53 protein-coding genes, 3 tRNA genes and 2 pseudogenes (2 of these 58 running past the window's edge) are annotated in these 55,539 nt (G+C 71.8%); 30 read left to right on the plus strand and 28 right to left on the minus strand.

The window, feature by feature from the left end:
- Together AB0M27_RS08995 and AB0M27_RS09000 are read right to left on the minus strand one after the other, a co-directional pair.
- Window positions 1-241: the start of a heme-degrading domain-containing protein gene (locus AB0M27_RS08995; protein WP_365719479.1), read on the minus strand. 272 nt of this gene lie to the left of the window's left edge; 241 of the gene's 513 nt are visible here — the first part of the coding sequence; it begins with the start codon at window positions 239-241; its stop codon lies off the left edge, out of view.
- A complete protein-coding gene (locus AB0M27_RS09000; protein ID WP_365719686.1) occupies window positions 241-1,320 on the minus strand; it encodes a Gfo/Idh/MocA family oxidoreductase in 1,080 nt (359 codons plus the stop codon). The genes AB0M27_RS08995 and AB0M27_RS09000 overlap by 1 nt, the downstream gene beginning before the upstream one ends.
- Window positions 1,321-1,466: 146 nt before the next feature.
- Here AB0M27_RS09000 and AB0M27_RS09005 point away from each other — a divergent pair, with 146 nt between their 5' ends.
- Complete coding sequence (locus AB0M27_RS09005) at window positions 1,467-2,624, plus strand: ROK family transcriptional regulator (protein WP_365719481.1); 1,158 nt, start codon at window positions 1,467-1,469, stop codon at window positions 2,622-2,624.
- A gap of 255 nt (window positions 2,625-2,879) precedes the next feature.
- Here the strand turns inward: AB0M27_RS09005 and AB0M27_RS09010 are convergent, their stop codons facing one another.
- A complete protein-coding gene (locus tag AB0M27_RS09010) occupies window positions 2,880-3,290 on the minus strand; it encodes a VOC family protein (protein ID WP_365719483.1) in 411 nt (136 codons plus the stop codon).
- Between the two features lie 137 nt (window positions 3,291-3,427).
- Here AB0M27_RS09010 and AB0M27_RS09015 point away from each other — a divergent pair, with 137 nt between their 5' ends.
- The 12 genes and pseudogenes from AB0M27_RS09015 (at window position 3,428) to AB0M27_RS09070 (ending at window position 12,225) form a co-directional block, all read left to right on the plus strand.
- Window positions 3,428-3,793 (plus strand): hypothetical protein, encoded by a 366-nt coding sequence (locus AB0M27_RS09015; protein ID WP_365719485.1) that lies wholly within the window; start codon window positions 3,428-3,430, stop codon window positions 3,791-3,793.
- A gap of 141 nt (window positions 3,794-3,934) precedes the next feature.
- A complete protein-coding gene (locus AB0M27_RS09020) occupies window positions 3,935-4,846 on the plus strand; it encodes a hypothetical protein (protein WP_365719487.1) in 912 nt (303 codons plus the stop codon).
- A gap of 335 nt (window positions 4,847-5,181) precedes the next feature.
- The gene (locus tag AB0M27_RS09025) at window positions 5,182-5,937 is read left to right on the plus strand and encodes a GntR family transcriptional regulator (protein ID WP_365719489.1); all 756 of its coding nucleotides are present in this window, start codon (window positions 5,182-5,184) and stop codon (window positions 5,935-5,937) included.
- A gap of 132 nt (window positions 5,938-6,069) precedes the next feature.
- Window positions 6,070-7,194, plus strand: a complete 1,125-nt coding sequence (locus AB0M27_RS09030) for a TIGR03364 family FAD-dependent oxidoreductase (protein ID WP_365719491.1) — start codon at window positions 6,070-6,072, stop codon at window positions 7,192-7,194.
- A 5-nt stretch (window positions 7,195-7,199) separates the two neighbouring features.
- Window positions 7,200-7,898 carry a phosphonatase-like hydrolase gene (locus AB0M27_RS09035; protein ID WP_365719688.1) on the plus strand — a complete coding sequence of 233 codons (699 nt, stop codon included), beginning with the start codon at window positions 7,200-7,202 and terminating at the stop codon, window positions 7,896-7,898.
- 134 nt (window positions 7,899-8,032) lie between these two features.
- A pseudogene (locus tag AB0M27_RS09040) lies at window positions 8,033-8,383 on the plus strand (ABC transporter permease); the annotation flags it as partial.
- Window position 8,384: 1 nt separating this feature from the next.
- Window positions 8,385-8,582 (plus strand): annotated as a pseudogene (locus AB0M27_RS09045) (2-aminoethylphosphonate ABC transporter substrate-binding protein); the annotation flags it as partial.
- Window positions 8,583-8,679: 97 nt separating this feature from the next.
- A complete protein-coding gene (locus AB0M27_RS09050; protein ID WP_365719694.1) occupies window positions 8,680-8,835 on the plus strand; it encodes a hypothetical protein in 156 nt (51 codons plus the stop codon).
- Window positions 8,836-8,913: 78 nt separating this feature from the next.
- Window positions 8,914-9,693, plus strand: a complete 780-nt coding sequence (locus AB0M27_RS09055) for an HAD-IIA family hydrolase (protein WP_365719493.1) — start codon at window positions 8,914-8,916, stop codon at window positions 9,691-9,693.
- 148 nt (window positions 9,694-9,841) lie between these two features.
- The gene (locus AB0M27_RS09060) at window positions 9,842-10,408 is read left to right on the plus strand and encodes a hypothetical protein (RefSeq protein ID WP_365719495.1); all 567 of its coding nucleotides are present in this window, start codon (window positions 9,842-9,844) and stop codon (window positions 10,406-10,408) included.
- 9 nt (window positions 10,409-10,417) lie between these two features.
- Window positions 10,418-11,089, plus strand: a complete 672-nt coding sequence (locus tag AB0M27_RS09065) for a class F sortase (protein ID WP_365719497.1) — start codon at window positions 10,418-10,420, stop codon at window positions 11,087-11,089.
- Window positions 11,090-11,211: 122 nt separating this feature from the next.
- Complete coding sequence (locus AB0M27_RS09070; protein ID WP_365719499.1) at window positions 11,212-12,225, plus strand: glycoside hydrolase family 6 protein; 1,014 nt, start codon at window positions 11,212-11,214, stop codon at window positions 12,223-12,225.
- A 100-nt stretch (window positions 12,226-12,325) separates the two neighbouring features.
- On the opposite strand, the gene AB0M27_RS09075 is transcribed toward AB0M27_RS09070, so the two are convergent.
- From AB0M27_RS09075 to AB0M27_RS09090, 4 genes are all read right to left on the minus strand, one after another.
- A complete protein-coding gene (locus AB0M27_RS09075; RefSeq protein WP_365719501.1) occupies window positions 12,326-14,260 on the minus strand; it encodes a kelch motif-containing protein in 1,935 nt (644 codons plus the stop codon).
- A complete protein-coding gene (locus AB0M27_RS09080; RefSeq protein WP_365719503.1) occupies window positions 14,257-16,248 on the minus strand; it encodes a glycosyltransferase family 2 protein in 1,992 nt (663 codons plus the stop codon). The genes AB0M27_RS09075 and AB0M27_RS09080 overlap by 4 nt, the downstream gene beginning before the upstream one ends.
- Window positions 16,249-16,510: 262 nt before the next feature.
- Window positions 16,511-17,293: a FadR/GntR family transcriptional regulator gene (locus AB0M27_RS09085; protein WP_365719505.1), complete on the minus strand. Its 783-nt coding sequence runs from the start codon at window positions 17,291-17,293 to the stop codon at window positions 16,511-16,513.
- A 210-nt stretch (window positions 17,294-17,503) separates the two neighbouring features.
- Window positions 17,504-17,577 (minus strand) — tRNA-Lys (locus tag AB0M27_RS09090).
- 186 nt (window positions 17,578-17,763) lie between these two features.
- Here AB0M27_RS09090 and AB0M27_RS09095 point away from each other — a divergent pair.
- From AB0M27_RS09095 to AB0M27_RS09115, 5 genes are all read left to right on the plus strand, one after another.
- Window positions 17,764-19,134 carry a peptidoglycan-binding protein gene (locus AB0M27_RS09095; RefSeq protein ID WP_365719507.1) on the plus strand — a complete coding sequence of 457 codons (1,371 nt, stop codon included), beginning with the start codon at window positions 17,764-17,766 and terminating at the stop codon, window positions 19,132-19,134.
- A 353-nt stretch (window positions 19,135-19,487) separates the two neighbouring features.
- On the plus strand, window positions 19,488-20,639 hold the full coding sequence (locus AB0M27_RS09100; protein WP_365719509.1) for an SPFH domain-containing protein: 1,152 nt from the start codon (window positions 19,488-19,490) through the stop codon (window positions 20,637-20,639).
- 141 nt (window positions 20,640-20,780) lie between these two features.
- On the plus strand, window positions 20,781-21,386 hold the full coding sequence (locus tag AB0M27_RS09105) for a lytic polysaccharide monooxygenase auxiliary activity family 9 protein (protein ID WP_365719511.1): 606 nt from the start codon (window positions 20,781-20,783) through the stop codon (window positions 21,384-21,386).
- Window positions 21,387-21,504: 118 nt separating this feature from the next.
- Complete coding sequence (locus tag AB0M27_RS09110; protein ID WP_365719513.1) at window positions 21,505-21,969, plus strand: DUF3592 domain-containing protein; 465 nt, start codon at window positions 21,505-21,507, stop codon at window positions 21,967-21,969.
- Window positions 21,970-22,008: 39 nt separating this feature from the next.
- Window positions 22,009-23,646: a long-chain-fatty-acid--CoA ligase gene (locus AB0M27_RS09115; RefSeq protein ID WP_365719515.1), complete on the plus strand. Its 1,638-nt coding sequence runs from the start codon at window positions 22,009-22,011 to the stop codon at window positions 23,644-23,646.
- A gap of 56 nt (window positions 23,647-23,702) precedes the next feature.
- On the opposite strand, the gene AB0M27_RS09120 is transcribed toward AB0M27_RS09115, so the two are convergent.
- From AB0M27_RS09120 to ehuB, 6 genes are all read right to left on the minus strand, one after another.
- Window positions 23,703-23,776, minus strand: a tRNA-Lys gene (locus tag AB0M27_RS09120).
- Between the two features lie 96 nt (window positions 23,777-23,872).
- Entirely contained in the window at window positions 23,873-24,631 is a 759-nt protein-coding gene (locus AB0M27_RS09125; protein ID WP_365719517.1) for an IclR family transcriptional regulator C-terminal domain-containing protein, read from the minus strand.
- Between the two features lie 215 nt (window positions 24,632-24,846).
- Entirely contained in the window at window positions 24,847-25,629 is a 783-nt protein-coding gene (gene ehuA / locus AB0M27_RS09130) for an ectoine/hydroxyectoine ABC transporter ATP-binding protein EhuA (RefSeq protein WP_365719519.1), read from the minus strand.
- Window positions 25,619-26,269 carry an ectoine/hydroxyectoine ABC transporter permease subunit EhuD gene (gene ehuD / locus AB0M27_RS09135; RefSeq protein ID WP_365719521.1) on the minus strand — a complete coding sequence of 217 codons (651 nt, stop codon included), beginning with the start codon at window positions 26,267-26,269 and terminating at the stop codon, window positions 25,619-25,621. Before ehuD ends, ehuA begins: the two co-directional genes overlap by 11 nt.
- Entirely contained in the window at window positions 26,266-26,985 is a 720-nt protein-coding gene (gene ehuC / locus AB0M27_RS09140) for an ectoine/hydroxyectoine ABC transporter permease subunit EhuC (protein ID WP_351808737.1), read from the minus strand. The genes ehuD and ehuC overlap by 4 nt, the downstream gene beginning before the upstream one ends.
- Window positions 26,982-27,908, minus strand: coding sequence for an ectoine/hydroxyectoine ABC transporter substrate-binding protein EhuB (ehuB, locus tag AB0M27_RS09145; protein ID WP_365719524.1), 927 nt, complete (start codon window positions 27,906-27,908; stop codon window positions 26,982-26,984). The genes ehuC and ehuB overlap by 4 nt, the downstream gene beginning before the upstream one ends.
- 47 nt (window positions 27,909-27,955) lie before the next feature.
- On the opposite strand from ehuB, the gene AB0M27_RS09150 reads away from it, so the two are divergent.
- Window positions 27,956-28,450 (plus strand): DUF3830 family protein, encoded by a 495-nt coding sequence (locus AB0M27_RS09150; protein WP_365719526.1) that lies wholly within the window; start codon window positions 27,956-27,958, stop codon window positions 28,448-28,450.
- Between the two features lie 12 nt (window positions 28,451-28,462).
- Here AB0M27_RS09150 and AB0M27_RS09155 read toward each other — a convergent pair whose 3' ends face one another.
- Together AB0M27_RS09155 and AB0M27_RS09160 are read right to left on the minus strand one after the other, a co-directional pair.
- On the minus strand, window positions 28,463-29,878 hold the full coding sequence (locus AB0M27_RS09155; RefSeq protein WP_365719528.1) for an amidase: 1,416 nt from the start codon (window positions 29,876-29,878) through the stop codon (window positions 28,463-28,465).
- A gap of 24 nt (window positions 29,879-29,902) precedes the next feature.
- Entirely contained in the window at window positions 29,903-30,853 is a 951-nt protein-coding gene (locus tag AB0M27_RS09160) for a D-2-hydroxyacid dehydrogenase (protein WP_365719530.1), read from the minus strand.
- Window positions 30,854-31,014: 161 nt separating this feature from the next.
- Here AB0M27_RS09160 and AB0M27_RS09165 point away from each other — a divergent pair, with 161 nt between their 5' ends.
- From AB0M27_RS09165 to AB0M27_RS09175, 3 genes are all read left to right on the plus strand, one after another.
- On the plus strand, window positions 31,015-31,815 hold the full coding sequence (locus AB0M27_RS09165) for a decarboxylase (RefSeq protein WP_365719532.1): 801 nt from the start codon (window positions 31,015-31,017) through the stop codon (window positions 31,813-31,815).
- Entirely contained in the window at window positions 31,812-32,549 is a 738-nt protein-coding gene (locus tag AB0M27_RS09170; protein WP_365719534.1) for a decarboxylase, read from the plus strand. The genes AB0M27_RS09165 and AB0M27_RS09170 overlap by 4 nt, the downstream gene beginning before the upstream one ends.
- A 75-nt stretch (window positions 32,550-32,624) precedes the next feature.
- Window positions 32,625-33,740: an LLM class flavin-dependent oxidoreductase gene (locus AB0M27_RS09175; protein WP_365719536.1), complete on the plus strand. Its 1,116-nt coding sequence runs from the start codon at window positions 32,625-32,627 to the stop codon at window positions 33,738-33,740.
- On the opposite strand, the gene AB0M27_RS09180 is transcribed toward AB0M27_RS09175, so the two are convergent.
- Entirely contained in the window at window positions 33,719-35,527 is a 1,809-nt protein-coding gene (locus AB0M27_RS09180; RefSeq protein WP_365719538.1) for a bifunctional diguanylate cyclase/phosphodiesterase, read from the minus strand. The two genes, AB0M27_RS09175 and AB0M27_RS09180, sit on opposite strands and share 22 nt — an antisense overlap.
- A 324-nt stretch (window positions 35,528-35,851) precedes the next feature.
- On the opposite strand from AB0M27_RS09180, the gene AB0M27_RS09185 reads away from it, so the two are divergent.
- The gene (locus AB0M27_RS09185) at window positions 35,852-37,105 is read left to right on the plus strand and encodes a M6 family metalloprotease domain-containing protein (protein ID WP_365719540.1); all 1,254 of its coding nucleotides are present in this window, start codon (window positions 35,852-35,854) and stop codon (window positions 37,103-37,105) included.
- A gap of 171 nt (window positions 37,106-37,276) precedes the next feature.
- Here the strand turns inward: AB0M27_RS09185 and AB0M27_RS09190 are convergent.
- From AB0M27_RS09190 to AB0M27_RS09220, 7 genes are all read right to left on the minus strand, one after another.
- Window positions 37,277-37,350, minus strand: a tRNA-Lys gene (locus AB0M27_RS09190).
- Window positions 37,341-37,919: a bifunctional DNA primase/polymerase gene (locus tag AB0M27_RS09195; RefSeq protein ID WP_365719690.1), complete on the minus strand. Its 579-nt coding sequence runs from the start codon at window positions 37,917-37,919 to the stop codon at window positions 37,341-37,343. The genes AB0M27_RS09190 and AB0M27_RS09195 overlap by 10 nt, the downstream gene beginning before the upstream one ends.
- Before the next feature lie 135 nt (window positions 37,920-38,054).
- The gene (locus AB0M27_RS09200; RefSeq protein ID WP_351808705.1) at window positions 38,055-38,423 is read right to left on the minus strand and encodes a hypothetical protein; all 369 of its coding nucleotides are present in this window, start codon (window positions 38,421-38,423) and stop codon (window positions 38,055-38,057) included.
- 125 nt (window positions 38,424-38,548) lie between these two features.
- Window positions 38,549-39,886, minus strand: a complete 1,338-nt coding sequence (locus AB0M27_RS09205; RefSeq protein ID WP_365719542.1) for an AAA domain-containing protein — start codon at window positions 39,884-39,886, stop codon at window positions 38,549-38,551.
- Window positions 39,883-41,472, minus strand: coding sequence for a hypothetical protein (locus AB0M27_RS09210; protein ID WP_365719544.1), 1,590 nt, complete (start codon window positions 41,470-41,472; stop codon window positions 39,883-39,885). Before AB0M27_RS09210 ends, AB0M27_RS09205 begins: the two co-directional genes overlap by 4 nt.
- Complete coding sequence (locus AB0M27_RS09215) at window positions 41,463-42,569, minus strand: hypothetical protein (RefSeq protein ID WP_365719692.1); 1,107 nt, start codon at window positions 42,567-42,569, stop codon at window positions 41,463-41,465. The genes AB0M27_RS09210 and AB0M27_RS09215 overlap by 10 nt, the downstream gene beginning before the upstream one ends.
- A gap of 1 nt (window position 42,570) precedes the next feature.
- The gene (locus AB0M27_RS09220; RefSeq protein ID WP_365719546.1) at window positions 42,571-43,515 is read right to left on the minus strand and encodes a phosphatase PAP2 family protein; all 945 of its coding nucleotides are present in this window, start codon (window positions 43,513-43,515) and stop codon (window positions 42,571-42,573) included.
- A 215-nt stretch (window positions 43,516-43,730) separates the two neighbouring features.
- Between AB0M27_RS09220 and AB0M27_RS09225 the strand changes: the two genes are divergently transcribed.
- Window positions 43,731-44,327, plus strand: coding sequence for a histidine phosphatase family protein (locus tag AB0M27_RS09225; protein WP_365719548.1), 597 nt, complete (start codon window positions 43,731-43,733; stop codon window positions 44,325-44,327).
- A 6-nt stretch (window positions 44,328-44,333) separates the two neighbouring features.
- Here the strand turns inward: AB0M27_RS09225 and AB0M27_RS09230 are convergent, their stop codons facing one another.
- On the minus strand, window positions 44,334-45,797 hold the full coding sequence (locus AB0M27_RS09230) for a hypothetical protein (RefSeq protein ID WP_365719550.1): 1,464 nt from the start codon (window positions 45,795-45,797) through the stop codon (window positions 44,334-44,336).
- Between the two features lie 266 nt (window positions 45,798-46,063).
- Between AB0M27_RS09230 and AB0M27_RS09235 the strand changes: the two genes are divergently transcribed.
- Both AB0M27_RS09235 and AB0M27_RS09240 read left to right on the plus strand, forming a co-directional pair.
- A complete protein-coding gene (locus AB0M27_RS09235; RefSeq protein ID WP_365719552.1) occupies window positions 46,064-46,477 on the plus strand; it encodes a hypothetical protein in 414 nt (137 codons plus the stop codon).
- 168 nt (window positions 46,478-46,645) lie between these two features.
- Window positions 46,646-47,533 (plus strand): fused MFS/spermidine synthase, encoded by an 888-nt coding sequence (locus tag AB0M27_RS09240; RefSeq protein ID WP_365719554.1) that lies wholly within the window; start codon window positions 46,646-46,648, stop codon window positions 47,531-47,533.
- Window positions 47,534-47,557: 24 nt separating this feature from the next.
- Here the strand turns inward: AB0M27_RS09240 and AB0M27_RS09245 are convergent, their stop codons facing one another.
- Window positions 47,558-48,070, minus strand: coding sequence for a hypothetical protein (locus AB0M27_RS09245; RefSeq protein WP_365719556.1), 513 nt, complete (start codon window positions 48,068-48,070; stop codon window positions 47,558-47,560).
- 97 nt (window positions 48,071-48,167) lie between these two features.
- Between AB0M27_RS09245 and AB0M27_RS09250 the strand changes: the two genes are divergently transcribed.
- The 4 genes from AB0M27_RS09250 (at window position 48,168) to AB0M27_RS09265 (ending at window position 52,353) form a co-directional block, all read left to right on the plus strand.
- Window positions 48,168-48,887 carry a response regulator transcription factor gene (locus AB0M27_RS09250; protein ID WP_365719558.1) on the plus strand — a complete coding sequence of 240 codons (720 nt, stop codon included), beginning with the start codon at window positions 48,168-48,170 and terminating at the stop codon, window positions 48,885-48,887.
- Window positions 48,884-50,269 carry a HAMP domain-containing sensor histidine kinase gene (locus tag AB0M27_RS09255; protein ID WP_365719560.1) on the plus strand — a complete coding sequence of 462 codons (1,386 nt, stop codon included), beginning with the start codon at window positions 48,884-48,886 and terminating at the stop codon, window positions 50,267-50,269. Before AB0M27_RS09250 ends, AB0M27_RS09255 begins: the two co-directional genes overlap by 4 nt.
- Window positions 50,270-50,402: 133 nt before the next feature.
- Window positions 50,403-51,863, plus strand: coding sequence for a cellulose binding domain-containing protein (locus tag AB0M27_RS09260; RefSeq protein ID WP_365719562.1), 1,461 nt, complete (start codon window positions 50,403-50,405; stop codon window positions 51,861-51,863).
- A 226-nt stretch (window positions 51,864-52,089) separates the two neighbouring features.
- Complete coding sequence (locus AB0M27_RS09265) at window positions 52,090-52,353, plus strand: hypothetical protein (protein WP_365719563.1); 264 nt, start codon at window positions 52,090-52,092, stop codon at window positions 52,351-52,353.
- A gap of 103 nt (window positions 52,354-52,456) precedes the next feature.
- On the opposite strand, the gene AB0M27_RS09270 is transcribed toward AB0M27_RS09265, so the two are convergent.
- From AB0M27_RS09270 to AB0M27_RS09280, 3 genes are all read right to left on the minus strand, one after another.
- A complete protein-coding gene (locus tag AB0M27_RS09270; RefSeq protein WP_365719565.1) occupies window positions 52,457-53,887 on the minus strand; it encodes a GH1 family beta-glucosidase in 1,431 nt (476 codons plus the stop codon).
- A gap of 100 nt (window positions 53,888-53,987) precedes the next feature.
- Window positions 53,988-54,872: a carbohydrate ABC transporter permease gene (locus AB0M27_RS09275; protein ID WP_365719567.1), complete on the minus strand. Its 885-nt coding sequence runs from the start codon at window positions 54,870-54,872 to the stop codon at window positions 53,988-53,990.
- Window positions 54,869-55,539, minus strand: the 3' portion of a protein-coding gene (locus tag AB0M27_RS09280; protein ID WP_365719569.1) for a sugar ABC transporter permease. It continues 355 nt past the right edge of the window; only the last 671 of its 1,026 coding nucleotides appear in the window; its start codon lies beyond the right edge, outside the window — the gene reads right to left on this strand; it ends in the stop codon at window positions 54,869-54,871. Before AB0M27_RS09280 ends, AB0M27_RS09275 begins: the two co-directional genes overlap by 4 nt.

Raw genomic sequence — 55,539 nt, forward strand, 5'->3', positions numbered from 1 at the left:
GGGTGGAGCCCGGCAGCGCCGCGTGGAAGAGCTGCTGGCCGGCGCGGTGGATGTCGATGGCGACCGGGGCCTGGCGCTCCCGGGCCAGTTCGACCAGCAGCGAGCCGAGTGCCCAGGCGTCGTCGTACGTGAACTGCCGGAAGACCAGGCGGCGTTCCTGCGCCTCCAGCTCCTCGACGGACGGGGTGAGTTCGGGGTTGGTCCTGGGCGTGATCTGAGGATGGTGCTGCTGGTGTGGCATCAGAGGGTCACCGTCACCTTGTCCGTGGCCGACCTGCGGGCCGCTTCCAGTACGTCGAGGGCGGCGGCCGCCTCCAGGGCGGTCACCGGGTTGGGGCCGGCGCCCGTCAGGGCGCGGGCGACGGCCGCGTAGTAGGCGGGGTAGTCGCCGGGGAGGGTCGGTACGGGGGTGCCGCCGCCGGTCAGCGGGGACTCTCCGGCGCCGATACGGCCGTACAGGGACTCCGGCTCCGCGCCCCACTGCGGGCCGGGGCGCAGGCCCTCGCGCAGGGCCGCCTCCTGCGGGTCGAGGCCGTACTTCACATAGCCCGCGCGAGAGCCGAGCACCCGGAAGCGGGGGCCGAGCTGGGCGGTCGTCGCGGAGACGTAGAGGTGGGAGCGGACGCCGTTCGCGTGCGTGAGCGCGATGAAGGTGTCGTCGTCGGTCTCGGCGCCGGGGCGGCGGATGTCCGTCTCGGCGTACACCTCGGTGACCGGGCCGAAGAGGACCAGGGCCTGGTCGACGACATGGCTGCCGAGGTCGTAGAGCAGACCTCCGATCTCTGCCGGATCGCCGGACTCGCGCCAGCCGCCCTTGGGCTGGGGGCGCCAGCGCTCGAAGCGGGACTCGAAGCGCCAGACGTCACCCAGGTCGTCCTGGGAGATCAGCTCGCGGAGGGTCAGGAAGTCGTTGTCCCAGCGGCGGTTCTGGAAGACCGACAGGAGCAGGCCGCGCTCCTCGGCGAGGGCGGCGAGGTCGCGGGCCTCTGCCGCGGTGCCGGCGACCGGCTTGTCGACGACGACCGGCAGGCCCGCCTTCAGGGCGGCGGAGGCGAGCGGGACGTGCGTCTTGTTCGGGGAGGCGATGACGACCAGGTCCAGCTCGTCCGCGCGGTCGAACAGCGCTTCGGCGCCGGCGGCGAGCGTCACGTCCGGGAACTCGGCGCGGGCCTGCTGCTGCCGCTCCGGATTGGAGGTGACCACGGTGTCCAGGGCCAGGCCCTCGGCGGCGGCGATCAGCGGGGCGTGGAAGACGGAGCCGGCGAGGCCGTAGCCGATCAGGCCGACGCGGAGGGGGGTGGCGGTCGTGCGTCCTGTCATGGATCCCATGGACCCACTTTCGCAACGCTGTTGCCAAAGTGCAAGTGGAGAGGACAATGGGTGGCGTGAACAGGACGAGCACGGGGACGCGGACGGGGTCGGGGACCAGGGGATCGGGGACCGCGGGCTCGGGGACCGGGGCGCGGATGGCCGGCGGCGCGTCGGCGGGAGCGAACCTCGTCGCGGTGCGGTCGCACAACACCGCGCTGGTGCTGGGGCTGCTGCGGGACGCCGGGGCGGAGGGGATCAGCCGGCTCGAACTCGCCGAGCGGACCGGGCTGACCCCGCAGGCTGTCAGCAAGATCACCGCACGGCTGCGGGAGGAGGGGTTCGCGGCGGAGGCCGGGCGGCGGGCGTCGACGGGCGGCAAGCCGCGGACCGTGCTGCGGCTGGTGCCGGAGGCGGGACACGCGGTGGGGGTCCATCTCGACCGGGACGAACTGCGGGTGGTGCTGGTCGATCTCGACGGGGCCGTGGTGGGGGAACGGCGGGCCGAGCTGGATCTGGGGGCCGGGGCGGAGGCGGTGCTCGCGGTGGTCGGGGATGCGGTGGAGGGGGTGGTGCGGGAGGGGCTGGGTGCGTTTCCGGGCATGGAGGTGCCTGCTGAGGTGGGGTCGCTGCTCGGGGTGGGGGTGGCGCTTCCGGGGCCGCTCGATCATGCACGGGGGGTGCTGCACCGGGTGACCGGGTTTCCCGAGTGGGACGGGTTCCCGCTGCGGGACGCGCTCGGGGAGCGGTTGGGGGTGCCGGTGGTGGTGGACAAGGACACGAATGCGGCGGCGCTCGGGCTGTCGGTCGGGGTTGAGGGCGGCGAGTACGGCGAGGGCGGCGAGGTCGGATCCTTCGCGTATCTGCATCTCGGTACGGGGCTCGGAGCCGGGCTGGTGATCGGTGGGCGCGTGCATCGGGGGGCGCGGACCGGGGCGGGCGAGTTCGGGCACCAGGTGATTCAGCTGGACGGGCCGATGTGCGAGTGCGGGAACCGGGGGTGCGTGGAGGCGCTGTGCCTGGCGGCGGTGGAGCGCGGGGAGGCCGGGGAGGCGGCACGTGTGCTGGGGGTGGCGGCGGCGAATCTGGTCGGGCTGCTGGACATCGATGCGGTGCTGCTCGGGGGGCGGACGATCGCGGGGGCGCCGGAGGGTTTCGTCCGGGGAGTCGGGGAGGTGCTCGACGCCCGGGCCCGGCGGGAGGGGGTGCGTGGGGGTTCCGTGCCGGTGCGGGTCGCTCCGCGGGGGGAGCGGGTGGTGGCCGAGGGGGCCGCGCAGCTGCTGTTGGCTCCGGTGTTCGGGCGGGGGGATGCGTGACGGGTGCGCTGTGGCGGTGAGGGCGCTTGCTGGGTGCCTCGCCCGCAGTCGGCCGGGGGTTGGTTTCGCTTGCCCGCGCTTGCGGTGCCGGCGGCGCCATCAAGCCGGCGGGTGCCGCAGCGCCCTGAAGGGGCGCGGGGAACTGCGCGAGCGGCCGCGGACGGCCCGCAGTCGCGCGCGGTCTCAGGCAACTCGGTGGGTGGGCGCCGCTCAGGCGCTGGGTGGGCGGCGGCGCCGCCCAGGCCGCGGCGTGGCTCACTCCGGGAGGTTCAGCTGCCAGGAGACGCCGAAGCGGTCGTTGACCCAGGCGAACTTGGCGCTGAAGCCGTAGTTGCCCAGGGGCATGAGTTCCGTGCCCCGCTCGGTGAGGGCGGCGTGGAGGCGGTCGATCTCGGCCTCGTTCTCGCACTGCACGAAGAGTGAGACCGCGGGCGTGAACGTGAAGTCGTGGTGCGCGGGGCTGTCGATGCACATGAACTGCTGACCGGCGAGCGAGAACGTGGCGTGCTGCACGCTCCCCTCCTTGCCGGGACCGTCGCCCCCGTAGCGAGTGATGTTGACGACCTCGGCGTCGTCGAAGAGCGAGATGTAGAAGGTCATCGCGTCCTCGGCGTTGCCCTCGAACATCAGGAACGTGGTGATCTTCTGTGACGTCGCGATCTGCATGCTGCATGCTCCTCAGCGCTGTCGGGCAGGGTGCGCAGGCCTGTCCAAGTGTTCACACCGGACTCAAGCGCATCAACCGAATCACACGGACACTGTTGTCTCACTGAACGCACCGCTCGGTGCAGTGGGGAGTGAGTATGCGCTGCCCTCGCATCACCACCCCGATCCTCGTCGGCGCCGGTCTCGTGGCCGTCCTGGCCGGAACGGCCGCCGCCTCACCGGTCGGCACCGTCGCGAAGGTGAAGCCCGGGCAGGTCGTCTCCCTCACGCTCGCGGGACGCAGTGATCCCAGCGAGGGTGGCCGCGCCGAAGGAGAGCTGGTCGGCAATGGCACGACGGAGCGCAGCCCCATCGGCATCGTCGACCTCCAGCCGACGGCGAACGGCACTCTGGCCGGGATCACCGCGATCGTGCGGGACGCGCGACCGGGCGTGGCCCTCCACCTGGCCTGCGGCTCCGATCCGGACACGGTGGTCACGGTGGACGTCACCATCACCGGCTGACGCCGCTGATCGAGATCCGTCAACCGTCCGATCTCCGCTGAGCGGACCCCGTCACCGGCCGCCCACCCGCCGATCGAGCGGACTTCGCGGCCCGTACCGGAATGGCGGTCGCAGGTGTGCCGACCCAGCCGGGATGGTTATGTGTTTATGCGACTGTGTACACCTCTGTCCCTGTCCCTCTGCCTCGCCGCAGCCGCCGCGTCCGCCTCCGCCTGGCTGATCGGCCCCGCGGCACCGGCCGCTGCCCTCGCGGCCCCGCACCCCGCCCGGCCGCGTCCGGCCGCCGCCCTCGCCGACCCGCCCTCCGCCTGCGTCGACGGCGATCCCCGGGCCTTCCCGCTGGCCGCCCGGATCCGCGGTGGCCCGCCCTCCTACGAGGCGGGCGGCGGATACGGCACCTGGTACATCGACCTCACCAACACCACCCGCCGGACCTGCACCGGCGTCCACCCGGTGATCGTCCTCACCGACGACAAGCGCGAGCTGAAGCCGGACCAGCCCAAGCTGGAGTTCTACGACGGCCCCACGGCCCGGCCGGTGACGTTCGAGAGCACCGACGAGGAGGAACTGGTCGGCGTGCTCGACGCCGCCGGGTTCGACGGGTTCGCCGTACCGCCCGGCAGGACCGTCAGCGTGAAGGTCAGGCTCGTGTTCCCCTCCGACACCGCGTCCGACCAGGTCACCGCCAACGCCGCCGTCGTCCAGCGTCGGGGCGACGACGGGGACTGGGTCGGGGAGTCCAACGCCTACCGGTTCGGGATCGGGGAGTACGCGTCGCCTGCTCCGGACGCCACGCAGGACGGCGGCGTGGCACCCCGCCAGTCCGGCAACCCCCGGCCCACACCCAGCACCGGCACCGGCACTGCCACCCCCGAGCCCGAGCCCGAGCCCGAGCCGAACCTGCCGTTCCCCGTTGGGGCGGAGGAGGCCGGGGAGCGGGCCGGTGAACTGGCGCGCACCGGCCCCGGCCTCGCCCACGGACTGCTCGCGGCCACCGCCGCACTCGTCGGAGTCAGCGGCGGCGCACTGCTGCTGGCCCGCAGACGCCGCTGACCCGGAGTCGTACGACAGACACCGCACCGTTCCTTGGCGGTGAGCGGGAGTGAGTCCGTCCACCGGCACGCCCCGAACGGTCTTGGGCGCACTGGTCATCCGCTTTCGCATCCGGGCAGCGACGCGGATCCTGCCCATGGTCCGATCCGGAAGAGCAGAGTCCCTCACGACCTGGCCAGGTGAGCGCGGCCAGAGGCGACGGGGAGGCCCTGAACCACCCATGCGCGCTCCACCGCGAGCAGTTCCCAACCCCTGCCGCCCATGACCGCCGCTGAACCGTACGACAGGCACCCCTGCCGTCTGCGGTGATCCCCGCCGTCTGCGACGATCCCTGCGTGGACTACCCGAACGACCAGGCCCCCGGCGCCCCCGTCCGCTCCGGCATCCCCGAGCACGGGCGTATCCCCAAGTACTACGCGGTCAAGGCGCGGATCGCCGCATTGCTGGAGGAGCTGGGGGAGGACAGCGTGATCCCCACCGAGCGGGATCTAGCCGAGCGGTACGACGTCGCCCGGGAGACCGTGCGGCAGGCCGTACGGGAGCTGGTGCTGGAAGGGCGGCTGAGGCGGAAGGGGCGGGGGACCGTCGTCGCCGGGGCCAAGCTCGCCCAGCCGCTGTCCCTGGCGAGCTACACCGAGGGCGTGCGCCGGCAGGGCCGTACGCCCGGTCGTACGCTCGTCGGCCTGGACCGTTTCCCCTGTCCGGACGCCCTCGCCGCCGAGACCGGGCTCACTCGGGGCGAACCCGTGTGGCACCTGGAGCGCGTGCTGCTCGCCGACGAGGAGCGGGTCGGCCTGGAGAGCACGTACGTGGCCGTCGAGCGGGTGCCCCGGCTGGACGCCGACTTCGACCCCGACTCCTCCTTCTACGGCTATCTCACCAGCCAGGGCATCTCCTTCGGCGACGCCGACGAGCGCATCGAGACCGTGCTGGCCACGCCCCGCGAAGCCCTGCTCATCGGCACCCCGCCCGCCCTGCCCATGCTGCTGATCCACCGGGTCTCCCGGGACACGGAGGGCCGGCCCCTGGAGCGGGTGCGGTCGCTGTACCGGGGGGACCGCTTCTCCTTCACGGCGCATCTCAAAGGCTGAAAAATCCACTCATGGGCGGCCATTGTAATGTCACGGAAGGATAACGGGTCTAGCCCAAATGTGATGGGTCGTTCACGCTCTCGTTGTCAGCCGGATGTCTCCGGTTCCCCGATCCCCAGGAGCGTTGCCGTCGTGAAAGTGACAGTCGTCGGAGCAGGCGTGGTGGGCACCATGCACGCCTGGCATGCGGTGCAGCGTGGCCACCAGGTCGTCCAGATCGAGCGCGAGGCCGAGGCGCGCGGCGCCTCGCTGCGCAACTTCGGGCAGATCTGGGTCAGTGGCCGCGCCGCAGGAGAAGAGCTGGAGACCGCGCTGCGGGCGCGGGAGCTGTGGGAAGGGATCGGCGCACGGGTGCCGGCGCTGGGCTTCCGGGCGAACGGGTCCCTGACCCCCGTCCGCGGCCCCCTGGAGCTCGCCGTCGCCGAGGCCGCCGTGGCCCGCCCGGACGCCGCCGCCCGCGGTTACAAGCTCCTCATCCCGAGCGAGGCCCGCGCCCTCAACCCCGCCCTGCGCGGCGACCTCACCGCCGCCCTGTACTGCGAGCGGGACGCGGCGGTCGAGCCGAGGACCGCCCAACTCGCCCTCCGCGCCGAGCTGTTGAAATCCCCGAACTACACCTTCCTGCCGGGCCGGGAGGTGCGCGAGGTCGTCGGCGCCGGCACCGTCCGGGACGACCACGGGGACGTGCACCGGGCCGACACGGTGGTCCTGTGCACCGGCGCCTGGCTCGGCGGACTGGTCCGCGAACTCGCCGGACCGGACCTTCCGGTGCGCCGGGTCCGCCTCCAGATGATGCAGACCGACCCGCTGGGCGAGCCGCTGCCCACCTCCGTCGCCGACGCCGACAGCTTCCGCTACTACCCGGCCTACGTCTCCCCCGCGCTGGACGAGCTCAACGCCCGGCAGCCGCAGCCGGAGACCGCCGCCACGCACAAGATGCAGCTGCTCATGGTCCAGCGCGCCGACGGCGGACTGACCATCGGCGACACCCACGAGTACGAGCACCCCTTCGCCTTCGACACCGTCGAGGAGCCCTACGAGCACCTCACCGGCGTCGTCGAGTCCCTCCTCGGCCGGCCGCTGCCGCGCATCCGCCGCCGCTGGGCGGGCGTGTACGCGCAGTGCACCGACACCGGCCGGGTGGTGCACCGCCAGCAGGTGCGCGAGGGGGTGTGGCTGGTCACCGGGCCCGGCGGGCGCGGCATGACCTGCGCCCCCGCGATAGCCGAGACCACCGCGAACGAACTGGGCTGGTGAGCACCATGACCAACACCCTGGAGACCGTCCGTCTCGTCGTCCTCGACATGGCCGGCACGACCGTCGCCGACGGCGGACTGGTCGAGCGCGCCTTCGAGGCGGCCGCCACCGAGCTCGGCGTGGAACCCGGCTCTGCCGAGCACGCCGAGCACCTCGCCTACGTCCGCGCCACCATGGGCGAGTCCAAGATCTCCGTCTTCCGGCACCTGTTCGGCGCCGAGGACCGCGCCCAGCGCGCCAACACGGCCTTCGAGAAGGCGTACGGGGAGCTCGTCGAGGGCGGTCTGATCGCCCCGGTGCCGGGGGCCGAGGAGGCCATCCGGGAGCTGGCGGACAGCGGCCGTACCGTCGCCTTGACCACCGGCTTCGCCCGGGTCACCCAGGACGCCATCCTCGACGCCCTCGGCTGGCGGGACCTCGTCCCGCTCACCCTGTGCCCGGCCGACGCCGGCGGGCGCGGGCGGCCGTACCCGGACATGGTCCTGGAGGCCTTCGTCCGCACCAAGGCCGCCGAGGACGTGACGCAGGTCGCCGTCGTCGGGGACACCTCCTACGACGTGCTCAGCGGGGTGCGCGCCGGGGCCGGGCTGGTCGCCGGGGTGCGCTCCGGCGCCCACGGCGACGAGGCGTTCCGCGCGGCCGGCGCCACACACGTCCTCGACTCCGTCGCCGACCTTCCCGAGCTGCTGCTGGGAGACCGCTGAGATGGGCATCCGCTTCGACTCCGTCACCGTCGCCTACGACGGCAACGTCGACAACCCGTGTACCTGTCCTTCCCGTCCTTCCTGATCACGCTGGCGCTGCTGTTCATCTACGTAGCCGCACGGCCAGGTGGGCCGTGTGGGCGGTGTTCCTCGTCCTGTTCGTGCCGGTGTTCGTGCTTCCCCTGCTCGTCGTCCTCGGCGCCTCCTTCGCCACCCACTGGTCCGGCGTGCTGCCCTCGGGACTGACCACCGCCGACTACCGTGCCGCCACCCGCGGCGAGGCCCTCCAGGCGCTCACCACCAGCCTGCTCACCGCCACCGCGGCGAGCCTGCTCGCGCTGACCGTCGGGACCTGGGCCGCGCTGGCCGCCGCCGCGCAGAAGCGGTACCGACGGCTCATGGACGCCCTGTTCGTGCTGCCGGTCGCCGTGCCGTCGATCGTGGTCGGACTGTCGGTGATGGTCGCCTTCTCCCAGCCGCCGATTCGCGCAGAAGCAGCAGCGGGAGGTCAGCGGGATCGGCGGCGGGTTCGCCGCCCGCCAGGACGTCAAGGCCACCGACGCCAACGCCGTCGCCCTCACCAAGCTCATGGACGGCGTGGAGACCTTCGAGCAGGACTGGAACGACATCGACAAGAACCTCACCTCGTACGTCGAGGACTGGAAGTCGGCCACCGGAAGCTGAGCCCTCCGGGGGGCCGGCGGTTCATAGGGGTCCGCCCCGCCGGTTACCAAGCACCGCGTCTCGTCGCACCGCCCCTGGCACCACCAGGGGCGGTGGCATGTCTCCCCCGCACGTCCACCCTCTCCTCCGGGGGACTCCGCGCCCAACCCGTCCCGCCGTACGGCGGCGGCACCCCGGTGAGCGCCGTTTCCGCTGCACCGCGGGCAACAACTGGTACTGGGTGATCGACGGGGTACGGATCACGCAGGTCTGATTAGGCTTGGGGCGTCGGTACGCCGTGGTTCCGGCGCCCCCGCTTTCTTGACCGTACGCACGCCAGGAGACGCACAACATGGCAGACCGCAAGCCGATCGAGTCATGGCTCACCGACATGGACGGTGTCCTGATCCACGAGGGCGTTCCGATCCCCGGCGCCGATGCCTTCCTCAAGAAGCTGCGCGAGTCCGGGCGGCCCTTCCTGGTGCTCACCAACAACTCCATCTACACCGCCCGTGACCTGCACGCCCGGCTGAACCGCATGGGCCTGGAGGTGCCGGTGGAGAACATCTGGACCTCGGCGCTGGCCACCGCCCAGTTCCTGAACGACCAGCGGCCCGGCGGCAGCGCCTACGTCATCGGCGAGGCCGGTCTGACCACGGCGCTGCACGACATCGGCTACATCCTCACCGACCACGACCCCGACTTCGTGATCCTCGGCGAGACCCGCACCTACTCCTTCGAGGCCCTGACCAAGGCCGTGCGGCTGATCAACGGCGGCGCCCGGTTCATCGCCACCAACCCGGACAACGTCGGCCCCTCCGCCGAGGGCGACCTGCCCGCCACCGGCTCGGTCGCCGCCCTGATCACCGCCGCGACCGGCAAGAAGCCGTACTTCGTGGGCAAGCCCAACCCGCTGATGATGCGGGCCGGGCTCAACGCCATCGGCGCCCACTCCGAGACCTCCGCGATGATCGGCGACCGCATGGACACCGACGTCCTCGCGGGCCTGGAGGCCGGAATGCGCACCTTCCTGGTGCTGTCCGGCGTCACCCAGCCCGACGACGTCGACCGCTACCCCTTCCGCCCCTCGCAGGTCGCCGACTCCATCGCGGACCTGGTCGACCTCGTCTGAACCTGGCCCGGACCGGGTCCGCCCCAGCCCCATCGGGTCTGACCTGGGGCTTTCAAACGTCCATCCACCCGTTTGGAGCAACCGGGCGCCTCCCGAGGATGCGGAGGCGCCCGGGGCGGGGGAGCCTCCTGGTAACTGGAGGTTCACGATGGGCTCACTACGTCTCACTCTCTGTACAGGAATCCTGGCCGTCGCCGCGGTCGCCCCGGCGGCCCACGCGGCCGACGGAGGCGCGGTCTCCGTGACGCCCGCCGCCCCCGGACCCGGCGCCGACGTGTCCGTGCGGGTCCGCGGCTGCTCCGGGCCGCAGGGCACCGCCGTCTCGGACGCGTTCGTCGCCGACGCCCGGCTGACCGGCAGCGACGGCACCCTGTCCGGCGAGACCCGCGTCCGCTCCGCCCTCAGGGCGGGCGCCTACGACGTCAGGATCACCTGCGCCGACTACGTGATCAACGGGAGGATCACGGTGGTCGGCGGGGGAACGGCGCCAGGCCAGGCAACCGGGCCGTACCTGGATCCCGGCCGCTGGCCCGGCGGGCCCGCCTCGCCCGTCGCCCCGGTCCCCGCCGGCGGCGGCGGCACCGCCCACTTCGCCACGGTGGCCACCACCGACTCCGGCCCCGACACCGCCCAGACGGTGACCGGCCTGGCCCTCGCGGGGATCGCGGCGGTCGCCGTCGGGCTCCGGGCCCGCCGCGGCCGCGGCACCCGCTGAGCGCGGCCCATGTCCGTCGACCGCGAGCGCACCACCGGCACCGAGCGGCTCATCGCCTGCCTGACCTGGGCGGTGCTGCTGTTCGGGCTGTGGCTGTGGGGGCGCGGGCTGACCGGCGTACCGCACACCACGGACGGCCCCGCCACGGGCAACCTGTTCGGTCTCGCACCCGCCCAGGCCGCCCGGCTGCCCGGCCCGGCCAAGCCGCTCGGGGCGGACGCCGTGCCCCAGCGCGTCGACATCCCCCAACTGGGCGTCCAGGCACCAGTGGTGAGCCGGGGCCTCGACGCCCGGGGCGCCGTCGACCCGCCCCCCTTCGACCAGCCGGGCGTGGTCGGCTGGTACGGCGCCGGCACCACACCCGGCGCCAAGGGCGCGGCGCTCCTGGTCGGGCACGTCGACACCGAGACCCGGCCCGCGGTCTTCTACAAGCTCAGCACCCTCAAGCCCGGCGAGACGGTCCGGGTGGTCCGCTCGGACGGCGAGGTCGCCCGGTTCGTCATCGACGACGTCCGCGTCCTGCCCCGCACCGGCTTCGACGCCCGGCAGGCCTACGGCCCCCACCGGCCCGGTCGCGCCGAACTCCGCCTGATCACCTGCGGCGGCCCCTTCGACCGCACCCTCCACAGCTACACGGCCAACGTCGTGGTCTCCGCGTACCTCACCGGAACCGCCCACTGACCCTCGTACGCCCCGCCCCGTGCGCCCCGCCACGCGACCTCGCGACCTCGTGAGGGACCGGCCGGATATGCCAGGATTGGCACCCGGACCGGTGCGCCCAGGGGGGACCAGGGGGGAATCGCATGTACGACAGCAGGGGGGCCCGTGCGTCGGCGGCGGTGGTGCTGGGGGCGGCACTGCTGCTCGCCGGATGCTCCGACGACGGCGGGGACAAGAACGGCGATCCGGGGGCCGGGATCACCCAACAGCCCAAGGCCGCCGACCCGTTCTGGGTCAATCCGGACGGCACCGCGGCCCGTCAGGTCGCCGCCTACGAGAAGTCCGGCAAGAAGACCGAGGCCGCGCGGATCCGCAGGATCGCCGAGCAGCCGATGGGGGAGTGGATCGGCCCGGAGAACCCGGAGAAGGAGGCGCGCGGCTTCACCGAGGCCGCCGAGAGGTCCGACCGCACGGCCCTGCTCGTCCTCTACGACATCCCGCACCGCGACTGCGGCCAGTACTCCCAGGGCGGCGCCGCCGACGGCAACGCCTACCGAGCCTGGATCGACGGCGTGGCCCGGGGCATCGAGGACCGCTCCGCCATCGTGATCCTGGAACCGGACGCCGTACTCCACCTCGCGGACGGCTGCACCCCGGCCCAGTTCCACGAGGAGCGCTACGACCTCCTCAAGGGCGCGATCGCCAAGCTCAAGTCCCTGAAGAACACCAAGGTCTACCTGGACGCGGGCAACGTCGGCTGGGGCCACCCCGACCAGATCTTCCAGCCCCTCCAGCAGGCCGGCATCGACCAGGCCGACGGCTTCTCCGTCAACGTCTCCAACTTCTACTCCACACAGGACTCCATCGCCTACGGCAAGCAGCTCTCGGCGAAGCTGGGCAACAAGCACTTCGTCATCGACACCAGCCGCAACGGCAACGGCCCTTACACCGGCGGCGACCCGGCCCAGCGCTGGTGCAACCCGCCGGGCCGGGCCCTGGGAGAAACCCCGACGACGAAGACGGCCGACCCCCTGGTGGACGCCTACCTGTGGGTCAAGCGGCCGGGGGAGTCGGACGGCACGTGCAAGGGGGGACCGAAGGCGGGGGATTGGTGGGCCACCTACGCTCTCGAACTCGCCAGGAACAGCCAACCGTGAGGGGCGCGGGGCCGCATTGAATATACGGCCCCGCCGCGTGAGCGCGGCAGGCCACGACGAGCCCGCAGCCACCGAACTCGTGTGGTTCCCCCCTTTGGCGCTACGGCACCCGCACCCACTGCGCCTTCGAAGGCGTCCCCTGATCATCGTCCACGAACAACATGTACCACCCGGACTGCACCAGATTCCGATTCCCCGGCACAGTCACCGTGATCTTGTTCCCAGCCGTCTTGAAGTCCAGTGCGATCGACCGCTGATCCACATCCGTCACATGCGTGGACGCACTCGGCCGAATCAACCGCACCTTCTTGATGCTGGCCGCGTGATCCGACGTGAACGTCCCCGAAGCGCCGCGGGCAATCGTCTGCGGGCCTCCACTGACCGTCGGCCGCGAGTCCCGGTACAGATACGGCGGCGTGTAGATCTCGATCCGCTGCTCGAACCTCCCCGGCCTGGTGTTGGCCTTGTCGCCGTACAGCGAGTCGGACCCGAAGAACATCACCCGCCCGTCCGGCAACAGGATCGACCCGGAGTGGTAGTTCCGGCCCACCAGCGGATCGGCGACCCGGGTGAAGCTGTTGCTGTCGGGGTGGTACAGCCGCGCCTGCAGGATGTTGGAGTCGCCGCGCCCCCGGTAGTCCTCCGAGCCACCGGAGACCAGCACCGTGTCGTCGGGCAGTACTGAGGACTGCGGATACCGGGTGCCCTTCTCCAGTTCGGGACCGTCCACGAACTTGGTGTTCCTGGCCTTCAGGCCGATCAGCCGGGTCCTCTTGCTGGACAGCTTCGACTCACCGACGCCACCACCCCCGATCACCATGAACTTCTCGTTCTGCGCCGGGGGCAGCAGCACCGTCCCGGACGTCTCCATCATGTTCGCGTCGCTCAGTCCGGGCAGCTTGGTGAACTTGTTGGTGTCGACGTCCCAGATGCCGGGGTCGCGGCCGACGTTGTCGGGTCCGTAGCCCGCGTTCGAACCCGAGTAGAAGATCTTCCCGTTCTGCATCAGGAACAGCGCGGGATAGGTCGGGAACTGCCGGACGGTCTTGGTGTACGTCCACTTCCTGGTCTTGGGGTCGAAGACCTCGTTCTTGCCCGGCACCAGCTGACCGATGTCGTCGAGGCCGGACACACTGAGGATCTTGCCGTCCGACAGGGTGGTGAGCGTCGGGTACCAGCGGGCCTCGTTCATCGGGTCGACCTTGATGTACCGCTCGGCGACCGGATCGAACTCGTAGGCGTCCTTGATCCCCTCGAAGTCCTTCTTGTCGAGGGCGAGTTTCTGCGCGATGCCGTAGGTGTTGCGCGCCTCGGCGCCGGTCAGGCCCTGGATCAGGTAGTTGTCCTGGGTGCCGGTCTCGTACTGGCTGCCCTCCGCTTGCGCCTCGACGTAGACACGGCCGTAACCGGGGTTGTTCCGCAGCCACTTGCCGCTCTTGTCGAAGACCTTCGTGGCGCGCGGGACCAGCACCGGGTCCTGGGAGACGAACGTCTTGCCGTTCTGCTTGCCGGTGAACTTGGTGCCCGCGGGCAGGGTGATCGGCTTGTCCGGGTTCTCGTTGTAGAGAATCATGACGCCGCCGGCCTTCTTGACGTCACCCTTGAGCTTCTCGTACTGCTTGGTGCCGCCCGCGATCAGCAGGTTGCCGTTGGCCAGCTGGGTGTGGCCGGTGCAGAACAGGTCGTTGGGCGTGGGGATCTTCTTGATCGTGCCCTTGACCGGGTCCCAGATCCGGGTGTCGAACTTCTTCTTGTCGAAGTTGTCCTGGTTGTTGCCCGAGCCGGCGACGAGCAGCACCTTGCCGGTGTGCAGGAGCGCCGCGTGGATGGTGTCCTGGCGGTACTCCGGCGGGAACTCGATGATGTCCCAGTGGCCGTTCTCGGCCTTGTACTCAGGTCTGTTGATCTTGTAGTGGTGGTACTGCGCGGTGCCGAAGCGGTAGAGCCACGGCCCGTTCATCCCGGCCAGCGCGAGTACCACCGCCGTACCGATCGCGAGTCTGCGGGCGCGACGGCGGCCGGCCTGGTCCTTCATTCCTTACGTCCCCCAAGTCCGCCAAGGGCGATCTGCATGGTCTGCTCGTTCTCCCCGGTCCGGTCCGCGCCCGGGCCCCCGCGCTGCTCGTCGGCCGCCCAGGTGGGCCGCTTGAGGGGCGGATGGGCCGCGTACGCCGCGGGCACCGCGTCCTGCGGTTCGGCGGCCGCCGTGGCCGCCGCCGGCTTCGGCCTCTTCCGCTCCTGCCGCAGCGTGTACTGCCAGGCGAGGATCGGCGAGGCGGTGATCAGCAGGGCGAAGCACGCCCAGGTGATCATCGCTGGGTGCGCGTGCCCGAACGTGAAGCCGGCGGTGAGCGAGCCGGCGAAGACCAGGATGAAGAACCAGTGGACCCGGAACGTCCCGAACAGCGTGTCGGGGCTTGCCGATTCACCCTTGGGCGTGACCACGAACTTGCTCTTGCGGCGCAGTACGGCGTCCATGAGGGAGCGCGCGTAGATCGGTGCGGACAGGGCGGACATCACCATGCCCGCGACACCGCCGGAGCCCTCCGGCTCGTGCGGGGAGACGTTGTGCCGCCGGTTCCAGATGTACAGGCCGATCTGGAGGGCGGAGGCGTTGCCGTACAGCATCAGCCACACGGTCGGGTCGATGTTCACGCCCGAGGCGCCCAGGCCCAGGAACAGGGCGCAACTCAGCGCCGCGAGGATCCAGTTGAGGGCGGACATCGGGTAGAAGATGATCATCATCGTGTAGTTGAAGAGCTTGCCGGGCGGCAGTGTGAAGAAGCCCTTCCAGTACTGCTTGAGGATCGTCTCGTACGTGCCCCGTGACCAACGCAGCTGCTGGGTGAAGAAGTCCGTCCAGGCGTTCGGGCCCTCGCCGACCGCGAGCACGTCCGGGGTGTAGACGGACCTCCACTTCCTCCCCGTCGCCGGGTTCTTGGCGCGGTGCATCTCGAAGCCGGTCGCCATGTCCTCGGTGATGGAGTCGTACAGGCCGCCGATCTGCTTGATGGCGCTGACGCGCACGGCATTGGACGTGCCGACGAACATCGGGGCGCCGTAGCGGTTGCCGGCGCGCTGGATCAGGGCGTGGAAGAGGAACTGCTGGGACTCGGCGGCCTTGGTGACGAAGGTGTCGTAGTTGCCGTACACCTGCGGGCCGATGACGAAGCCGACGTCCGGGTCGCGGAAGTAACCGAGCATCCGCTCCAGGTAGTTGGGCAGCGGCACGTGGTCGGTGTCGACCGAGGCGAAGAAGTCGTAGTCGCCGCCGTGCGCCTCCAGCCAGGCGTTGTAGTTGCCGTGCTTGGTCCTGGCGCGGTGCGGGCCCTTGGGCTGGTTCCACCGCTCGACGCCCTTGCGGGTGAAGTGGTGCACGCCGAGCCGGGAGCAGACCTCCCTGACCTCAGGGTCGTCGCCCTCGTCCAGCAGCCACACGTGCAGCAGGCCCCGGTGACGCAGCTTCACCGCCGCCTCCAGGGTCTTCGTCACCATCTCCAGCGGCTCCTTGCCGGGCACATAGGTGGTGAGGAAGGCGACTGAAGTGCCTGTCTCGGGGACCACCGGGACCGGGTCGCGGGCGACGAGGGTGGCGTGCGCGTTGGACAGCACGTTCATGCAGCGGAAGAACTCGATCAGGCCGATCGAGACGAGCATGACGACGTCGAGCGCCGGCAGGAAGTCGTAGGCGGGATAGTCGCGTTCGGTCCAGTGCTCGGGCTGCAGCAGCCAGAACAGCAGGACCAGGGAGAGCACGGGGGCCGCGCCCAGCATGAGCGCGGCACGGATGCGGTGCGGCTCCTGCGAGAGGAGCGACCGGTACTGCACCTGGTACGGCTTCGTCGGGTCGGGCTGGGTGAGGGGGCCCGCGAGCCGGCTGTAGTGCTCGTAGTCGTATCTCGGCAGGCTCTTCCTGATCCGGCGGAACTGGCCCGTCCGATGCCCGATCACCCTGAGCTGTGTGGTCTGTGACGGGTCGTCGTGAACGTGGCTCTGTCCGGCGCCCGACGGCGTCGACGTCATGAATCATTCCCCCCACACGCAGGTCACCGCGTGTTCGATCGCTGTGGTGGCTCGCAGTCCCCACGTCTTCCCCACCTCATAGACACGGGACGGCGACCTTCCGGTTGCATTGATGCCCCGCTCGGCATCGGTTCATGAGCGGGGCCCCCTCCCCGCCGTCCGGCAACCGTTTGCTTCCCCCCAACTCCCGCCAAACGACGGCAGCTTGGACATCCAGGGTTCTACGGCGCTCCGCATGATCGCAAGACGCGAAACGCGGTGTTTACCGGTCAAACCCGTTCATTGTGGCGCGGGTGGGGCTCGGGAGACGGGGGGCGCCGGTGGTCCCGGAGGGCCGGGGTGTGCCGGTGGTCCCGGGTGGCCGGGGTGCGCCGGTGGTGGAGAGGCGGACACGGACGTTGCCGAAGTGATCTCTTATGGCCTCCTCCGCCCGCAGTGAGTCGCCGGACCGGACCGCGTCCAGGATCTCCCGGTGCTGCCGGCAGGTGACCCTGGGGTCCTGCGGCACGTCCACCAGATCCCGGTGCACCCGGTGGAAGGCGTCCCAGAACGCCTCCAGTACCTCGCTCAGCAATACGTTGTCCAGCCCCCTGTAGAGGGTGGCGTGAAAGGCCCGGTCGGTCTCGGCGAGGCCCGCCCCCTCGGCGGCCTCCTGTTCCATACGGTCCACGAGGCCGTTCAGTTCAACGAGGTCCGCCTCGGGCAGCCGCCCGGCGAGCCGCGAGACCAGCCCGGTCTCCACGGCCTCGCGCAGCTCCAGCAACTGCAGCAGGGAGTCCTCGCCGCGGTAGTGCCCGGCGACGGTGCGGAAGGCCAGCCCCTCGATCATGGGTGCGAACGACATCGAGCCGACGTACGTCCCGAATCCGTGCCGGATCTCCACGATCCCCATCGCCTGCAGCGCCTTCAGGGCCTCGCGCACGGAGTTCCGGCTCGCGCCGAGGTACTCCATCAGCTCGGGCTCGGTCGGCAGCGGGGCACCCGAGGGCAGCCGTCGGTCGACGATCAGCTTCTTGATCCGCTCCTGGAGGTCCCGGGCTGCCATGGCCAGAGGGTATCCGGCCAGTCGCGAGGAAGGCCCTGTTCCGGACAGGGGTGATTTTCGGACATGCGAAAGGCCCCCCGCTTTCGCGAGAGGCTTTCCGGCAGGCGGTGTGGGTGACGGAGCCCCCACTACGCGCGGCGCAGCCGCGCAACAACAGAGATGGCGAGCCAGGTCCGCGCTTTTTGCGGACGTGGCTCGCCATCGTCATCGTGCGCCGCCAGGGACTCGAACCCCGGACCCGCTGATTAAGAGTCAGCTGCTCTAACCAACTGAGCTAGCGGCGCCTGCTGACGGAGAGAACTCTACCTGACCTCCAGGGGTGCCTGTGACCATCCCCAGGTGACCAGCCGGCGGCTCGGAGGGGCGTGTACATCATTCGGACCGTCAATGTGGCAGTCCGGTGGCCAGTTGGGAAACTGATCAACGTGCACACTCGCGGACAAATCACCTCGGAATGTGAGGCAGATCGCATGACGGCTCCGGTCTTCGAGGAATTCGACCCCGCCGCCGACTGTGACTGCGCCGGCTGCGCCCAGGGGCGGCGGGCCGGTCCCCGCCTGTCGTCCGGGCGTCCCGGCTCCCGCCCGGCGGCCTGCGGAATCGTGGCCGTGGCCGCCGCGTCCGCCGTCCTCGGTACGGCCACCCCGGCCGCCGGCGCCGTCACCCCCGGCCGCCCCGCCGAGGCGCGCCCCCACGCCGCCGGCGACGGCGAGCCCGACACCCCTCAGGGCACCCAGGCCCCACTGCACGGCCCCAAGGGCACACCGGCGGGGCCGGGCACCGTCGCGATCCCCGCCACCACGCGGACCAAGATCATCAACCGGGCGAAGGTCTGGGTGACCGCTCAGGTGCCGTACAGCATGAACGACTACTGGTCCGACGGCTACCGGCAGGACTGCTCCGGCTATGTCTCCATGGCCTGGGGCCTGCCGGGCAACGAATGGACGGGCAGCCTCGACCAGTTCGGCGTGAAGATCGCCAAGGAGGAGCTGGAGCCCGGAGACATCCTGCTCTACCACAATCCCGACAACCCGGAGCGAGGCTCGCACGTGGTGATCTTCGGCGGCTGGACGGACTACACGCACACCTACTACACGGTCTACGAGCAGACACCCCCGCGCACCCGCAGCCGGGCCACCCCGTATCCCTACTGGAGCAACGCCGAGAAGTACGTCCCCTACCGCTACAGGGGCCTGCCCTCCGGCAAGGAGGGCGCACAGCCGGCGGCGGCGGGGAAGAGGGTCCCCTACCCGGGCGCCGCCCACTTCCGCCCGGGCGCCGGCAACAAGTACGTCACCCTGCTCGGCCGGATGCTGATCGCCAGGGGCGGTGGCCCGTACTACACCCGGGCGCCCGGCCCGAACTGGGGCGAGGCGGACCGGCGGGCCACCCGGGCCTTCCAGCTGGCCCAGGGCTGGAGCGGCCCGGCCGCCGACGGGCTGCCCGGCCGCCGCACCTGGGACCTGCTGATCACCGGCAAGGGCAAGAACATCGCCCCCGCGGGGGCAGTGCCCGGCCGGCCGGCCTCGCGAGGGGCGCCGGTCTCGACGGGGGTCCCCGCGTCGCACGGGGTGCCCGGCTATCCGGGCCGGAACCACTTCCGTCCGGGCGAGGAGAACGCGTACATCACGCAGCTGGGCCGCCGACTGGTGGAGAAGGGGTTCGGCAGGTTCTACCCCTCCGAACCCGGTCCGCGCTGGGGCGAGGCCGACCGGCGCGCGGTGGAGGCCTTCCAGCGTGCCCAGGGCTGGCGCGGCGGTGCGGCGGACGGCTGCCCGGGCCCGGAAACCTGGCGCCGCCTGTTCGCGGGCATGGATCCCGAGCACGTGACGCGCCTCTGACCGCCGGGCTGCGTGACCGGTTTCGGACCGCGGGCCGCGCGATCGGCCTCTGACCAACCGGCCACGTCACCGGCCACCCGGCTGCGCGGCAGGCCGATCGACCACCCGCACGCGGCACCGTTCACGACCCCAGGGCAGTTGTTCCCGACCCCGCACTCGGCCGCGATCCATCCCCTACTCGACTGGTCCTCGACCGCGAGGGGGCCGGCCTCCGTCCTCAACGGCGGCCGGTCCCCGACCCTGAGACCAGCCGGTTCCCGATCCCAAGGGCGGCCCGCCCCGGCCGGAGCCCCCTGTCCATTCGACCCGACCCCCTGTACACGGCACATCTAGCGCGGAGGCTGGAGGCACGCATGAGTACGACCACGTCACACACACCGCCCGAATCCGAGGGGCAGCCTGAGGGCGCCCTGGAATCGGATGGGCGTCCCGAGCGGCTGATTCACGACGGGGCGACCACCGAGATCCCCGTCCATCTGCTCTTCCGCGACGACCCCGACCCGCTGAACCCGGTGACGGTGCCGCTCAAGGCCGCCGTGGTGACTCGCCGGCAGGGCACCGGCGAGCAGCCGGGCCCGGCACTCCCGGCGCCGGTGCGCCGCCGGCCGCTGCCGGAGGTCGACCCGGCCCTGGAGGAGCGCCCGGCGGTGGTGCTGCCGGGGGCGGCCGGGGTGCTGGCCGGGGCGTTCGGGATCAGCGGCTGTCTGGCCACCTCCTGGTGGGCGGGGCTGCTCCCGCCGGCCGCGGTGGAGGCGCTGCGACTGCCCGCCTCCCTGGGCGCCGGGTTCGGTCCGGCGCAGTGGGCGGCGTACGCCGGGGCCAGTGCGCTCGGGATCCTGGGCTTCGGCGGGCTGACCCGGGGGCGGACCGGGCGGGCCTGGGTGCTCGGCCGGTTCGGCCGCTACCGGGGGACGGTGCGGCGCACAGGGCTGCTCTGGGTGAACCCGCTGCTGCCGCGCCATCGGGTCGATGTGCGGCTGCGGCACTGGCGCAGCGAGGCGATGCCGGCGGCGGATCCCGACGGGATGCCGCTCAGGGTGGTGGTGCTGGTGGTGTGGCGGATGCGGGACACCGCGCGGGCGGTGCTCGGCATCGAGGACCACGAGACGTATCTGCGCGAGTGCGTGGAGGTGGCGCTGGCCCGGGTGCCCGTGGAGCCGGTGGAGCCGACGGACGGCACGGGCGGCGAGGTGCCCGCGGCCGGGGACGCGCTGACCCGGCTGGTGGCGGAGGAGACCGCGCCCGTCGGCCTGGAGGTGTTCTCGGTGCAGCCGCTCCGGGTGGAGTACGCCCCGCAGGTCGCCGACGCGATGCGCCGGCGCCAGATCGCCCAGCTGGATGCCCGGCAGCGGGCCGGCATGCTGGACTCGCTGCTGGACTCGGTGGAGGAGACGGTGAACCGGCTGACCGCGCGCGGACTGGTCGAACTCGACGACTACGAGCGGAAGGTGCTGGTGCGGGACCTGACGGTCGCCTTCTGCGCGGGGCGCGGGGAGCCGTTGTAAGCCGCGAGGGAGCCGCCGCAGCCCGGGCCGCGATTGGTATGGACATGTTCAACTGACGGCAATAATCTGACACTTGGTCTAGACCTACCTGCACCACCTGCACAGCTCACCGAACTCCCCACGTTCTCCAGGAGCGGCAGTATGCACACCAGGACCAAGTTGTCCGCGGTCGTGCTGGGCTTGGTGACCGCCGGAGCGTTCGCGCTCTCCACCGGCGGCGCCAGCGGGCACGGCTACACCGACCTTCCCGTCAGCAGGCAGAAGCTCTGCGCCAACGGCACGGTGACGGGCTGCGGCGACATCCAGTACGAGCCACAGAGCGTCGAGGGTCCCAAGGGCTTCCCGGCCGCGGGACCCGCCGACGGCCAGCTCTGCAACGGCGGCCTGAGCCGGTTCGCCCAGCTCAGCTCGCCGGAAACCCCGTCCGGCGGAGCCTGGCCCACCACCAGGGTGACCGGCGGTCAGACGTACACCTTCCGCTGGCAGTTCACCGCCCAGCACGCCACGACGGACTTCAAGTACTACGTGACCAAGCAGGGCTGGAACCAGAACCACGGCCTGTCCCGCTCGGACCTCAACCTCACCCCGTTCCTGACGGTCCCGTACAACGGCCAGCGCCCGCCGGCCACCCTCAGCCACAGCGGCACCCTGCCGACCGGGCTGAGCGGGCACCACGTCATCCTCGCGGTGTGGACGATCGCCGACACGGGCAACGCGTTCTACGCCTGTTCGGACGTCACCTTCTGAGGACCGTTCCGACACAGCACGGAAACTGAGGTTCCCTTGAGGGGAGCCGCCCCTACCGGCGGGTACGTTCCTCGCACGCCGGCCGAGCGGGGCGGCGTACCGACCTCGGGGGAACCTCATGTTCGAGCTGCTTTTCTACGTCGTGCCCGCGCTCATGATCGCCCTGGCGGTCTTCGCCCTGGTCAGGCTCCTGCGCCGGTCGCGGGAGGTGCGCCGGGCCTGGAGCGGCGGGCTGACGGCCGAGGCGCGCTGCCTGCGGACGTACACCACGACCAGCGGCGGCGGTGAGACCTCCGTGAGCACGACGCTCCACCACGTGTACGAGTTCACCACCCGCGAGGGCCGTACCGTCCGCTTCGAGGAGAGCAACGGGCCGGGGACGAGGGTCGAGGGCGACATCGTCACCGTGCACTACACGGCCGAGCGTCCCGAGCGGGCTACGGCGCACGCCCCGGCGCGTGGGAGGCTCGCTGCCGAATCCGGCTGCCTGGTGGCGTTCTTCAGCGTGTTCATCGCGGGCTGCGTCATCTTCATGGCGGTCGCCCACTCGATCTTCTCGATGGCGGACGGCTTCCTGCCCTAGCCTCCTCATCTGATGCTATGTCAGTTATCGTGCGCCTCCATGGAGTCCATGACGCGCACGGTCGCCGAGCTGGTCGCCGCGCGGTGGGACGACCACCGGCCGGGGCTCATGTGCGAGGAGCGCACGCTGACGCAGCACCAGGTCGCCGCGGGCGCCGCCGCCCGCGCGGCACTCCTGGCCGACCTGCTGCCACCGGGTGCCGTCCCGCATGTCGGCGTGCTCCTCGACAACACCGAGGAGTTCCCGCTGTGGCTCGGCGCCGCCGCCCTCGCCGGAGCGGCCGTCGCCGGCATCAACCCCACCCGCCGGGGTCCCGAGCTGGCCCGGGACATCCTGCACACCGAGTGCCCGCTCCTGGTCACCGAGCGGGCCCACCTTCCCCTGCTGGCGGGACTGGAGCTGCCGGGGGTGCGGATCCTCGTGACGGACGACGAGGAGTACGGCGCCCTCCTCGCCCCCTACGCCCACGCCGTGCCCGACCCGTCCCGCGCCGCACCGGCCGACCGGCTGCTGCTGTACTTCACCTCCGGCTCGACGGGCGCCCCCAAGGCGGCTCTGTGTTCCCAGGGCCGGCTGGCGGCGGCCGGGCAGGCGCTGGTGAGACAGTTCGGGGTGCGCGCGGACGACGTGCACTACATCTGCATGCCGATGTTCCACGGCAACGCGGTGATCGCCGACTGGGCGCCCGCGCTGGCGGCGGGGGCGTCCGTCGCCTTGCGGCGCCGGTTCTCGGCGTCCGGGTTCCTGCCGGACGTGCGCCGGTTCGGGGCGACGTACTTCACCTACGTCGGGCGGGCCGTCCAGTACGTCCTCGCCACCGAGGAGCGTGCGGACGACCGCGACAACCCGCTGCGGCTCGGGTTCGGCACGGAGGCGGGTGCGGTGGACGCGGCGGCCTTCGAGCGGCGGTTCGGGGTCCGGCTGGTGGAGGGGTACGGCTCGTCCGAGGGCGGCGCGGCGATCCAGTGGGCGCCGGACACGCCGCAGGGCGCGGTGGGCCCGTCCGGGCCCGGTCTGGTGGTGCTCGACCCCGCCACCGGGCGCGAGTGCCCGCCGGCCCTGTTCGACCCCGCCGGGCGGCTGCTCAACGGGGAGGAGGCGATAGGTGAGCTGGTGAACCGGGGACCGAATCCCTTCGAGGGCTACTGGAGGAATCCGGCCGCCGAGGCCGAGCGGCGCAGGGGCGGGGCGTACTGGACCGGTGATCTGTTCTACCGGGACGCCGACGGCTATCTGTACTTCGCGGGCCGCACCGACGACCGGATCCGTGTCGACGGGGAGAACCTGGCCGCCGCGATGATCGAGAACATCGTCGCCCGGTACGAGGGCGCGGTGGCCGTCGCCGTGTACGGGGTGCCGGACCCGGTGACCGGGGACCAGGTGATGGCGACGATCGCCGGGTCCTTCGACCCGACGGGCTTCGCGGAGTTCCTGGCGGCCCAGCCGGATCTGGGGACGAAGATGGCGCCCCGGTTCGTGCGGGTGGTGGAGCGGATGCCGGTGACGGCCACGAACAAGATCCACCGGGCGCTGCTGCGGCGGGAGGGGTATGTCTGCTCGGATCCGGTGTGGTGGCGGCCACAGGGGGAGGACGGGTACCGGAGGCTCATGGCTGCGGATACCGAAGGAGGTGTGGGTGGCGAAGCCCCCACAACGCGCGGCGCAGCCGCGCAATAACAGAGATGGCGAGCCAGGTCCGCGCTTTTTGCGGACGTGGCTCGCCATCGTCATCGTGCGCCGCCAGGGACTCGAACCCCGGACCCGCTGATTAAGAGTCAGCTGCTCTAACCAACTGAGCTAGCGGCGCATGACTCCCGCCCGCTGCGGTTTTCTGCCTTCCGCGGCTGGCGACGAAGAAAATACTACCTGGTCCGGAGGGGTGCTTGTGACCACCCCCGGCCGACTAGATCGCCAGCGAGAGCAGCACCGGGGCCGCGCTGCGGTTCAGCGTGTCCGCCGCCTGCTTCAGCCGGTGCGCGTGCTCCACGGGAAGCGACAGTGCCAGGCAGCCCACCGACGAGCCCGCCGTGATCGGGACCGCCGCGCAGACCGTGCCGATCGCGTACTCCTGGAGGTCCAGGACCGGCACGGTCGGCGGCTGGGACTCCAGGCGGGACAGCAGCAGCTTGTCGCTGGTGATGGTGCGCGAGGTGAGGCGGGCCATCTTGTGCCGGGAGAGATGGTCGCGGCGGGCGTTGTGGTCCAGCTGGGTGAGCAGGCTCTTGCCGACCGCCGTGGCGTGGGCGGCCGTGCGGAAGTCGACCCACTCGTTGACCGCCGGGGTGGTGGGCCCGGCGGCGTACTGGGTGACCTTGACCTCGCCGTCGACGTACCGGCTCATGTAGACCGCCGCGCCGACCGAGTCGCGCAGCCGGTCCAGGGTGTGCTGGAGCTTCTCGCGCAGCGCCCGCTCCCTGTCGTGCGCGGAGGTGAGGCGGCGCAGGGTGTCGCCGGTGACGTACGCCCCGTCGGTGATCTGCTCGACATAGCCCTCCCGGCGCAGCATGAGCAGCAGGGCGGTGAGCCGCTCGGGGCCGAGGCCGGTGCGGCGGGCCAGCTCGGTGTCGGTGACGCCGGCGGAGTGGCGGGCGACGGTCTCCAGCACGCGCAGGGCGTCCTGGGCGGAGTGGTACGGGGCGGTCGGCTCGTTCATCAGCGCCACGGTGTTCCCCCTGCGCTCGCTCGCCTGTGTGTGCCGCGAGATCCGGTCGGTGGATCGCTACCACGATAACGGGCAAACCCGGTGGGGGGAGAGGGGGTTGGCGAGATTCTTGCGCCCGCCCGACCACTCCCAACTGCGGCGCAGATCCTCTGGCATATGCCAAAGTCATGACCCAGCGACCGGACCTCGGTATCTTCCGGATCCACGGGCCGGAGTCACAGGACCGCGCTGAGGAATTCCCGGGTGCGCTCCTGCTCCGGCTCGTTGAAGATCTGCTCCGGGGAACCCGACTCGATCACCCGGCCGCCGTCGAACATCAGCACCCGGTCGGAGATGTCGCGGGCGAAACCCATCTCGTGGGTCACACAGAGCATGGTGATGTCGGTGCTGCGCGCGATGTCCCTGAGCAGGTCCAGGACGCCCGCGACCAGCTCCGGGTCGAGCGCTGAGGTCACCTCGTCCAGCAGCAGCACCTGCGGCCGCATCGCCAGTGCCCGGGCGATCGCCACCCGCTGCTGCTGTCCGCCGGAGAGCCGGGTGGGCTTCGCGTCGCGCTTGTCGGTCAGCCCCACCAGCTCCAGCAGCCCCCGGGCGCGCTCCTCGGCCTCGTCCTTGGACATCCCGAGGACCTGTACCGGCGCCTCGGTGATGTTCCGCAGCACGCTCATGTTCGGGAACAGGTTGAACTGCTGGAACACCATGCCGATCTTCTTGCGGACCTCCCGGACCTGCTTCTCCGGCGCCGGGAACAGCTGCTCCCCGTCGACGGTGATCGTGCCCTCGTCGGGCTTGGTGAGGGTCATCAGGAGGCGGAGGATCGTGGTCTTGCCGGATCCGGACGGGCCGATCAGGGTCACGTGCCGGCCGGCGTCGACGGAGAAGTCCAGCCGGTCGAGCACGGTGTTGGCGCCGAACCGCTTGGTGACGTTCTGCAGGCGGATCAGCTCGGTGGGCTGGGCGTCGGTGAGGGAGGGCTGTGGACGGGTCTCAACGGACAAGGCGTCGCTCCAGGGCTCGCAGGAGAAGGGAGGCCAGATAGGAGATGAGGATGAAGGCCACACCGATCACGGTGACCGGCTCGGTGAACTGGAAGTGCTGCTGCGAGAAGAGCCGGGCCTGGCCGAGCATCTCCAGCACGGTGATCACCATCAGCATCGGCGTGTCCTTGAGCATGGAGATCACGTAGTTGCCGAGCGCGGGGACCACGCGGCGGATGGCCTGCGGCAGGATCACCGCGGTCCAGGTCCGCCGCCGCGGCAGGTTCAGCGCGGCCGCCGCCTCCCACTGGCCGGGGGGCACCGCCTCGATGCCGGCCCGGTAGACCTGCATGGTGTACGTCGAGTAGTGCAGGCCGATCGCGAAGACACCGGTGGTCAGCGCGGAGAAGGTCACGTTCCACTCGGGCAGCACGTAGAACAGGAAGAACAGCTGGACCAGCAGCGGGGTGTTGCGCACGAACTCCGTGACCACCCCGACCGGCCAGCGCACCCACCGGCTCGGCGTCCGCATCAGCAGCGCCCACACCAGACCCAGGCTGAAGGACAGCAGCGAACCGAGGGCCAGGGCCTCCAGGGTGACCCGCAGCCCGTCCCAGAAGTGCGGCATGAACTCGCTGACGGCGTTCCAGTCCCACTTCATGCGACGCGCCCCCCTACTCCGGTCGTCTGGGCCCGCTTCAGCTCACGCGCCGCCGAGAACGTCCCGGCGTCCTTGCCGATCCCGGCCTTCAGCCGCTTCTCCAGGCCCCGCATCAGCCGCGTGATCAGGAAGGCGATCACGAAGTAGATCAGCAGCACGTACGTGTAGATCTCCGCGCTCTGCTGCAGCGCCAGCCGGACCAGATTCGCGCTGAACGTCAGATCGCCCATGCCCATCACCGACACGAGCGCGGTGCCCTTGAGCAGCTCGACCAGCAGATTGCAGAAGGGCGGGATCATCTCCGGCACCGCCTGCGGCAGCAGGATCAGCCGCAGCCGCTGGGCCGGGGTGAAGCTGAGCGCGATGCCGCCCTCCTGCTGCGCCGGATCGACCGACTGCAGCGCGCCGCGCACGATCTCCGAGCCGTACGCGCCGTAGGTCAGCCCGAGCGCCAGCGTGCCCGCCCACATCGGCACCAGCTGCCAGCCGAAGGCGACGGGCAGCACGAAGAACACCCAGAAGATCATCACCAGCGCCGAGGTGCCGCGGAACACCTCGGTGTAGAAGCCGGCGACGAAGCGCACGATCCACAGCCGATGCGTCCGCGCCATGCCTACGACGAAGGACACCGCGGCGGCCAGCAGCGCGCTGAACACCAGCAGCTGGACGGTGGTCCAGACGCCCTTCAAAACGAGTTCCCACAGTCCCGAGGTCATCCGCCGCACAGCTCCTTCGCGGTGAGGTCGGTCATCTCGGCCCTGGTGAACCCGAAGGGCCGAAGGATCCGGAACAACTCCCCACTCTTCTTCAGCTTGCGCAGCTCCACGTTGAAGGCGTCGCGCAGCTTGGTCTCGGTCGGCCGGAACGCGAACGCGCCGCCGTCGACGTGCGGTTTGCCCTTGACCAGCGGCGCGAACGGCTGGGTCGCCTCCGTCTTGGCGGACTTCTTCACGACCTCGCGGGTGGTGAGCGCCGTACCGGCGAAGACGTCGGCCCGGCCCGCCTCGACGGCGTTCAGCCCGGCCACCTGGTCCGGGACGATCAGGATGTCGCCCTGCTTGTACCCGGCCTCGACCGCGTACTCGATCTCCGCGTATCCGGTGCCGGTGGCGAACTTGGCCTTCTTCGCGACGACGTCCCTGTAGGAGTGCAACCCCAGGGGATTGCCCTTCCGGACGATGAACGAATCCAGCATCTGGTAGTCCGGATCGGCGAAGATCACCTGCTCGCAGCGGTCCGGATTGACGTACATCCCGGCCGCCACGACGTCGAACTGCTGCGAGTTGAGCCCCGGGATCAGCGAGCCGAACTCGGTGGGCACCGGCTGGACCTTGTCGACGCCCAGCCGCTTGAAGATCACCTTGGCCAGCTCGGGCGCCTCACCGGTGAGTTGCCCGTCCTTGTCGATGTAGCCGAAGGGGATCTCACCGGCGATCCCGAGCCGTACGACGCCCTGCGCGCGGAGCCGGTCGAGCAGGTCACCGCCCTCCTTGCCCGACGCCGCGGCCACCCGGGAGCAGCCTGCCGCGCCGAGCACACCGAGGGCGGCGAGGCCACCGAGCACCGAACGCCGGGTGTGTCGGGTGTGTCTTATTTCCGGCCGGAATGTGTGTACGTCGTTCCCAAGTGGTGGAGCCATGGCGGCGCGGCTACCCAAGCGCATCCGGGCTATGCACCCTTGTTTTCATGGCCGATCGATTCGTCACCGTCTCGCTCGAGAAGCGGGACGTGCACTGCACGGCACGACTGCTGGCCGACCGCGCGCCCCTGACCTGCGCGGCGGTATGGGACGCGCTCCCGCTGGTGAGTGACGTCTATCACGCGAAATACGCGCGCAACGAGATCTACGCCCTCTTCCCGCCCTTCGCCTCCACGGAACCCCCACTGGAGAACCCGACGGTCACCCCGATTCCTGGCGACCTCTGCTACTTCTCCTTCGCCGGCACCGAGCTGGGCACCAAGGCCTACGGCTACGACCGCGAGGTCCGCCCCGGCACCACGGTGGTCGACCTGGCCCTGTTCTACGAGCGCAACAACCTGCTCCTCAACGGTGACGTGGGCTGGGTGCCGGGGATCGTGTGGGGTCAGGTGGTGGAGGGGCTGGAGGCGATGGCCGAGGCCTGCAACGACCTGTGGCGCAGCGGGGCGGCGGGGGAGACGCTGGCGTTTCGGCGGGCGTGAGTGGCTTGGGCCTCACACGCCCGGCGCCCGGCCGGCGGCGACCGTCGGCGCCGACACCACCCCGGCCTCGTACAGCGCGTGCGCCGCCCGCAGTACCAGGTCGTCGCGGTGGCGGGCGGCGACGAGTTGCATGCCCACCGGGAGGCCGTCCGCGTCCGTGCCCACCGGGACGGTCGCCGCGGGCTGCTGGGTGAGGTTGAACGGGTAGGTGAAGGGCGTCCAGCCCGTCCAGCGGTGGTGGGCCGAGCCCCTGGGCGCCTCCACGCCCGCCTCGAACGCCGTCAGCGGCAGGGTCGGGGTGACCAGCAGGTCGTAGCGCTCGTGGAAGCGGCCCATGCGCCGGCCGAGGTCCATGCGGACGTCGACCGCGGCGAGGTAGTCCAGTGCGCTGTAGCGCGCGCCCCGCACGCAGATCTCCCGCAGGCCGGGGTCCAGCAGCTGCCGTTTGCGCGGGGAGAACCGCTCGGTGACCCGGGCCGCGCCGCTGAACCACAGGGTGTGGAAGGCCTCCACCGGTTCGCTGAAGTCCGGGTCGGTCTCCTCCACGTACGCGCCGAGGTCGGCCAGACGGGCCACCGTCCGCCGTACCGCCGCCGCGACCGCCGGCCGGACCGCGACCTGGCCGCCGAGGCAAGGGGAGTACGCCACCCGCAGGCCGTGCACGCCGCCCCTCAGCGCCTCCCTGAAGGATCCCGGCGCGGCCGGCAGGCCCGACCAGTCGCGTGGATCCGGCGCGCCGATGACGTCCAGCAGCAGGGCCGCGTCGGCCGCGTCCCGGGTCATCGGGCCCGCGTGGGACAGCGTGCCGAACGCGCTCGCCGGATACAGGGGCACCCTGCCGTACGTGGGCTTCAGCCCGAAGACGCCGCAGAACGCGGCCGGGATGCGGATGCTGCCCCCGCCGTCCGTGCCCAGCGACAGGGGGCCCGCGCCCAGCGCCACGGCCGCCGCGCTGCCCCCGCTGGAGCCGCCGGCGGTGCGGGAGTGGTCGTGGGGATTGCGGGTGATCCCGGACAGCGGGGAGTCCGTCACGCCCTTCCAGCCGAACTCGGGTGTCGTCGTCTTGCCCAGGAACACCGCGCCGTGCTCGCGGAGCCGGGCCACCGAGGGGGCGTCCTCGTCCCAACTGCCCTGTTCGGAGATCGTCCTGGAGCCGCGCAGGGTCGGGTGGCCGCGCAGGAGGAGGATGTCCTTCACCGTCACCGGCACCCCGTCGAGCAGCCCGGCCGGCTCACCGCGCCGCCAGCGCTCCTCCGACTCCCGGGCCCGGGCGAGCGCGTCCTCCTCGGTGAGGCGTACGAAGGCGTTCACCTCCGGCTGGATGCGGCGCGCCCGTTCCAGGGCCTGTCCGGTCGCCTCCACGGGGCTGAACTCGCCCTTGCGGTAACCGTCGAGGAGCTGTACCGCGGTGAGGTCGGTGAGCTGCATGCACCCTCCAAGAGGTCCGGGCGGTCAGTGGCCGGGGACGTATCCGCGCTTCTTGTCGACCACGTTCACCAGTGATCTGCCCGCCGCCCACCGCTCGTACAACTCCACGAACTGCGCGCCCAGTTCGTCCCGCCAGCCCACCGTGTCCCCGCTCATGTGCGGGGAGACCAGCAGGCCGGGCAGGTCCCACAGGGGGCTGTCCGGGGGGAGGGGCTCGGTGGTGAAGACGTCCAGTGCGGCGCCGGCGATCCAGCGCTGGGTCAGGGCGTGGGCGAGGGCGTCCTCGTCGACGAGCTGACCGCGGCCGACGTTGACGAAGAACGCCGAGGGCTGCATCACGCCGAAGCGGTGGCGGTCGAACATGCGGTGCGTCTCCTCGGTGAGCGGCGCAGCCGCGATCACCCAGTCCGCGCGGGAGATCAGCCGGTCCAGGTCGGCCGGCCCGTGGATGCCGGTCCGCGGCACCCGCCCGACCAGGGCCGTCGTCACACCGAGGGCCCTCAGCGTGCGTACGATCGCCCGGCCGATCGGGCCCGAGCCGACCACGCACGCGCGCGTGCCCGCCACCCGCCGGCCCTCCCGGTGCCGCCAGGTCCGCTCCAGCTGGTGTTCCAGGGTGCGCGGCAGGTCCTTGGCGACCGCCAGTACCAGGGCCGCCACGTACTCGGCGATCGGCTGGTCGAAGATCCCGCGGGCGTTCGTGACCACCGTGTCGGACGCGGCCAGCTCCGGGCCCATCAGATGGTCCACGCCCGCGCTCGCCGTGTGCACCCAGCGAGGGCGGGGGCCCTCCCCGGGCCAGGCCTCGCGGACCGCGTGCGAGGTGAAGTCCCAGACCAGGAGCACGTCCGCCTGCGGCAGCCGCTCGGCCAGGTGCGCGGCGTCCGTGTGCACGATCCGGGCGCGGCCGGTCAGCCGGCCGAGCCGCGGTGGCGGGTCGGCGTCCAGCACCAGGAGGGTCGGCAGGGTCGTCATACGGGGCGGCTCCGAGCGTCCGACGTGCGCGGATCATGCGCGCTGACATGTACGGATTGTGCGCGGATTGACCACGCTCGCACCCGAACCTACCTTCGTCAACACGGGCGCATTCGCGATGCGTTGCCCACTCGTCTCCCAGCGTGAGGCCGGTGCCATCGATGGACGTCTCCTTTCTCGGCGGCCCCCGCCCCCAGCGCGGTGTGGGAGTCGTCGCCCCCTTCGATTTCGCCCTGGACCGCGAGCTGTGGCGCTGGGTGCCCGATGAGGTGTCGCTCCATCTGACCCGGACCCCGTTCGTGCCGGTCGAGGTGAGCCTGGACCTGGCCCGGCTGGTCAGCGAGCACGAGACCCTCGGCGACGCCGTGCGTGCGCTGACCGCCGTCGCGCCCGAGGTCGTCGCCTACGCCTGCGCCTCCGGCAGCTTCGTCGGCGGGGCCGCCGGGGAACGGGCGATGCGCGCGGCGATGAGCCTCGCTGGCGCGCCGCCCTCCGTGACCACCTCCGGCGCGCTGCTGGAGGCGCTGGAGGAGCTGCGGATACGACGGGTCGCGCTGGTCACGCCGTACACCGTGTCCGTGACCCGGGCGCTGGAGGACTTCGTCGCCGAGGCCGGCGTGGAGGTCACCGGGTGCGCCTTCATGGGCCTGACCCGGCACATCTGGAGGGTGCCGTACCGGGACGTCGTCGCCATGGCCCGGCAGGCGGTGCCTCACGGCACCGCCGACGCGCTCTTCATCTCCTGCACCAACCTTCCGACGTACGACGTGATCCCCCAGCTGGAGGCCGAGCTGCGCATCCCCGTGCTCTCTGCCAACCAGGTCACGATATGGGCTGCACTGCGCCGACTGGGTACCCGAGCCGTGGGGCCCTATCAGGCGCTGCTGGACGAGTCGGCGCGCGCCTGGCCCTCCGCACTGCCGGAAGAGACGCCGGAAGAGACGCAGGAAGGCTGGACATGACCGCACTCGGATTCCTCTACCCGGGCCACTCCGCCGAGGACGACTATCCACGCATCGAGCAGCTCCTGGGCAGCGACATCCGGGTGGACCTGGTCCACACCGACATCGGCGAGGACGCGCACCGGGTGGGGGCGCTGCGCGAGATGGGCTCCGCCGAGCGGCTCGGAGCGGGCATGGAGAGCCTGCGGCTGACCGGAGCCGAGACGGTGGTGTGGGCGTGCACCAGCGGCGGCTTCGTGCACGGCTGGGAGGGCGCCCAGGACCAGGTGCGCACGCTCGCCCGGCTGGCCGGGATGCCCGCGTCCTCGACGTCCTTCGCCTTCGTGCACGCGGCCCGGGAGATCGGGGTACGGCGAGTCGCGGTCGGCGCGACCTACCCGGAGGACGTCGCCGCGCTGTTCGCGGACTTTCTGCGGGCCGGCGGCCTGGAGGTGACCGGGATGCGGTCCTCGGGGATCATCACGGCGGCGGAGGTCGGCACGTGGGGCGAGGAGGACGTGCTGACGCTGGCCAGGGCGGCCGACGTCCCGGACGCGGACGCGGTACTGCTCCCGGACACGGCCCTGCACACGGCCGCGCATGTGTCCTTGCTGGAGAAGTCGCTGTCCAAGCCGGTGCTCACGGCGAACCAGGTGACGGTGTGGGAGGGGCTGAGGCTGGCCGACCGCCGGGTGAACGCGCCGTCGCTGGGGACGCTGTTCACCAGGGAGCCCCTGGTCCAGGTGCGGGAATAGGCGTACGGGAATAAGCGGAGACTGCCTCCTGTTAGTGGGCCAGGACAGCCCACGCCACAAACAGGAGGCCACACCGTGTCGGCAGACGAGGCAGACGAGATCCGGGGCACGGACGAGATCCGGGGCACCACGCACGGGACCGCCCCCGTCCCCCTCTCCGTACTGGACCTGGTGACCGTCGGCGCGGGCAGCACCGCCACCGACGCCCTGCGCACCAGCGTGGCGCTGTCCCGGTTCGCCGAGGCCCGCGGCTTCCACCGGTACTGGGTCGCCGAGCACCACTCCATGCCCGGTGTCGCCTCCTCCTCGCCCGCCGTGATCCTCGCCCACCTCGCCGCCCACACCGAGCGCATCCGGCTCGGCTCGGGCGGTGTCATGCTGCCCAACCACGCCCCGCTGGTGATCGCCGAGCAGTTCGGCACGCTGGAGGCGCTGGCGCCGGGCCGCGTCGACCTCGGCCTCGGGCGGGCCCCCGGCACGGACGGCGCCACGGCCGCGGCCCTGCGCCGTACCGACACCCTGAACGAGGGCGCCGACGACTTCCCGCAGCAGCTCGCGGAGCTCACCCGCTTCCTGGACGACGACTTCCCTGACGGGCACCCCTACCGCCGTATCCACGCCATCCCCGGCCCGGTCCAGGCCACCTCCCCCGGCGGCGTCCAGTCCCCGCACCGCCCGCCGGTCTGGCTGCTGGGCTCCTCCGGCTTCAGCGCCCGCCTCGCCGGCATGCTGGGCCTGCCGTTCGCCTTCGCGCACCACTTCTCCGCGCAGAACACCATCCCGGCCCTGGACCTGTACCGGCAGACCTTCCGCCCCTCCGCGGTCCTCGACGAGCCCTACGCCCTGATCGGTGTCTCCACCCTCGCCACCGACGACGCGCGGGAGGCCCGCCGCCAGACCCGGGCGATGGCCCTGAACATGCTCCGGCTGCGCACCGGCCGGCCCGGCCTCTTCCCCGATCCGGACGAGGCCGAGAAGCACGAGTTCAGCCCCATGGAGGAGGAGTTCATCACCTCCTGGACGTCCAACATCGTGCACGGCACCGCGGACGAGGTCCGCTCCGGCCTGGACGACCTGCACAAGCGCACCGGCGCCGACGAGCTGATGCTCGTCTCCCACGCCCACCGCGGCGAACTCCGCCTGCGCTCCTACGAGTTGATCGCGGACGCCTACGGCTTGCCGACCGCGTAGGTCTGCTCGCCGAGGAGTTCGGAGATACGATCCGGCGGCACCGGACGGGAGTACAGCCACCCCTGGCCGGTGTCGCAGCCGATGCGGCGCAGCCGGGTGGCCTGGGCCGAGGTCTCCACGCACTCGGCGGTGACGGTGATGCCGAGCCGGTGGGCGAGCTGGATCATCGCCTCGACGATGACTTCGTCGGCCGGGTTGGGGGCGATCGCGGGGTCCTTGTCGGCCTCGTACTGGAAGCCGCGCACGAAGGAACCGTCGAGTTTGAGGGTCGAGACCGGCAGCCGGCTGAGGTAGGCGAGGTTGGAGTAGCCGGTGCCGAAGTCGTCGATGGCGATGCGGACGCCCATGTCGCTGAGCGCCTGCAGGGCCTGGAGCGGGCGCCCGGCCGAGCCCATCACCGCCGACTCGGTCAGCTCCAACTGGAGCAGATGCGGGGCGAGTCCGGTCTCGGCGAGGATCTCCGCCACGTCGGAGACCAGGTCGGAGTCCCACACCTGCCGTACGGCCACGTTGACGCTGACGAAGATGGGCGGGTCCTCGGGATGGCCCAGCTGCCAGCTGCGGGCCTGGCGGCAGGCGGTGGCGAGCGCCCAGCGGCCGAGCTGCACGATCGAGCCGTCCTCCTCGGCCAGTCCGATGAACCGATTCGGCGTCAGTGTGCCGAACTGAGGATGATTCCAGCGGATCAGCGCCTCGACTCCCGACAGGCGCCCGTCCTCCATGCCGACCAACGGCTGGTATTCGAGGGCGAATTCACCGCGTTCGATGGCGGGGCGCAGGGTGGAGGACAGGGCCTGACGGGTCATCAGGTGCGCGTTGCGCTCGGGGTCGAACAGCGTCCAGCGGGCCTTGCCGTCGGCCTTCGCCCAGTACAACGTCGTATCGGCCGCCTGCATCAGGCCGGTCGCGGTCGTACCGGCGGCGTGGCGTTCGACGACGCCGATGGAGGCGGTCAACGACAGCCGCTGGCCCGCCAGGTCGAAGGGTTCCTCCAGGGCCTTGAGCGCCGACTCGGCGAGATCGGCGAGCTGTTCGGTGCCGGTGGAGTCCTCCACGAGCAGCGCGAACTCGTCGCCGCCGAGCCGGGCCACCAGCGGGGTCACCGCGCGGGCGTAGCCGGCCTCGTCGGCCACCCGGGTCAGGCGCTCGGCGACGGCCGCGAGCAGGCGGTCGCCGACGCGATGGCCGAGGGTGTCGTTGACCGCCTTGAAGCCGTCGAGGTCCAGGTAGCACAGGCCGATCCGGCCGGTGCCGCTCTGCTCGTACGACTCCGCCTCCAGCGCGGCCGTGAGCCGCTCGAAGAACAGTGTGCGGTTGGGCAGCCGGGTAACCGGGTCGTGCATCTGCAAGTGCCGCAAGCGCGCCTGGAGTTCGCGGCGCGCGCTGATGTCGGCGACCGAGAGCAGCACGCCGGGTTCGCCGCCGGTCAGCGGGGCGACGGTGACCTGCACCCACACCGAGTGGCCCTCGGGGTGTTTCAGCCGGCGGGTGCAGCGCAGCTTCGCCTGCCGGCCGCGCAGGACCTCGCGGTAGGCGTGCCAGCTGCGGGCGTCCGAGGCCAGGTCGACGAGGTCGGCGGCGACCCGCCCGGTGAGTGTGTCCGGATCGGTGCCGAGCAGCTCGCCGAAGGCCGCGTTGGCGCCGGCGACGAGTCCGGCGCGGTCCACGACGGCCATGGCGAGCGGGGCGGCCGCGAAGACACGGTGGTAGGTGGTGTGGTCACTGTCTGTGACGGCTGACCGGTCGAGGTCTGCCGCGGGCGTCGGCCCTTCGGACGTTCCGCTCACCGCTCGCTCCCGCAGTGCACTCGATCGATGTCCGTGCCGGAAAGTGTGCCGATCATAGAGGCTGGCCCCGGGCCCTTCCAGCCACTCTCCAGTGTCCCGGACGGAGCACAGTTTCTGACAGATCGTTTCTGCCCGCACCTGGACGGGTTCTTGGGACCTCCGACCAGTTGTGACGTTCCGTGAGTGGCTCGGGGTGTCGGGCGCCGGAGCGCGCCGGCGCACCGAGGGCGCACTCACCCTTGTGGTGCAGATGAACAGGGCATAATTCTACAAATACCAGCAATCTGGATGCGGGTCCCGTGAACCGCGTCCGGAGGTCAGCCCGTGCACAAGCTGCGCAGCACCGCCGCCGTGTGCACCACGCTGTCGGCGCTCGCCGCGACGTCGATCCTCGGCGGCCGGTCGTCCGCCGAGCCCTTCTCCACGGTCCCCTGCGCCCTGCACCGGACCGACGCCCACCACTCCGAGGGCGTGGACACCTGGAACGCCGACTACCACCGCCCGACCGGCGCGCTCGACGCCGTGATGGTGTTCCTCTCCTTCCCGGACGCCACCCCGCGCACCAGCCCCGCCGAGCTGGCCGCCGACCACTTCCCGGCCACCAGCCGCTTCTACCAGCAGGCCTCCTACGGCAGGTTCACCCTCCGCCCGCACCCGCTGGGGCACTGGCTGCGGATGCCCCGTCCGTCCACGGCGTACGCGATAAGGCGGGACTGGGACGTGGACGACCGGGCCGCCTATATCCGGGACGCGTTCGCCGTGGCCGACAAGGCGGTCGACTTCTCCCGTTACCAGGTCGTGTACTTCGTCGCCGACCCGGACGCGCCTGGCGTCGACTCGGACGCCACGAAGGTCGTGAGCCTCGACGCGCCCGTCCACGTGGACGGCACCGACATCCGCAGGGTGGTCACGGTCTTCGAGAAGCACCCACCGGACCGCCTCGTCCTCGCCCATGAGACCGGCCACGTGTTCGACCTGCCCGACCTCTACCGACGTCCCGTCGACGGCAAGGGCGACTGGGACACCCACGTCGGCGACTGGGACCTGATGGGCAGCCAGTTCGGCCTGTCGCCGGACCTTTTGGCCTGGCACAAGTGGAAGCTGGGCTGGCTGGATCCGCGCCAGGTGGTGTGCGTGCGCGGCGCGCGGCCGACCCGGCTGACCCTGGAGCCGCTGGAGGCCGGCCCCGGCATCCCGGTGCAGGGCGCGGCGGGCGCCCCGTCCTTCGGTCTCGGGCACGGGGTGAAGCTGGCGATCGTGCGCACCGGACCCGACAGCGCCCTGGGCTTCGAGGTGCGCGGTGCGGCCGGCAACGACCGGGCCACCTGCCGGCAGGGTGTCCTGGTGTACCGGATCAGCAGCGGAGCGGCGTCCGGCGGCGGCCCGGTGGCGGTCGTCGACGCCCACCCGCACACCGAGGCCTGCTGGGAGAACTCGGTCTACCCACCCCTCGCCGACGCCCCGGTCGACCTCGGCGAGAGCTTCACCGTGCCGGGGGAGGGGGTCCGGGTGGAGGTGGAGGGGAGGACGGCTTCGGGGGCGTGGACGGTCGTTATCACGCCGGGTGTCACCGGCTGACCTTCCGGGCCCACGGTCACTGGGCGGCTGCGCTTGACGGCCTGCGGTCACGGGGCCGGCCTGATGGGGGTGTGGGTGGCGAAGCCCCCACAGCGCGCGGCGCAGCCGCGCAAAAACAACGATGGCGAGGCGGTCCGCGCATTCTGCGGACATGCCTCGCCATCGCCATCGTGCGCCGCCAGGGACTCGAACCCCGGACCCGCTGATTAAGAGTCAGCTGCTCTAACCAACTGAGCTAGCGGCGCCTGCTGACGTCGTAGACCTTAGCATCCTGGTCGGCGGGAGGAAAAATCGATATCCGCACCGCCGCGCGGGCCGCCCGCACGACCGCCCACAGGACGACCTCCGGCCCCGGCAGCCAGGGGTGACGCGTGTCCGGGGCGACCAGCCAGCGGGACTCGCCGGGGGTGTCGCAGGCGGCCGGCGCCGGGACGGTCACCGCGTCGCCCGTGCCGTGGCACAGCAGCGGCGGCACCGCCTCCGTACGGTTCGAGCCCCACTCCTCCCACGCCAGCAGCGAGGGCAGCCGCTGGGCGGTGCCCGGCGCGGCGAACAGCAGCACGCGGCCCCGGAACACCGCGACCGGGCCCGAGCCCGGGCCGTCGTCCCACAGCCGGTCCAGCATCCGGCGGCCGAAGATCGCCGGGGCGCTCACCACGTCGAAGACGGTGCCGCAGGGCAGGACGACCGGGGCGTCCGGACGCTCCTCCCAGAGGGCAAGCGTGCTCCGCGGGTATGTGCCCGCCGAGGCGAGCCAGGTGACGCCGTCGGAGGTGACTCGGGTGGCGTTCGGTGTGCTGCTCATGCCACCCAGATGTACCGGGTGTGAGCGGGCCGTTCTTCTGAGTTGCCGAAAATCGGGACAGAGACGGTGGGGGAGGAGTATCTTGCCCGCCTGGCATATGCCAGGCGGGTTACTCAGGGGATTGCGGTTGACGCGGCCGCGGGCTCACACGGGATCGGGGTACGCCCGCCCCTCGGCGTTCCCCCGCATCAGGTCCCGGCCGAACTCGACCATCTTCTTCGCGTAGTCCTCGGTCCACTCCGCCCGCTCGGCGATGTCCCCCGGGGTCAGCCGGTCGAACCGGCGCGGGTCGGCGAGCTGGGCCGCGGCGATGGCCTGGAACTCGACGGCCCGGTCGGCGGCCGCGCGGAACGCCTGGGTCAGCTCCGTGGCCCGGGCCAGCAGCGCCCGCGGATCCTCGATCGACTCCAGGTCGAAGAAGTGCTCGGGATCGCCGGCCGCCTCCGCGGGCTCGAAGATCAGAGGCGCGGGGCGTAGCCGCGGTTCGTTACGACGCGGCGTGGGCTCCGCCATGTCCTGTCTCCTCCTCGTACGCTTCGCTGGGCACCGCCTTCAGGGGGCCACCGTCCATTGTCCCGCGCCCCCGCAAGAGGCCGTCATGGCCGGTTCTCGCCGGGGGCCGGAACCCGATGATCCGGTCACGGTCGCCAGCTCACCCGGTGTTCCGCCAGATGCGCGAGGACGGCGTGGTTCGCCTCCCACCCGTCCGGAAACTTCACCAGCGTGCCGAGCTGGACCGGTTCCGTGGACGGGTAGTCGTCCAGCAGGTCGCCGACGCCCGCGCGGCAGACCACGATGCAGGCGTGGCGGTGCCGGGAGGCCAGGACGCACAGGCGGCCGGTCTCCAGGTGGAAGGCGGTGGCGTCAGGGCGGCCGGAGAGCGGGTGCAGGACGACCGTGACGTCGTACTCCCGGCCCTGGAGACGGTTCGCGGTGTCCACCGTGACGTCGGCCGCGCCCAGCTCGGCGAGCGCCGCGCGCACCGCCGCCGCCTGGTCGCGGTGGGCCGTGCCGACGGCGATGCGGTCGGCGGTGAGGGGAGCGGGATCGTCCGCGCGTTCGGAGACCGCCGCGCCTCCTCTGTCCAGCAGCCGGCGTACGACCGTCGCCACCGCCCGCACCGCCTCCGGGTCCGTGCGCGGGGTGTGCCGGGCGGGCAGTTCCAGCAGGCCCCAGCCGGATTCCGCCGCCTCGTCGATCACCTGGTCCGGGCCGGAGCCGTCGGAGGGGACCGCGAAGGTGAGGCGGCGATCGCCGTGGTCGGTGCCGCTGCGGAAGGGCGTGTACGGGTAGAACGCGTCGGACACCAGGGGAGCCGCCGAGGCGGGCAGGCGCCAGGAGACCGGGAGGCGGTGCTGGGGGAGGCCGGGGTTGTGGGCCAGCAGGGTGGTCACGGCGGAGGCCGAGGGGTCGTACGACAGGCCCGCCCACTGCTCGCTGCCGACGATCGCGAACGGGTCCAGCTGACCGGGGTCGCCGACGAACAGCGCCCGCTCGAACAGGCCCGCCACGGCCAGCAGGGAGTCCGAGCGCATCTGGTACGCCTCGTCCACGATCGCGTGCCGCCAGGGCTCGTCCATCTTGACGTGCGCCCACTTCGCGGCCGTGGAGAGGACCACCGGCAGGCCGTTCAGGTCGGCCGCCTTCGCCGACGTGCGGACCTGCGGCAGGTCGTCCAGCGCCTTGTCGTACGGGTCGGTGTCGCTGCTGTGGAGGCGGCCGACCGGCAGGTCCGGGTTCTTCTCGGCGAGCCGGAGGACGAGATCGTCCACCTGGGCGTTCGTCTGCGCCACCACCATCAACGGGCGGCCCGCCTCGGCCAGTTCGAGGGCCGCGCGGACCACCAGCGTCGACTTGCCGGCGCCCGGCGGGGAGTCCACGACCACACCGCGCTCGGTGCCGTGCAGGGTGTCGTGGAGGATCGCGTCGGTGGCGTGGGCGGCAGCGGCTCCGGGGTCGAAGTCGACCGTCGTCACAGCACGTCCTCCTCGGTGATGGGATCGGCGGCCTCCTGGACGGCCCCACCCGGCGGGCCGCCGTGGGTCCACGGGGTCTCCTCCGGGTCGGGCAGCTTCGCGCCGCCGCGCTGCTCGTGCTCGAAGAGGGTGAAGCAGATCCGGTCGCCCTTCTCCGGCACCGAACCGGGCTCCGGCTCCTTGCCGCGGCCCATCTTGTCCAGGACGCGCAGGACGAGGACACCCTCGGCCTCGTATCCGACGAACTCCGCCGACTGCGGCTTGCCGCCCAGCGAGCGGTACGCCTTCGCCCGCTCGGCGAGATGCGGCCGGTCGTCCGTGCGGACCGTCACCAGCGGGCGCGGGCTCGGCCGCTTGCCCTCGCTGTACGCCATGACGACATCGGTCACCTCGCCCGCGAACGCCTCCCCGGCCAGCCGCCGCCCCGCCATCACCAGCGGGTCGTCCAGCGCCTCCTGCGCATCGAGACGGGCCTGCTCCCGCTCGCGCGTGGCCAGCTTGTTCGCCGCCGTCACCGCGTCGTCCCGGCGCGGCTGCGGGGGCTCGCCCGCCAGCACCCGGTCGCGGTGCCCAGTGAAGGACCAGCGGTCCCGGGTCCAGCGCTCCTCGACATGCGCCCCCTCCGGCAGCGCCCGCAGCAGGTCCAGGCCCCGCCACACCGCGTCCCAGGCGGGCCGGGTGCGGCTTTCCACCAGGTCGCGGATCTCCCGCTCGGCCGCGGTGAGCGCGGCCAGCCGGTCGTCGGCGGCCAGGGCGTCCTCGGCGGCGGCGAGTGCGGTGCGGGCACGGTCGTAGCGCTCGATCGCCGGGGCCAGCAGCTTGTTGTCGAACGCCGGGTCGGTGGCGGGTCCGGCCGGCGGGCACAGCAACTGCCCGGCGGCGTCCCTGGCGAGCTCGGCCCGGCGCGCGGCCTCGGCGCCGCAAGTGCCCTCCGGAGGGTCTATCCAGGCGAGCAGCGCGCCCAAGTGCTGGTCCTCCAGGCTGGACTGGCCGGTCGCCCAGTGCCGGGACAGCACATCGGTCAGCGCGAGCAGCAGGGAGGAGCCGGGGACTCGGGACCGCTCGCCGTAGTGGGTGAGCCAGCGGCCGAGCAGCGGCACCCGGGGCGGCGCCGGATGGGGGGCCTCCGGCTCCTGCTCGGCGGTCCGGCGGAACCGCATCGAGCGGCCGAGGAGCCGTACGAAGTCCAGGCCCGCGCGGCTCGGCACGATCAGCTGGGGAGCGTCCGCGCACAGCTCCACCTCGACCTTGACCCGCTTGCCGGTCTCGGGGTCGGTCTCGGTGCGTTCGGCCGCCTCCACGGACTCGGCGTAGGAGTCGATGTACGGCAGGACGACATCGGCCAGGTCGGCGAGGAAGGAGAAACGCAGGTCGCGGTCGCGGGGCTGCGGCACGACCAGCAGGCGCGGCGCGTCCCGGTCGGTGCCGACCAGCGCGCCGAGCGGGGCGCCCGCCTCACCGGCGGTGGTGAGCGGTACGAACACCAGCGGGCGCGTCGACAGATGGCGGTGCCGGACGGTCGCGGCGGGCTGGGCCCGGCCGCTGCTGACTGCCTCCAGCCGGGCGAGGGTGGCGATCAGGGACACGGGGCGACCTCCCGGTGGGCCGCGTCCGCCAGTGCCTCCGCGCTCGCCAGCGCCTCTGCGCGCAGGGCGGCCGCCCTGCGCAGGGCCGCGACCGCCGGATCGGCCGGGTCGCCCTGCTCGCCGCGGGCCGCCGCGAGGACGTCCTCGACCGTGGTCAGACCGCCCAGTTCCGCGCGCAACGGCCGGCCCAGACGGGTGACGGCACCCTCCTCGCGGGAGCGTTCCCGGCAGTGGAACGCCAGTTCGCACGCGGACAGGCACTCGGGCGCGTACGTCGCCGGGACCGCCGCCACGGCCGCCGTCAGCTCCTCGGCACTCCGGTCGGGCGCGAAGCACGTGCCCTCGGGCAGGGGCTCGGTGATCTCCTCGATCCGGGTGAGCCGGGTCAGCTGGCGGGCGGTGACCGCGCGCTGCTTGCGGATGTCGACGGCGGAGGCCGCGGGCAGGTTGGAGAAGTCCTTCGGGCAGACGAGCAGGATCCGATGCCGTACGACAGGGGTGGGTTCCAGGCGCGCGGCGACCTCCTCCAGGGCCAGCACGTACACCGCCGCCTGCCGGGCCGCCGCGCCGACCTTCGCCGGGTCCGCCGAACCGTCCAGCATCGGGAAGGACTTGATCTCCACCACGGACCAGCTGCCGTCCGGGTGCACCACCACCGCGTCCGGCTCCAGGAAGGCGAGCGAGCCGGCCACGTCCAGCGCGAGCATCGGGTGGTCCAGCAGGGTCCAGCCGCCCGCCCGCGTGGCCTCGCGCAGCGCCAGCGAGGTACGGGCCGTACGCCCCTCGGGGCCGTGTGCGGTCAGGTCGGGCACGGCGGCGCCCTCGGGCGGTTCGGCGCCCGGGTCGAGGCGGGCGTGCGCCAGCCGCAGCAGCTCCGCGCCGCCGTCCGCCTTCACCTTCGCCTCGAACGCGTTCCCGCGGGTCAGCGCGAACTGCGACTGCCCGAACCCGGACGGCGCGCCCAGCGCGGTCGCCAGCCGCGCCTTGTCCACCCCGGCGCCGTCCAGGATCGCCCGCCGCGCGCACCCGGGGTTCGCGGCGAGCGCCGCGAGGGCGCGCGCGTCCAGGGCCTTGGCCGGTACGTCGGGACCGCGCAGCTCAGCGAGCCGCTGCCGGAGCCCCTTCTCCCGCGTCGCTGGGGGAGGCGTCCGGTTCGGCCCCGGCGTCGAGCCGCGACTCGCGCTGCCGTGGAATTCGCTCACCCGCGGAAGTCTGGCATCCGGCACTGACAATCGGGGAACCCGTGCCGTCCGTGACCGGTGTGCGGGGCGGGAACAGGCGGGTGCGGACCAGGTCCGCGGCCCGCGTGACGCGCGGCGCGAGCAGGAGGCCGACGCCCATCACGGCGATGCCCGCGACCGCGTCGAGGGAGTAGTGGTTGGCGGTGCCCATGACCACGAGCGCGGTGCCCAGCGGGTACAGGACACCGAGGATCTTCGCCACGCGCGTGCCGCCGTGCCGCCACAGCATCACTCCGCACCACAGCGCCCAGCCGACGTGCAGGCTCGGCATGGCCGCGTACTGGTTGGTCATCCCGCCCATGCCGCGCGGCGCGCTCGCCTCGCCGCCCCACCAGCCGTACGAGCTGTACTGGGCCATGGTGTCCACGAAACCGTGGCCGGCGGACAGCAGCCGGGGCGGGCAGGTCGGCAGCAGGGTGAAGCCGATCAGGCCGATGAACGTGGACGTCATCAGCCAGGTGCGGGCCCGCCGGTAGTGCTCGGCGCGGGTGCGGAACAGCCAGATGAGGATGGCGGGCGTGACCAGATAGTGCAGCGAGGCGTACCAGAAGTCGGCCGGCACCCCGAGCCAGGGCTCGCGCGTGAACAGCCGGTTGAGCGGGTGCTCGGCGTTGAGGCTCAGGGCCTTCTCGATGCGCAGGATCGCCAGGCCGTGGTCGACCGCGGAGGAGACGTCACCGCGGGCGAGGAGACGGCCGGCCGAGTAGCAGCCGTAGACGAGGAGGATCAGGGGCAGCTCGGTCCACCAGCGCAGCCGGGTACGCGGGAGCACCTCGGTGCCCGGTGTCTCGGTCTGCGGCATCCGATCGCCCTCCCCCTTCTGCTGAGCGGCGCCGCCCGGAGGGCGACCGTGCCACTTTACGGTGTCCGTATCCCGCCCATGAGGGCGCTCCGGCCCACAAAGACGCCGAGATCGCCCCTCGGGTTGCCCCGCTGGGGGGTGCGCGATGATGGAGAAGTCGTCTTTTCTCGTTTTCGTGACGTCCGTGTGGCGTCCCGCTCCCGGAAAGGTCTCCCATGGCACCGCGCATCCTGCTGGCCCGGCACGGACAGACGGAATGGTCACTGTCCGGCAAGCACACCGGCAGGACCGACGTGCCGCTGCTGGAAGAGGGCCGGCGGGGAGCCAAGCTGCTCGGCGAGCGACTGCACCGGGCTCCGCTGGACGGACTGCCGGGGGTGGAGGTGCGCACCAGTCCGCTTGCACGCGCGCGTGAGACGTGCGAACTGGCCGGTTTCGGTGACCGGGCCACCACCTGGGACACGCTCATGGAGTGGGACTACGGCGCCTACGAGGGCATGACGCCGGCCGAGATCCAGGCGGTGCGGCCGGGCTGGCTGATCTGGCGGGACGGGGTGCCGGAGGGGGAGAGCATCGCCGACGTGACCGCGCGCGCGGACGAGGTGGTGGCCTGGGCCCGGTCGGCCGACCGCGACGTCCTGGTCTTCGCCCACGGCCACATCCTCCGCTCCATAGGCGCCCGCTGGCTCGGCCTGCCGCTGGACTTCGCCGCGCGGATCCGCCTCAACCCGACCTCACTGTCGGTGCTGGGCTGGGCGTACGGGGAGCCGGCGATCGAGAGCTGGAACGACCTGGGGCACCTGGCGCTCTGACGGCCTTCAGGCCCTCCCCGTCCTCGGCATGGAGGCGTGCCGGTCCAGGAACTCCGAGACACCCGACGCCCGCCGGTGCGGCAGCAGCACCCGCGCCGTACCGGCCAGCATGCTCTGGATGCGGGAGGACTGAACCTCGTCCAAGAGCGACAGCACGCGCAAGCCCGCGGCCGCCGCCTCGTCCGGCCGTCCCTCACGGGCGAGGTCGTCCGCCAACTCGGCGGTGTACAGCGCGATGTTCCGGGTGAAGTGAGGATCTTGCAGCTCGGCCGCGCGATACGCGTGCCGGGACGCCCGCCGCCAGTCGCCCAGCATCGACCAGCACTGCGCCTCCAGACCCTCCAGCTCGGCCTCTCCGTAGAAGCTCATCCACTCCGGGTCGGCGTCCGAGCGGCCCCGGGCGAAGAGGGCCTGGGCCCGAACGAGTGCCTGCTCGCAGCCGGTACGGTCGGCGAGCCCGGCCCAGCCGCCGGCTTCGCGCAGCGCGAGCAGGGACATCAGGCGCGCCGAACCCAGCGGAGCGGCAGCGCGCTGGGCGGCCTGTGCGGCGCGCACCGCCTCGCGGGGGCGGCCGGTGTCCCGCGCCAGGAACGCGGTGTTGCAGAAGGCGTGCGCCTCCAGCGCCGGATCCCCGGTCATCCGGGCCGTGGCCAGCGCCTCCGCGTAGTGCGAGCGGGCGTCGTCGAAGCGGCCGGAGTCGTGCGCCAGCCAGCCCACGGAGATGGCGAGTTCACCGGCGCCCGAGTGCAGCCGTTCGGCGGTGGTCTGCCGGGTCGCGCCGGCGTCCAGCAGCGCGTAGGCCGCGCGCAAGGGCGCCGCCGCGCGCCGGTACAGGCCGTCCGCGCCGTGCCGGTCGTCGAGCAGCCGGATCCGGCGGACGGCCTCCTCCAGGGCGAGCGCCTCCGGGGTCCCGGGCCGGCGAGTGGTCCGGACCGCGGCCGCGACGTCCGTGGTGAGCCCCAACGGGCTCAGCGTGGCGGCGGCCACCGTGGCACCGCCGCCGGTCATGAATGCGCGACGCAGCACGTCGCTCTCCTCGTGGTTCAGATGGTCTTTCGCGTACGGTTCTGGCGCGCCGTACGGGTCTTGCGTCTCATACGGTTCGACAGCCCCCCGTGACTCACCGGGCGCCTCCGCGGCATCGGGTGGCCCGGGCTCCTCCGCCGCCGTACGCGTCGCGCGGCCGCGTACGGCCGAACGCGGCGAGAAGCCGAGGTCGGTGAGCGTGCGGCCGGGGAACATATGCAGGAACACCCGTTCGTAGGCGTAGTTCGGGCAGCGGATCTCGCCCGCCTCGACCCTGCCGACGTACCGCGCGTCACAGCTCACCCGCTCACCGATCTCGCGCGCGGCGCGTCGTACGAGCGCCGCGAACTCGGCCGGTGAACGCCTGCCGCGCAGTCGCCGGAAGGCGAGGTTCGGCCGTGGTGGCCGTTCGGGCTGTGACGAGGTCTCGGTTGACGACGCCATGGCCGGGTCCTCTCGTGCGAACCGTCGAACCATGCCGGTGCCGGGGCGGTTTCGGGACGAGTTGTCCGAGTGACGCCCTGGTTCCGGCGGGCATGAACGTACCTGCTGTGAAGGACCCGCCACGCTGCGTTTGGCTACAAACCGGATATCTCATCCACGATCTGCCATGAAGTGCCATCCTTTGCGGCGCACTTGTGCCGTAGCCGTTGACGCGCTCGCGCGTTGGACTCCATGGACCGCAACAGGGCTGTGTGGTGGAGGCCGGCATGGAGACCAGGGAATCCAGCCAGAGCGACGAACCTTGTACGTCACGGGCGTCGGCCGACGGGTACGCGTCGGCCTGCGACCTCGTGACGGTACCGGCCCGGCAGGGCCTCGAGGCGGTCGACATCCTGCGGCGCGGCGCCGGTGAGGCGATGGGTCCCGTGCTGCACGACGGCGGCTGCGCCACGCTCGGTTTCCTGGTCCCGGCCGGCACGGCGGCCGGCTGGGACGTGCCCGGCAGCACCTGTACCGAGACCGACGGGCGCGGACTCAGACTGAACCCCGTGCCGCCGGTGGAGGGCTCCGCCTGGCTGCTGCCGCCCGGCGGGGCCGACCTCGCCACCGACCCGGTCGTACTGCGCCGGGCCCTCGGGGAGGCGGCCCGGACGATCGAGGCGGCCGACGGCTGCCAGTGATGCGGTCCGGCTGGTCGGGGGCCGACGGCTTCCGGTTGGCGACGGCTGTACGGTGCGGTGGTCCGGCTGGTGGAGGGGCCGTAGGCTTCCGGTGAAGCGGTCCGGCTGGTCCAGGGGACGGCGGCCGTCCGTGCGGCGTGGGACCCGGCGGCCTGCGACAATGGTTCGATGGGCGGGTCCAGGAGCACGCGGAAGGCGCAGCACACGCGGCGCAGGCCGGCGGCCGTCGAAGCCGTCGTGGAGGCGGTCGACGGCGGGCTCGCACAGCTCGTACCCGACCCCGACCGAGGCCGCGCCTGGACCCTGCTGATCGACGGCGCGCCCCAGTCGCACGTCGACCTGGACGACCCCGCGTACCTCTCCTTCGAGTACCAGCGCCGCCTCGGCCATGTCATCGACCTCGTCGCCCCGCCCGGCAAGCCCGTACACGTCGTGCACCTCGGCGGCGGCGCCTTCACCCTCGCCCGCTACACCGCCGCCACCCGGCCCCGGTCCACCCAGCAGGTCGTCGAGCGGGACGCGAGTCTCGTCCAACTGGTCCGCCGGGAGTTGCCGTTGGATCCGAACGCCCGGATCCGGGTGCGGTCGGCGGACGCCCGCGCGGGCCTCGCCAAGGTGCCGGACGGCTGGGCGGACCTGGTCATCGCGGACGTCTTCAGCGGCGCCCGCACCCCGGCCCACCTCACCTCCATCGAGTTCCTGGACGAGGTCCGCCGAGCCCTGAAGCCGTCCGGGGTCTACGCCGCCAACCTCGCCGACGGCCCGCCGCTCGCCCACCTGCGCGGCCAGATCGCCACCGCCGCCGCCCGGTTCACCGAACTCGCGCTGATCGCCGACCCGGCCGTACTGCGCGGCAAGCGCTTTGGCAACGCCGTCCTGGTCGCCTCCGACGCCCCGCTCCCGCTGCCCGAACTCACCCGCCGCGCCGCCTCCGACCCGCACCCGGGCCGGGTCGAACACGGCAAGCCGCTCACCGACTTCACGGGCGGCGCGGCCCCCGTGACGGACGCGGCGGCCGTGGCCTCCCCGCCCCCGCCGCCGTCGGTGTTCCGTTGACCCGGCTCTTCCCGGGCGCGGGGCTCAGTAGTTGCCGATCTCGACATGGGGCGGCCCGTCGTGCCAGGTGCACATCACCGACACCCGGTCCGTGCCACTGCTGAACTCCACCCGGATCCACGTCTCCGTCTTCCACACCTGCATCGACCAGCCCGTCCCCGGCGTGGCCGAGACGAGCGTGGCACTGGACGGGCCCAGGTCGAACACGGCCCGGCCGCCGTCGGTGTCGTACGACTTGACCCGGCCGGACGCGGACGAGGAGGAGGAGGGTGTGGAGGAGGGGCGCGGTGTCCCCTTCGGGGTGGGAGTCGGGGCCGGCGGTCTGGTCGACGGTCTGGTGGACGGGGGCGGCCGGTGCGTCGGCGAGGTCAGGGCCTTCGAGCCCTGGGCCGTCGCGTCGGCGGCCGTGATCGGCAGGGCGCGCGGCGGGTCGTACGCCGTTCCGGCCATCACCGTGTGCACACCCCACCACGACAGTGTGACCGCCGCTCCTGTCGCGAGCAGCCACGCCAGTACGTGTACGAGTCCTCTGCGCATCGCGGCCATACTGCCCCACGGGACCGCCGTGCGCACACGCCCCGAGTTGTCCACAGGCGCCCGCCCGGTGTGGGCCGCATGGCGTACGGTGCGGCGCATGGCAAGTGTGCTCGTGGTCGAGGACGACCAGTTCGTACGCTCGGCGCTCATCCGGCATCTGACCGAGGCCGCACACACCGTGCGCAGCGTCGGTACGGCACTGGAGGCGCTGCGCGAGGTCGCCCATTTCCGTTTCGACGTGGTCGTCCTGGACCTCGGACTGCCGGACCTGGACGGCTCCGAGGCGCTGAAGATGCTGCGCGGCATCACCGACGTCCCCGTGATCATCGCCACCGCCCGGGACGACGAGACGGAGATCGTCCGGTTGCTCAACGCCGGTGCGGACGACTACCTGACCAAGCCGTTCTCCGTCGAGCACCTCTCCGCGCGGATGGCGGCCGTGCTGCGCCGGGCCCGGTCGGGAGGCGGCGAGCCCCCGCCGTCCAGCGTCCTGCGCGTCGGTGGCCTGACCATCGACCCGCTGCGCCGCCAGGCCGAACTGGACGGGGTCCGCCTCGACCTCACCCGCCGCGAGTTCGACCTGCTCGCCTTCCTGGCCGGCCGTCCCGGGGTGGTCGTCCCGCGCAGGGAACTCCTCGCCGAGGTCTGGCAGCAGTCCTACGGCGACGACCAGACCATCGACGTCCATCTGTCCTGGTTGCGCCGCAAATTGGGAGAGACGGCCGCCCGGCCCCGCTATCTGCACACGCTCCGGGGTGTCGGTGTGAAGCTCGAACCCCCCGCGGCACCAACTCCGGACGGGGAGCCGGTGCGATGAGGTGGGCCCTGGTCAAGGTATGTCTGGCGGTCACCACGATGGTCGTGGTCGCCTTCGCGGTCCCGCTCGGCCTGGTCGTCAAGGAGATGGCCCGCGACCGGGCGTTCTCCAACGCCGAGCGGGAGGCCGCCGCCGTCGCGCCCGCACTGTCCATCACCACCGACCGGGACAAACTGGAGCGGGTCGTGGCCTCGGCCGGCGCCGACTCCGGGATGGCCGTGCATCTGCCCGCCGGCGGCGGCCGGTCCGCGCTGGACCTCGGCCGGCAGCGCGCCGCCGACCGCGACATCCAGGCCGTACGGAAACTGGGCCGGGCCTCCACCACGTCCGTCACCGGTGGATCGACCCTGCTCCAGCCGGTCGCGCTCGGCTCCGGCGACATCGCCGTCGTCGAGGTGTACGTCCCGGAGGCCGAGGTGACCAACGGCGTCGGCACGGCCTGGGCGGTGCTCGCGGCCGTCGGCCTCGCGCTGGTCGTCGGCTCCGTCGCGGTCGCCGACCGGCTCGGGGTGCGCATGGTGCGGCCCGCCCAGCGGCTGGTCGAGGGCGCGCACGAACTGGGCGAGGGCAAGCTGGGCGCCCGGGTGCCGGAGGACGGGCCCACCGAACTCCGCCTCGCCGCAGTCGCCTTCAACTCCATGGCCGACCAGGTCGTCCAACTCCTTGCGAACGAGAGAGAGCTGGCGGCCGACCTCTCGCACCGGCTGCGCACGCCGCTCACCGTGCTGCGGCTCAACGCGGCCTCCCTGGGCGGCGGACCGGCCGCCGAGCAGACCCGGGCCGCGGTCGCCCAGTTGGAGCGCGAGGTCGACACCATCATCCGTACGGCCCGGGAGGCCAAGCCGCAGACGGCCGCACTCGGCCCCGGCGCCGGGTGCGACGCGGCCGAAGTGGTGCGTGAGCGCATGGAGTTCTGGTCCGCGCTCGCCGAGGACGAGGGCCGCAAGTGGCGGGTGGCCGGCGTCGAGCGGCCGGTGCGCATACCCGTGGCCCGCGCCGACCTGGCCGCCGCGCTCGACGCCCTGCTCGGCAATGTGTTCCGGCACACCGCCGAGGGCACCGCCTTCGCGGTCGACGTGCACAACGGCGAGGACGCGGTGATCGTGCTGATCTCCGACGCGGGCCCCGGCATACCCGACCCGGACGCGGCGATGGCCCGTGGCCGCGGCTCGGGGACCGCCGGCTCGACCGGTCTCGGCCTCGACATCGTGCGCCGGCTCGCCGAGTCCACCGGCGGCGACGTCCGGATCGGCTCCTCCGTGCTGGGTGGCACCGAGGTGCGGATCTGGTTCCAGCTGGACGGGCGCAAGCCGGTCGGCCGGGGGCCCCGGGTGCGAAGACGCCGGTCGCGCAAACCGGTCGCGACTGGTCTCGACCATTAATCGTCCCCGATCCCTTCCTTAAGCGAACCCTAAGGTCTGCAACGACCGTCCCGATCAAGCGGTTTGCCCGATTCCGGACCGCTAGCGTGCTGCCGCACCTCACCCCCCGTGAACAGCGAAGGCAGGCACGCGCATGACCACGCACCGGCGCAGCATCAGTGGCAGGAACAAGGCGATCGGCGGTCTGGTGGCCGCGGCCGTGGTCGGCGGCGGCGCCATCCTGCTCTCCGGCACCGCCAACGCGGCCGGCGTGAACGCCGCGTACACCAAGACCAGCGACTGGTCGACCGGCTACACCGCCCAGTACGTCGTCACCAACAACAGTGGCCAGACCGAGAAGACCTGGACCCTGGACTTCGACCTCCCGGCGGGCGCCAGGCTCAGCTCCCTGTGGAACGGCGAGTCGAGCGTCAGCGGTTCGCACGTCACCGTGAAGCCCGCGAAGTGGGACACCGAGGGCCTCGCCCCCGGGAAGTCGGTGACCGTCGGCTTCGTGGTCGACGGCAAGGGCGACCCGACCGGCTGTCGTATCGACAACTCCCAGTGCTCCGCGGACGCCGGCGCCACGCCGGAGCCGAGCGGCCGCCCCACCCAGTCGCCGACCCCGACGGCCACGCCCACCAAGACCGCCACCCCCACCCCGACCAAGACGGCCACCCCGACCCCGACCGCTAGCCAGACCACCGGCAGCGGCACCACCGCCTCCGCCGGCTTCGCCCCGTACGTCGACACCTCCCTCTACCCGGCCTTCGACCTGGTCGGCGCGGCCGACGCGACCGGCGTGAAGAACTACAACCTCGCGTTCCTCACCGACGGCGGCGGCTGCACCCCCAAGTGGGGCGGTGTGACCGACCTGACCAGCGACGCCGTCGCCGCGCAGATCGGCTCCCTGCGCGCCAAGGGCGGTGACGTCCGGGTCTCCTTCGGCGGCGCCTCCGGCTCCGAGCTGGCCACCACCTGCTCCTCGGCGGACGCGCTGGCTGCGGCCTACGGCAAGGCGGTCGACGCGTTCAAGCTGACCAAGGTCGACTTCGACGTCGAGGGCGGCGCGCTGCCCAACACCGCGGCCAACACCCGCCGCGCCCAGGCCATCGCCAAGCTCCAGGCCCAGCACCCGAACCTGGACGTCTCCTTCACCCTTCCGGTGATGCCGGAGGGCCTGACCCAGGACGGTGTGAACCTCCTCTCCAACGCCAAGTCCAACGGCGTGAAGGTCTCCACCGTCAACATCATGGCGATGGACTACGGCGCCTCGTACAACGGCGACATGGGCGACTACGCCCAGCAGGCCGCCACGGCCACCCAGGCCCAGGTCAAGAGCGTCCTCGGCCTGTCCGACTCCGCCGCCTGGAAGACGGTCGCCGTCACCCCGATGATCGGCGTCAACGACGTCTCCTCCGAGATCTTCAAGGTGGACGACGCCACCCAGCTGGTGAACTTCGCCAAGTCCAAGGGCCTCGGCGGCCTGTCCATGTGGTCCGCCGCCCGCGACAAGCAGTGCGCCGGTGGCGCGAAGAACTCCGCCGACCCCACCTGCAGCTCGATCGTCCAGGACAAGTTCGCCTTCTCGAAGGCGTTCGGCGCCTTCAACTGACCCTGCGGACCGGGTGCGTCCGACCTGGTCGACGTGATCACGTCCATACGGTTCCGGCCCGGGTCGACCCACGACCCGGGCCGGCCGCCGCACGGGCGGGCACGCCCAGGGCGCCGACGTCAGGGCTTGGCGTACGCCGACACGCTCTTACGGGTCGATACGGCCGAGAACGGCGGTTTCCTGCTCACTGTGCGACACCCCGGCCCGTGCACTGCGGAGGCGACTCATGGACGCGTACACTCCCCGTTTCCCCGGCAGCGGCACCATTGTCGAGGAAGACATCAACGAGGGCCTTGCCATGGGCCTTGCCGAGGGCGGTGCCAAGACCCGTGCCGAGGACATTCTCCGCATCCTCGGTCTGCGCGGCATCGAGGTCCCCGAAGCCGTCCGGGAACGGGTCACGTCCTGCACGGACCTGGACACCCAGGGCACCTGGTTCGACCGGGCGCTCTCCGTCACGACCGGCGAGGAGCTGCTCGCGGGAGCGTGACAGCCGCCGACCCCGCCGCTGTGCACGTCGGGCTTGCGAGAGTCTCCTGAGGCACCCCGTCCAGGGCGCGGCTCGCCCTCACGACGAGCCGCGCCCCCGCTTCTCAGGCTGCCGACTCCACCCCCGGCAACGTCCCCGTCCGGGCCGCCTCCGCATACCACCGCGCGCTCGACTTCGGCGTTCGCTTCAGCGTCGCGTAGTCCACGTACACCGCGCCGAACCGCTTCTCGTACCCGTACGCCCACTCGAAGTTGTCCATCAGGGACCACAGGTAGTAGCCGCGGACATCGGCGCCGTCCGCGATGGCCCGGCGGACCTCGGACAGGTGGCCGTGCAGGTAGGCGATGCGCTCGGGGTCGTGGACGCGGCCGTCGGGGTCGGGCTTGTCGTCGTAGGCCGCGCCGTTCTCCGTGACGTACAGCGGCAGGCCCGGCACTTCGCGCGTGTACCGGAGGAGCAGGTCGTACAGGCCCGTCGGATCGATCGTCCAGCCCATCTCCGTGCGCTCGCCCGGCGTCTGGTGGAAGAGCACGTCGTCGGCGCCCGGCCAGGGCGAGTGGTCGCTGGCGCCGTGGCCGTCCGCCCGCGGGCTCTTGACCTCGGCGGAAGCGGCCGACACCAGAGCCGGGGTGTAGTAGTTCAGGCCCAGCGCGTCCAGCGGGACGTTGATCGCGCGGGTGTCGCCGTCGAGGACGTACGACCAGTCGGTGATCGAGGCCGTGGCCTCCAGCAGCGACGAGGGGTACACCCCGTGCAGCATCGGGCCGTGGAAGACGCCGTTGGCCAGGTCGTCGATCCGGCGGGCCGCGGCCAGGTCGGCCGGGTCCTGCGACAGCGGCCGTACGACCGAGGAGTTGAGGCTGATCGCGATCTCGTTGCGGGCCGGCATCACCGAGCGCAGGGCGGAAGCCGCGAGGCCGTGCGCGAGGTTGAGGTGGTGGGCGGCGCGCAGCGAGGCCGCCGTGTCGGTGCGGCCGGGGGCGTGCACACCCGAGCCGTAGCCCAGGAAGGCGCTGCACCAGGGCTCGTTGAGGGTGATCCACTGCTCCACCCGGTCGCCCAGCGCCTCGCCGACCAGGCCCGCGTACTCGGCGAACCGGAGCGCGGTGTCCCGCTGCGGCCAGCCGCCCGCGTCCTCCAGCTCCTGCGGCAGGTCCCAGTGGTAGAGGGTGAGCGCCGGTTTGATGCCCTTCGCCAGCAGCTCGTCCACCAGGCGGCGGTAGAAGTCCAGGCCGCGCTGGACCGCGGGGCCCCGGCCGGTGGGCTGCACCCGGGACCAGGAGACCGAGAAGCGGTACGCGGTCAGGCCCAGCTCCGCCATCAGCGCCACGTCGTCGCGGTAGCGGTGGTAGTGGTCGACAGCGATGTCACCGGTCTCACCGCCGGCCGTCTTGCCCGGTGTATGGCTGAAGGTGTCCCAGATCGAGGGGGTGCGGCCGTCCTCCCGCACCGCCCCCTCGATCTGGTACGCCGAGGTCGCGGCGCCCCAGAGGAAGGCGGGAGGAAAAGTCACGGACGTAACGGGTTCAGGCATGGAAGCGCTCCCATTAGGGGTCGTAGGAGACCTGGGTGGTTGGAGGGGGAGGGGAGAAGGGGGCCGGGACGGCGGTGGCCCGGCCCCTGCGAAGGAGACGTCAGCCCTTGATCGCGCCCTGCATGATCCCGCCCACGATCTGCTTGCCGAACAGGACGAACGCGATCAGCAGCGGCAGCGTGCCGAGCAGCGCGCCCGCCATGATCACGGCCTGGTCGGGGACATACCCGGTGCCGAGCGAGTTCAGGGCCACCTGCACGGTCGGGTTCTGCTGGTTCAGGGCGATGATCGGCCACAGGAAGTCGTTCCAGGCGAACACGAACGTCAGCAGGCCGAGGACGGCCATGGCCGGACGCGCCGCCGGGAAGACCACGTGCCAGACGATCCGGATGCTGCTCGCCCCGTCCACCCGGGCGGCCTCGATCAGCTCCGTCGGCAGCGCCTGCACCAGGTACTGCCGCATGAAGAACGTACCGAAGGCGGTGACGAGACTCGGCAGGATCACCGTCTGCAGCTGATTGGACCAGCCGAGGTCCGACATCCACAGATACAGCGGTACGACGGCCAGCTGCGGCGGGATCATCATCGTGCCGATGGTCAGCAGGAGCAGAAGGCTGGAGAAGCGGAACCGCAGTTTGGCGAAGGCGAAGCCGGCCAGCGTGGCGAACAGCACTGTGCTCACCGTGATCGTGCCCGCCACGATCACCGAGTTGAACATCGCGGTGCCGAGCCCCGCCTGGTCCCAGGCCGTCTGCAGGTTCTTGGACAGGTTGCCGCCGAACCACAGCGGCGGCGGGGTCTCGGCCAGCCGCCGGTCGGTGCGGGACGCGGCGATCGCCGTCCACACCAGCGGGGCGAGGGAGACCAGCGCGAAGACGGTGAGCACGACGTACGTCACCGGGCCCGCGTGCAGCTGCTTGCCCGCGCCCATCACCCGTCGGCGCTTCACCTTCGGTGCGGCCAGGGTCAGTTCACTGGTGGTCATTGGGACTTCCTCAGCCGTCGGGTGAGCAGCAGATTGACCGCGGCGATGATCAGCAGGATCAGGAACATCGACCAGGCGATCGCGGACGCCTTGCCGAGGTTGCCGATGATCCAGCCCTGGTCGTACATGTACAGGCCGAGCGTCTGGTACTGGTGCTCGGAGCCGCCCTTGGACCCGCTGACCCCGCCGAACAGCAGCGGCTCGCCGAAGAGCTGGGTGGCGCCGATGGTGGAGACCACGACCGTGAACAGGATCGTCGGGCGCAGCTGCGGGATGGTCACATGCCGGAACTGCTGCCAGCGGTTGGCGCCGTCGATCGCCGCCGACTCGTACAGGTCGGTCGGGATCGCCTGCATGGCGGCGAGGTAGATCAGCGCGTTGTATCCCGTCCACCGCCAGATCACGATCGACGACACCGCGAACTGCGAACCCCAGTCGGACTCACGCCAGTTGACGGGGTTCACCCCGAAGAAGTGCAGGATCCAGTTGACCATGCCGCCGTCCCACGAGTACAGCAGCGTGAACACCAGGGTCGCCGCGGCCACCGAGGTGGCGTACGGGGTCAGCATCACCACACGCCAGACGGTGGAGCCCCGCAGCCGGTAGTTCAGCAGGTGTGCGAGCCCGATCGCGGCCAGCAGCTGCGGCACGGTGGAGATGACACCGA

It is taken from the genome of Streptomyces sp. NPDC052107 (assembly GCF_040680215.1).
GTDB lineage: Bacteria > Actinomycetota > Actinomycetes > Streptomycetales > Streptomycetaceae > Streptomyces.

Coding starts and splice junctions, on each gene's coding strand:
- AB0M27_RS09000 (WP_365719686.1), bottom strand. CDS start 1,320: ATGACAGGACGCACGACCGCCACCCCCCTCCGCGTCGGCCTGATCGGC.
- AB0M27_RS09005 (WP_365719481.1), top strand. CDS start 1,467: ATGGCCGGCGGCGCGTCGGCGGGAGCGAACCTCGTCGCGGTGCGGTCG.
- AB0M27_RS09010 (WP_365719483.1), bottom strand. CDS start 3,290: ATGCAGATCGCGACGTCACAGAAGATCACCACGTTCCTGATGTTCGAG.
- AB0M27_RS09015 (WP_365719485.1), top strand. CDS start 3,428: ATGCGCTGCCCTCGCATCACCACCCCGATCCTCGTCGGCGCCGGTCTC.
- AB0M27_RS09035 (WP_365719688.1), top strand. CDS start 7,200: ATGACCAACACCCTGGAGACCGTCCGTCTCGTCGTCCTCGACATGGCC.
- AB0M27_RS09050 (WP_365719694.1), top strand. CDS start 8,680: ATGTCTCCCCCGCACGTCCACCCTCTCCTCCGGGGGACTCCGCGCCCA.
- AB0M27_RS09055 (WP_365719493.1), top strand. CDS start 8,914: ATGGCAGACCGCAAGCCGATCGAGTCATGGCTCACCGACATGGACGGT.
- AB0M27_RS09060 (WP_365719495.1), top strand. CDS start 9,842: ATGGGCTCACTACGTCTCACTCTCTGTACAGGAATCCTGGCCGTCGCC.
- AB0M27_RS09065 (WP_365719497.1), top strand. CDS start 10,418: ATGTCCGTCGACCGCGAGCGCACCACCGGCACCGAGCGGCTCATCGCC.
- AB0M27_RS09070 (WP_365719499.1), top strand. CDS start 11,212: ATGTACGACAGCAGGGGGGCCCGTGCGTCGGCGGCGGTGGTGCTGGGG.
- AB0M27_RS09075 (WP_365719501.1), bottom strand. CDS start 14,260: ATGAAGGACCAGGCCGGCCGCCGTCGCGCCCGCAGACTCGCGATCGGT.
- AB0M27_RS09080 (WP_365719503.1), bottom strand. CDS start 16,248: ATGACGTCGACGCCGTCGGGCGCCGGACAGAGCCACGTTCACGACGAC.
- AB0M27_RS09085 (WP_365719505.1), bottom strand. CDS start 17,293: ATGGCAGCCCGGGACCTCCAGGAGCGGATCAAGAAGCTGATCGTCGAC.
- AB0M27_RS09095 (WP_365719507.1), top strand. CDS start 17,764: ATGACGGCTCCGGTCTTCGAGGAATTCGACCCCGCCGCCGACTGTGAC.
- AB0M27_RS09100 (WP_365719509.1), top strand. CDS start 19,488: ATGAGTACGACCACGTCACACACACCGCCCGAATCCGAGGGGCAGCCT.
- AB0M27_RS09105 (WP_365719511.1), top strand. CDS start 20,781: ATGCACACCAGGACCAAGTTGTCCGCGGTCGTGCTGGGCTTGGTGACC.
- AB0M27_RS09110 (WP_365719513.1), top strand. CDS start 21,505: ATGTTCGAGCTGCTTTTCTACGTCGTGCCCGCGCTCATGATCGCCCTG.
- AB0M27_RS09115 (WP_365719515.1), top strand. CDS start 22,009: ATGGAGTCCATGACGCGCACGGTCGCCGAGCTGGTCGCCGCGCGGTGG.
- ehuD (WP_365719521.1), bottom strand. CDS start 26,269: ATGAAGTGGGACTGGAACGCCGTCAGCGAGTTCATGCCGCACTTCTGG.
- ehuC (WP_351808737.1), bottom strand. CDS start 26,985: ATGACCTCGGGACTGTGGGAACTCGTTTTGAAGGGCGTCTGGACCACC.
- ehuB (WP_365719524.1), bottom strand. CDS start 27,908: ATGGCTCCACCACTTGGGAACGACGTACACACATTCCGGCCGGAAATA.
- AB0M27_RS09150 (WP_365719526.1), top strand. CDS start 27,956: ATGGCCGATCGATTCGTCACCGTCTCGCTCGAGAAGCGGGACGTGCAC.
- AB0M27_RS09155 (WP_365719528.1), bottom strand. CDS start 29,878: ATGCAGCTCACCGACCTCACCGCGGTACAGCTCCTCGACGGTTACCGC.
- AB0M27_RS09160 (WP_365719530.1), bottom strand. CDS start 30,853: ATGACGACCCTGCCGACCCTCCTGGTGCTGGACGCCGACCCGCCACCG.
- AB0M27_RS09165 (WP_365719532.1), top strand. CDS start 31,015: ATGGACGTCTCCTTTCTCGGCGGCCCCCGCCCCCAGCGCGGTGTGGGA.
- AB0M27_RS09170 (WP_365719534.1), top strand. CDS start 31,812: ATGACCGCACTCGGATTCCTCTACCCGGGCCACTCCGCCGAGGACGAC.
- AB0M27_RS09200 (WP_351808705.1), bottom strand. CDS start 38,423: ATGGCGGAGCCCACGCCGCGTCGTAACGAACCGCGGCTACGCCCCGCG.
- AB0M27_RS09220 (WP_365719546.1), bottom strand. CDS start 43,515: ATGCCGCAGACCGAGACACCGGGCACCGAGGTGCTCCCGCGTACCCGG.
- AB0M27_RS09225 (WP_365719548.1), top strand. CDS start 43,731: ATGGCACCGCGCATCCTGCTGGCCCGGCACGGACAGACGGAATGGTCA.
- AB0M27_RS09230 (WP_365719550.1), bottom strand. CDS start 45,797: ATGGCGTCGTCAACCGAGACCTCGTCACAGCCCGAACGGCCACCACGG.
- AB0M27_RS09235 (WP_365719552.1), top strand. CDS start 46,064: ATGGAGACCAGGGAATCCAGCCAGAGCGACGAACCTTGTACGTCACGG.
- AB0M27_RS09240 (WP_365719554.1), top strand. CDS start 46,646: ATGGGCGGGTCCAGGAGCACGCGGAAGGCGCAGCACACGCGGCGCAGG.
- AB0M27_RS09245 (WP_365719556.1), bottom strand. CDS start 48,070: ATGCGCAGAGGACTCGTACACGTACTGGCGTGGCTGCTCGCGACAGGA.
- AB0M27_RS09250 (WP_365719558.1), top strand. CDS start 48,168: ATGGCAAGTGTGCTCGTGGTCGAGGACGACCAGTTCGTACGCTCGGCG.
- AB0M27_RS09255 (WP_365719560.1), top strand. CDS start 48,884: ATGAGGTGGGCCCTGGTCAAGGTATGTCTGGCGGTCACCACGATGGTC.
- AB0M27_RS09260 (WP_365719562.1), top strand. CDS start 50,403: ATGACCACGCACCGGCGCAGCATCAGTGGCAGGAACAAGGCGATCGGC.
- AB0M27_RS09265 (WP_365719563.1), top strand. CDS start 52,090: ATGGACGCGTACACTCCCCGTTTCCCCGGCAGCGGCACCATTGTCGAG.
- AB0M27_RS09270 (WP_365719565.1), bottom strand. CDS start 53,887: ATGCCTGAACCCGTTACGTCCGTGACTTTTCCTCCCGCCTTCCTCTGG.
- AB0M27_RS09275 (WP_365719567.1), bottom strand. CDS start 54,872: ATGACCACCAGTGAACTGACCCTGGCCGCACCGAAGGTGAAGCGCCGA.